The organism is Streptomyces sp. NPDC048416 (assembly GCF_043200435.1).
In the GTDB taxonomy this organism is placed as follows: domain Bacteria; phylum Actinomycetota; class Actinomycetes; order Streptomycetales; family Streptomycetaceae; genus Streptomyces.
The window spans coordinates 72998-118026 of sequence record NZ_JBICXU010000024.1 but is presented as its reverse complement, the minus strand read 5'-3'; the positions used below and the strand labels follow the sequence as shown (position 1 = coordinate 118026).

At 69.9% G+C, this 45029-nt stretch carries 34 protein-coding genes and 6 pseudogenes (1 of these 40 cut by a window edge); 18 read left to right on the top strand and 22 right to left on the bottom strand.

Annotated features, from left to right (window positions below):
• Positions 1-235 precede the first annotated feature (235 nt).
• Positions 236-832: a TetR/AcrR family transcriptional regulator gene (locus ACGFW5_RS26185; protein WP_393836720.1), complete on the top strand. Its 597-nt coding sequence runs from the start codon at positions 236-238 to the stop codon at positions 830-832.
• A gap of 66 nt (positions 833-898) precedes the next feature.
• On the opposite strand, the gene ACGFW5_RS26180 is transcribed toward ACGFW5_RS26185, so the two are convergent.
• The 3 genes from ACGFW5_RS26180 to ACGFW5_RS26170 all read right to left on the bottom strand — a co-directional run bounded on the left by ACGFW5_RS26180 (position 899) and on the right by ACGFW5_RS26170 (position 3860).
• Entirely contained in the window at positions 899-1534 is a 636-nt protein-coding gene (locus ACGFW5_RS26180; protein ID WP_393836719.1) for an FMN-dependent NADH-azoreductase, read from the bottom strand.
• A 514-nt stretch (positions 1535-2048) separates the two neighbouring features.
• Complete coding sequence (locus ACGFW5_RS26175; protein WP_393836725.1) at positions 2049-2591, bottom strand: SDR family NAD(P)-dependent oxidoreductase; 543 nt, start codon at positions 2589-2591, stop codon at positions 2049-2051.
• Positions 2592-2810: 219 nt separating this feature from the next.
• Complete coding sequence (locus ACGFW5_RS26170; protein WP_393836718.1) at positions 2811-3860, bottom strand: epoxide hydrolase family protein; 1050 nt, start codon at positions 3858-3860, stop codon at positions 2811-2813.
• Positions 3861-3879: 19 nt separating this feature from the next.
• Between ACGFW5_RS26170 and ACGFW5_RS26165 the strand changes: the two genes are divergently transcribed.
• Both ACGFW5_RS26165 and ACGFW5_RS26160 read left to right on the top strand, forming a co-directional pair.
• On the top strand, positions 3880-4440 hold the full coding sequence (locus ACGFW5_RS26165) for a TetR/AcrR family transcriptional regulator (RefSeq protein ID WP_393836717.1): 561 nt from the start codon (positions 3880-3882) through the stop codon (positions 4438-4440).
• A 216-nt stretch (positions 4441-4656) separates the two neighbouring features.
• Positions 4657-4812 (top strand): hypothetical protein, encoded by a 156-nt coding sequence (locus ACGFW5_RS26160; protein ID WP_393836716.1) that lies wholly within the window; start codon positions 4657-4659, stop codon positions 4810-4812.
• 570 nt (positions 4813-5382) lie between these two features.
• Here the strand turns inward: ACGFW5_RS26160 and ACGFW5_RS26155 are convergent.
• Positions 5383-5823, bottom strand: coding sequence for a MarR family winged helix-turn-helix transcriptional regulator (locus ACGFW5_RS26155; protein WP_393836715.1), 441 nt, complete (start codon positions 5821-5823; stop codon positions 5383-5385).
• Between the two features lie 119 nt (positions 5824-5942).
• Between ACGFW5_RS26155 and ACGFW5_RS26150 the strand changes: the two genes are divergently transcribed.
• The gene (locus ACGFW5_RS26150) at positions 5943-7241 is read left to right on the top strand and encodes an amidohydrolase family protein (RefSeq protein ID WP_393836714.1); all 1299 of its coding nucleotides are present in this window, start codon (positions 5943-5945) and stop codon (positions 7239-7241) included.
• Positions 7242-7391: 150 nt separating this feature from the next.
• On the opposite strand, the gene ACGFW5_RS26145 is transcribed toward ACGFW5_RS26150, so the two are convergent.
• The 3 genes from ACGFW5_RS26145 to ACGFW5_RS26135 form a co-directional block, all read right to left on the bottom strand.
• Positions 7392-8183: a hypothetical protein gene (locus tag ACGFW5_RS26145; RefSeq protein ID WP_393836713.1), complete on the bottom strand. Its 792-nt coding sequence runs from the start codon at positions 8181-8183 to the stop codon at positions 7392-7394.
• A gap of 100 nt (positions 8184-8283) precedes the next feature.
• Positions 8284-8445, bottom strand: coding sequence for a hypothetical protein (locus tag ACGFW5_RS26140; protein ID WP_393836712.1), 162 nt, complete (start codon positions 8443-8445; stop codon positions 8284-8286).
• 368 nt (positions 8446-8813) lie between these two features.
• A complete protein-coding gene (locus tag ACGFW5_RS26135) occupies positions 8814-9368 on the bottom strand; it encodes a transposase (RefSeq protein WP_393836724.1) in 555 nt (184 codons plus the stop codon).
• Between the two features lie 84 nt (positions 9369-9452).
• Between ACGFW5_RS26135 and ACGFW5_RS26130 the strand changes: the two genes are divergently transcribed.
• The 3 genes and pseudogenes from ACGFW5_RS26130 to ACGFW5_RS26120 form a co-directional block, all read left to right on the top strand.
• Positions 9453-9722 (top strand): hypothetical protein, encoded by a 270-nt coding sequence (locus tag ACGFW5_RS26130; protein ID WP_393836711.1) that lies wholly within the window; start codon positions 9453-9455, stop codon positions 9720-9722.
• A complete protein-coding gene (locus ACGFW5_RS26125; RefSeq protein WP_393836710.1) occupies positions 9719-10048 on the top strand; it encodes a hypothetical protein in 330 nt (109 codons plus the stop codon). The genes ACGFW5_RS26130 and ACGFW5_RS26125 overlap by 4 nt, the downstream gene beginning before the upstream one ends.
• Before the next feature lie 23 nt (positions 10049-10071).
• Positions 10072-10256, top strand: a pseudogene (locus tag ACGFW5_RS26120) (AAA family ATPase); the annotation flags it as partial.
• Positions 10257-10416: 160 nt separating this feature from the next.
• On the opposite strand, the gene ACGFW5_RS26115 reads toward ACGFW5_RS26120, so the two are convergent.
• Together ACGFW5_RS26115 and ACGFW5_RS26110 are read right to left on the bottom strand one after the other, a co-directional pair.
• Entirely contained in the window at positions 10417-11187 is a 771-nt protein-coding gene (locus ACGFW5_RS26115; protein WP_393836709.1) for an alpha/beta fold hydrolase, read from the bottom strand.
• Between the two features lie 403 nt (positions 11188-11590).
• A pseudogene (locus tag ACGFW5_RS26110) lies at positions 11591-12301 on the bottom strand (VWA domain-containing protein); the annotation flags it as partial.
• Between the two features lie 1712 nt (positions 12302-14013).
• Between ACGFW5_RS26110 and ACGFW5_RS26105 the strand changes: the two are divergent.
• Together ACGFW5_RS26105 and ACGFW5_RS26100 are read left to right on the top strand one after the other, a co-directional pair.
• A complete protein-coding gene (locus ACGFW5_RS26105) occupies positions 14014-18012 on the top strand; it encodes an amino acid adenylation domain-containing protein (protein WP_393836708.1) in 3999 nt (1332 codons plus the stop codon).
• The gene (locus tag ACGFW5_RS26100; RefSeq protein ID WP_393836707.1) at positions 18012-27293 is read left to right on the top strand and encodes an amino acid adenylation domain-containing protein; all 9282 of its coding nucleotides are present in this window, start codon (positions 18012-18014) and stop codon (positions 27291-27293) included. Before ACGFW5_RS26105 ends, ACGFW5_RS26100 begins: the two co-directional genes overlap by 1 nt.
• Positions 27294-27439: 146 nt before the next feature.
• On the opposite strand, the gene ACGFW5_RS26095 is transcribed toward ACGFW5_RS26100, so the two are convergent.
• Entirely contained in the window at positions 27440-27658 is a 219-nt protein-coding gene (locus ACGFW5_RS26095; protein ID WP_393836706.1) for a hypothetical protein, read from the bottom strand.
• A 68-nt stretch (positions 27659-27726) separates the two neighbouring features.
• On the bottom strand, positions 27727-28239 hold the full coding sequence (locus ACGFW5_RS26090; RefSeq protein ID WP_393836705.1) for a hypothetical protein: 513 nt from the start codon (positions 28237-28239) through the stop codon (positions 27727-27729).
• A 588-nt stretch (positions 28240-28827) separates the two neighbouring features.
• Here ACGFW5_RS26090 and ACGFW5_RS26085 point away from each other — a divergent pair.
• On the top strand, positions 28828-29931 hold the full coding sequence (locus tag ACGFW5_RS26085; protein ID WP_393836704.1) for a globin domain-containing protein: 1104 nt from the start codon (positions 28828-28830) through the stop codon (positions 29929-29931).
• Positions 29932-29945: 14 nt separating this feature from the next.
• On the top strand, positions 29946-30554 hold the full coding sequence (locus tag ACGFW5_RS26080; RefSeq protein ID WP_393836703.1) for a pyridoxamine 5'-phosphate oxidase family protein: 609 nt from the start codon (positions 29946-29948) through the stop codon (positions 30552-30554).
• A gap of 184 nt (positions 30555-30738) precedes the next feature.
• Here ACGFW5_RS26080 and ACGFW5_RS26075 read toward each other — a convergent pair whose 3' ends face one another.
• From ACGFW5_RS26075 to ACGFW5_RS26065, 3 genes are all read right to left on the bottom strand, one after another.
• Complete coding sequence (locus tag ACGFW5_RS26075; RefSeq protein WP_393836702.1) at positions 30739-31008, bottom strand: hypothetical protein; 270 nt, start codon at positions 31006-31008, stop codon at positions 30739-30741.
• Positions 31009-31338: 330 nt separating this feature from the next.
• On the bottom strand, positions 31339-32763 hold the full coding sequence (locus ACGFW5_RS26070) for a hypothetical protein (protein ID WP_393836701.1): 1425 nt from the start codon (positions 32761-32763) through the stop codon (positions 31339-31341).
• A gap of 544 nt (positions 32764-33307) precedes the next feature.
• Entirely contained in the window at positions 33308-33844 is a 537-nt protein-coding gene (locus ACGFW5_RS26065; RefSeq protein WP_393836700.1) for a hypothetical protein, read from the bottom strand.
• 265 nt (positions 33845-34109) lie between these two features.
• On the opposite strand from ACGFW5_RS26065, the gene ACGFW5_RS26060 reads away from it, so the two are divergent.
• Together ACGFW5_RS26060 and ACGFW5_RS26055 are read left to right on the top strand one after the other, a co-directional pair.
• Positions 34110-34958 (top strand): oxygenase MpaB family protein, encoded by an 849-nt coding sequence (locus tag ACGFW5_RS26060; protein WP_393836699.1) that lies wholly within the window; start codon positions 34110-34112, stop codon positions 34956-34958.
• A gap of 295 nt (positions 34959-35253) precedes the next feature.
• Positions 35254-36243 (top strand): ornithine cyclodeaminase family protein, encoded by a 990-nt coding sequence (locus ACGFW5_RS26055; RefSeq protein WP_393836698.1) that lies wholly within the window; start codon positions 35254-35256, stop codon positions 36241-36243.
• A gap of 162 nt (positions 36244-36405) precedes the next feature.
• Here ACGFW5_RS26055 and ACGFW5_RS26050 read toward each other — a convergent pair whose 3' ends face one another.
• Complete coding sequence (locus ACGFW5_RS26050) at positions 36406-37122, bottom strand: LppX_LprAFG lipoprotein (protein WP_393836697.1); 717 nt, start codon at positions 37120-37122, stop codon at positions 36406-36408.
• A gap of 668 nt (positions 37123-37790) precedes the next feature.
• Between ACGFW5_RS26050 and ACGFW5_RS26045 the strand changes: the two genes are divergently transcribed.
• A complete protein-coding gene (locus tag ACGFW5_RS26045) occupies positions 37791-38237 on the top strand; it encodes a hypothetical protein (protein WP_393836696.1) in 447 nt (148 codons plus the stop codon).
• A gap of 325 nt (positions 38238-38562) precedes the next feature.
• On the opposite strand, the pseudogene ACGFW5_RS26040 reads toward ACGFW5_RS26045, so the two are convergent.
• A pseudogene (locus ACGFW5_RS26040) lies at positions 38563-39330 on the bottom strand (SDR family NAD(P)-dependent oxidoreductase); the annotation flags it as partial.
• Positions 39312-39779 (bottom strand): annotated as a pseudogene (locus ACGFW5_RS26035) (transposase); the annotation flags it as partial. The pseudogenes ACGFW5_RS26035 and ACGFW5_RS26040, both read right to left, overlap by 19 nt.
• An 8-nt stretch (positions 39780-39787) precedes the next feature.
• Between ACGFW5_RS26035 and ACGFW5_RS26030 the strand changes: the two are divergent.
• Together ACGFW5_RS26030 and ACGFW5_RS26025 are read left to right on the top strand one after the other, a co-directional pair.
• A protein-coding gene (locus tag ACGFW5_RS26030; protein WP_393836695.1) for an IS5 family transposase occupies positions 39788-40662 on the top strand; the annotation gives its coding sequence in 2 pieces (ribosomal slippage) (positions 39788-40123 and positions 40126-40662; 873 coding nt in all).
• Positions 40663-40701: 39 nt separating this feature from the next.
• Positions 40702-41145: an ankyrin repeat domain-containing protein gene (locus tag ACGFW5_RS26025; RefSeq protein ID WP_393836694.1), complete on the top strand. Its 444-nt coding sequence runs from the start codon at positions 40702-40704 to the stop codon at positions 41143-41145.
• A gap of 156 nt (positions 41146-41301) precedes the next feature.
• On the opposite strand, the gene ACGFW5_RS26020 is transcribed toward ACGFW5_RS26025, so the two are convergent.
• Positions 41302-41706 (bottom strand): type II toxin-antitoxin system PemK/MazF family toxin, encoded by a 405-nt coding sequence (locus tag ACGFW5_RS26020; RefSeq protein WP_393836693.1) that lies wholly within the window; start codon positions 41704-41706, stop codon positions 41302-41304.
• 165 nt (positions 41707-41871) lie between these two features.
• Between ACGFW5_RS26020 and ACGFW5_RS26015 the strand changes: the two are divergent.
• Positions 41872-42618, top strand: a pseudogene (locus ACGFW5_RS26015) (IS701 family transposase); the annotation flags it as partial.
• 175 nt (positions 42619-42793) lie between these two features.
• Positions 42794-42898: pseudogene (locus tag ACGFW5_RS26010) on the top strand (VOC family protein); the annotation flags it as partial.
• Between the two features lie 290 nt (positions 42899-43188).
• On the opposite strand, the gene ACGFW5_RS26005 reads toward ACGFW5_RS26010, so the two are convergent.
• The 4 genes from ACGFW5_RS26005 to ACGFW5_RS25990 all read right to left on the bottom strand — a co-directional run.
• Positions 43189-43734, bottom strand: a complete 546-nt coding sequence (locus ACGFW5_RS26005; RefSeq protein WP_393836692.1) for a hypothetical protein — start codon at positions 43732-43734, stop codon at positions 43189-43191.
• Positions 43735-43771: 37 nt separating this feature from the next.
• Positions 43772-44053: a winged helix-turn-helix domain-containing protein gene (locus ACGFW5_RS26000; protein WP_393836691.1), complete on the bottom strand. Its 282-nt coding sequence runs from the start codon at positions 44051-44053 to the stop codon at positions 43772-43774.
• A 19-nt stretch (positions 44054-44072) separates the two neighbouring features.
• Positions 44073-44609: a GNAT family N-acetyltransferase gene (locus ACGFW5_RS25995; protein ID WP_393836690.1), complete on the bottom strand. Its 537-nt coding sequence runs from the start codon at positions 44607-44609 to the stop codon at positions 44073-44075.
• A gap of 120 nt (positions 44610-44729) precedes the next feature.
• Positions 44730-45029: the 3' portion of an ROK family protein gene (locus ACGFW5_RS25990; RefSeq protein ID WP_393836689.1), read on the bottom strand. 852 nt of this gene lie beyond the right edge of the window; the window shows 300 of its 1152 coding nt (coding positions 853-1152); its start codon lies beyond the right edge, outside the window; the stop codon is at positions 44730-44732.

The window sequence follows — 45029 nt, the reverse complement described above, 5'->3', positions numbered from 1 at the left end:
GTTCCCACTCGGCATCGCTCAGACCATCCCGCCCCATGCCCACATCAACGACCTCGACGCGGAGTAGTCACATGATCGGCCGGACAAGCCCTAGGGGGCGCTCTTCCTGGTGTGGGCCGTGCAGGCCAGGCACGGTAGTGGGGCGGTGGCCGCAAGCTGAAGGTAGTCTCAACTTCACTGTCCCCAACGTGCCCACAACATGATGGATACCTCGACTCAGAAAGGTGCGAGCACCGTGCCCGAGGCACCCCAGCGGCCGCCGCTGCGCGCCGACGCCCGCCGCAACGTCGAGAAGCTGCGCAAGGCCGCCGCTGACGCCTTCACCGAGCACGGGCTCGACACGCCGCTGGAGACGATCGCGAAGCTGGCGGGGGTGAGCGTCGGCACGATCTACAACCGCTTCGGGAGCCGTGACGCGCTGCTGGACCAGGTCGTCAACGAACTCGCCGACCGGCAGGTGCGCGCGGCGATGGCCATCGCGGACGGCACGGCGGGCAGCGCCTGGGACAGGCTGATGGCCTACGTCGAGGCCATCTGCCAGGCACAGGCCGACGACCCGGCGTTCAACGACGCGTTCTCCCGCCGCTACCCCAACGCCCCGGCCCTCAAGGCCGTCTGCGACAGGTCCCTGGCCTTCGCCACCGATCTGGCCGCCGCCGCCCGCGCCGAAGGGGCCCTGCGCGCGGACGCCCAGATGGGCGACATCACTCGCTTCTTCCAGGTCAACGGTGACCTCGTGCGGGCCGGCGACGACGCCGGCCGCCGCCGCGTCCTCGCCCTGCTCTTCGAGGGCCTGCGCGCGCGCACCGGAAGTCGCCCGCTGCCCCGCTGAACACAGCCGGGAACGACGACGGTGCCGACCCCGCCGAGGCGGGACCGACACCGTTGTCGCGCGCGACTACGCGGCGCGAGCCGCCTTCTCTGCTGCCTCGAACGCCTCGGCCAGCGACCGCTCGCCGAGCGGGACCAGGTGCTCCAGGGCCGGGATGTGCGCGGCCAGCGTCAGGTCCGCGACGATGAACGTCGCCTCCATCTCGAAGATCACCGACAGCACCGACTCCAGGTAGTTCAGCACGTGCTCGTGCGGTGCCCGGGGCGTGCCGGGGGCATACGAGCCGCCGCGGCTGGTCACGACCGTCACCGGCGTGCCCTTGACCCTCGACTCCGGCGAACCTGCGGTGCGGCCCATCAGGATCACCTGGTCCAGCCACGCCTTGAGGCTGGAGGGCACCGAGAAGTTGTACATCGGCGCGCCGATGACCACCGCGTCGGCCGCCTCCAGCTCCGCTATCAGGGTCAGGCGTTCGGCGAAAGCCCGAGCCTGCTCCTCGGTGTGCTCCGCCGGATCGAGCAACCCGGCCGTGTGGGCGTCCGCAGTGATGTGCGGGACCGGCTCGGCGGCCAGGTCCCGGTAGATCACCTCGCCACCCGGGTGCGCTTCCAGCCACGTACGACGGTAGGCCTCGGTGACAGCCCGAGAAGTGGACGCCTGGCCCGCAAACGCGGACGAGTCGATGTGCAGCAGTGTCGCCATGATGCAACTCCGAAAAGGGCAGAGGGCGTGCGCACCCTCCCGCCGCGAGGCGGGGAGACGGTCGCACCAGATAACTTGAACCTACCATCAAGTTCAGCTGCAAGTTGAGGACAGCCTCAAGTTTCCGTCGATACACGGAGCCTGCGAGGGAGAGATGCCCGATCAACAAGCGGCTCTGCACGGCATATTGACTGCCTGAAGCGCCACCCGAAGTGAAGCCCGCCAACGCCCCCCACCCCAGCACCGGCGTCACGAACGGGGAACTCGATGGCGTCACGAGCCAGGAACTCGATCCGGCCGACACCGCCGCATGTAAGCGGTCGGCCGGCGCCCTGTGTGCCGGCGGGAACGATCAGGTGCGACAGCACCGAAGGGTGTCGCCGTCGGTGAGGTGCGCCCAGATGGAGGCCGAGGCGCTGCCGCGCAGGCGCGCATCGCGTCTGAACGGGTGTTGGGCAGTGGCTCCCTTGGTCCGCTGAGCGGTGGCTTCGTATTCGCGCCGCAGGCTGTGGCGTCATGGGGTGGCGGGGCCGAGGTCGCGCACGGCATCGAATCCGGCCTTGCGGTTGAGGTTGCCCGTGATGCGCGCGATCGTGGTCCGGGGAAGCAGGCGTGACGCCCAGGTTCCGGCGCGGTTGGAAGCGCGTCCGGGGAAGGAGATGGACCGGCCGCGTGCGCAGTCGTCGAGTGTGCTGGCGGCTACATCGGCGGGGGTGTCCGTGGTCTTCGGGTCCATGGACGCGGTCGTTCCGTCGAAGAATCCGGTGTCGAGGGCTCCCGGGTGGGCCGCCATCACGCGCACGCCAGTACCTCGGACCTCCTCGGCGTGCGCTTCGGTGAACGAGAGCACGATTGCTTTGGTGGCGGCGTAACTGGCCTGGTATGTCATGGGCTGGAAGGCGGCGTCGAGGCGACGTTGACGATGCCCCCGCGGCCACGTTCGACCATGCCGGCGCCCAGAAGGTGTACCAGGCCGATCAGCGCGGTGACGTTCACATCGACGGACTGAAGGGTGGGGTCGAGGGGGCGGCCGAAAAAGGAGCCCCACCGACCCCATCCCGGCCTTGTTGACCAGGAGGCCCACGTCCAGGCCGAGTTCCTCGATGGCCACGACCACCGCCTGCGGGGACCGCCGGTCCGACAGGTCCGCGGCGATCACATCGACGCGGAGGGAATACGCCTTCCGGATCTGCCCGGCCAGGGCGTGGAGTGCGTCGGCCTAACGGGCGACAAGGATGAGGTGTGCGCCCCGGGAGGCGAGTTCCCGTAACACGACCTAGCGGCCCAGTTCGACCGCGCGGAGGAGGTCGCGGGCGTAGGCTTCCGGCTGTTTCCATGCCGCGAAGTGGCCCCCGGCCGGGTGTTCCACGTACTCGCGCACGTTCAAGAACGCTTCCGCGTAGCTTCGTGGCTCCGGCTTGATGTCGTCCGAAAAAATCGACAGCACCGTCGGCGTCTCGATCCGGTCCGGGAGGGTGACCGGTTCGGTGTATGTCGCGAACGAGGTGCCGATCGTGCCCGTGACCCAGTACGCAGTGATCCAGGTCAGCAACTCGTCCAGGGTGAACGCCGGTGCACCCGACCAGGACTCCAGTTTCTCACCGAGCCACGCCGCAAGGCCGGCCGGTGAGTCGCCGAGAGCCACGGCGAGGGTGTTCGGCCGCGTGGACTGCTCGGCGATGTAACCGCCCTCGCTCCGGAACCACTGTGCCGCCCGGCTCAGATACGCAACGGCGTCGGGGGCGAGCGTCGTCGGGTCTGCCGTCAGCGCCCGCTGTGGGGCGACGTTCGTGAGGTGCAGGGCCGCCACCCGGTCCGGGTGCCGGCCCGCGAGGACTTCCGCGACCGTGCCACCCACATCACCGCCCGACAGCGTGTAGCGCGAGTAGCCGAGTTCGGCCAGACCGGCCGCGACCATCTCCGCGATCCGGCCGGCCGACATCCCGGACGCGGAGAGCGGGGCTGCGAACGGGAAGCCCGGCAGCGCCGGGACCACCACGTGCACGTCCGTGAGCAGCGGCAGGACACGTTCGAACCGCAGCACCGAATCCGGCCAGCCGTGCAGGAGCACGACGACCGGGGCACCGGGATTTACCGACCGCTGGTGGATCACCCGCAGGTCGGTGCCCATCGTGACCCAGGGGAGCCCATGGATGCGGCGCTCGTGCCCGTCCCAATCGTAGTCGCCGGCCCAGTGCGCGAGCAGCTCGTCGAGCCGGGCGCCGGTGATTCCGCGCGTTTCGTCGGCGCCCCAGGGAGTCGCGACCCGCCGGGTGCGCCGCAGTCGGTCCCGCAGTTCGTCCATCATGTGTACGACGATACACATGATGTGTATCGTCGTACACATGACTTCGCGTAACGCCGCCGCCACCCGTCAGCGGATCCTTGAGCAGGCCCGGCGCCAGTTCGCCCGTCACGGCTACACGGCGATCACGGTCAAGGGCGTGGCCGACGCGGCCGGGGTGTCACCCAACCTCATCACGCGCTATTTCGGTGGTAAGGAAGGCCTGTTCGTCGCCGCGACCCAGGTGGAGATCCCGGTAGAGGACTCCTTCGGCGGCGACCGGTCCGAGCTGGGTGCGAGGCTCGCGGCGAGCATCGTCCGGCGATGGTCCGGCGACCGGGAGGAGGACCCGCTGCTGGTGCTGCAACGCGCGTCGGGCGAACGACCGGAGGCGGCGGAAGCCCTCGCTGCCTTCCTCGACACGAACTCGCTGGAGCCGTTGCACCGTTACCTGCGCGAGAGCGGCCTCGACGAGGCGGAGGCCCGCCGCCGCGCCGCCGCGATCGACGCCTTCGTGCTCGGTGTCTCGACCCGCCGTCGCGTGCTGCGGTCCGAGCTCGGCAACCCCGCTGAACTCGAAGCCTGGCTGAGCACGGTGATCCAGCTCCTCGCCGACGGCTGACTTTGTCACCGACCGGGGCAAGACGTTGCTCGACCGCCGCCTGTATCTCGCGACGTCCTGGACGGATGGCCGCGATCAGTGTCACAGGGCCCCGGCATCGACGGACCGCGGTGCGTCGGAAACAGGCGTTCTGCACAGGTACAAGGAGACCCCTGGGACAGTGAAGGGGTGGCACAGGCTGCGACACGAGGCCGACGCCGCCGAAGGCTCCCTGCGATGCGCTCTCACGGGCCGGGGCCCGACGGCGACATGGGAGCGCAGGCGCTCAAAGCACCCGACGTCGACTGCGCGGTGATCAATACCTGCTGCTCGGTCCGCGACCCCAACAGCACATCCACAGCCGTCATCACCGACTGCGGTGCTGCGGCGTGAGCGAGTCCGCGCCCCCACTGATCCATCGCCGAGCCGGAAACGGCCCGGCCGATCAGCCATGCCGGGCTCCAACTGAAGACCCCTCCGGTGCCCGAGCGCCGGATTCGTGTCCAACAGCCCCTTGAACGGCCCGTACAAGCCCACATGCAAGGCGCTGTTCGGATTGGACGTCGGCATCACGGAACCCTGCCACCTTCGAGGCGGTGCACACCGTGCGGACGGAGCCGTCGAGCATCGCCGTTGGCGAAGCCACGCCCGCGTCGGCCTCGGCCTCGGCATACTGAACAGCCATAGCGGCCATCAGTTGGAACGGCGCCGCACCTCTACGCTGCCGTCGGCCGTGCGCAGCCCGCACTGGCCGTCGCCCGTGCGGCCGCTCGGGGTCCATACGGTCCGACTTCTGGTCGCCGTCGGCCGACGGACCGCCTCGTAACACCGCAATGGGCGCTGTTGTGGGTACGGTCGACGCCGCACCTCGTCGGCCTGGCCTGCCGTCCGATCAGCACGCGGCGGTCGTGCACGCGATCTTCGGTGATGCGGGGACCGGTCACTGCCGCGACCGACGCACTGTCAGGCCTGATCCTCCTCAAGATTGGTGACCAGCCTTCTCAACAGGGCCACCAGGAGATCGACTTCTTCTGCGCTGAAGCCCCGCAAGGCCTGATCGTTGGTCTCGAACAGTGCCGACTGCACCCGTGTGAGCTTTGCCAGTCCTGTCTCGCTCAGCGAGATCAGGCTGACTCGTCGATCATGCGGGTCGGGGGTGCGCCGAACGAGACCGTCGCGCTCCATTCGGGCGAGGAGTTGAGCCATGGACGGCTGCTCGATCCGGGCCAGTACCGCCAGTTCCTTCTGGGAGAGCGCGTCGGTCTTGCTGAGCGCCGCAAGCACGGGCATCTGCGCGAACGTCAGCCCCAGCGGACGCAGTCGCCGGTCGTTGATCCGGGACAGCGAACGCGAGGCGATGTTGATCAACGCGGCGGGGGCGGAACCGAATTCTGAGTGCTTCACCCGCCAACTATATAGGCTCCTATTGACTGACTGGATGCGTGGCCATATGGTCCGATACATAGGATCCTATGCAGTCCCGCTTCAGCGGCCGTCAGCGGCCGCCAAAAGAGGAGATATTCGTGATCATTCGCAACGTGACTGCCATCGACGGACAGGGGTCCACCCCGATCGCCGACGCCGAAGTGGTGGTAACCGACGGACGGTTCAGCGCCATCCGGTCGGCCGCCGACGCGCCGGCGGCGGCCGATGGCACGTCCGTGCTCGACGCGCGAGGCGGCTACCTGGTGCCGGGCCTGTGGGAGAGTCACACTCATCTGGGCGGATTCGCCTACTCCAAGCCCGAGAACGAGCGGGCGAAGTACATTTCCCAGCTGCTCACCGACTTCCTGAGCGCCGGAGTGACCAGCGTCGTCGACCTCGGCGGTCCCCTGGAGCTTGAGCTGGCCGCCCGCGAGTATCGCGCCAAGGCCACCGATGCCGCGGCCGGACTGTTCTTCGCCGGTCCGGTATTCACCGGCATCCAGGGCTGGCCGGTCCTGGACGATCCGGCGCGCGCACCCATCGCCTACCAGACCGATAACGCCGACGTCGCCCATCGTCAGGCACTGGAGCTGGCCGATCAGGTCGACTTCATCAAGTGCATCTACGACGGCGAGCCCGGCGCTCCGGACAAGCTGCCCCTCGACGCGCTCAAAGCCATCGTCGCGGCCGCGCACGAGAAGGGCAAGAAAGTGCTCGTGCATGTCCACGAACGCATCGATCTGGAGGAGGCGGTGGCATCCGGCGCGGACGGCATCGAGCACGCTTTCCAACCGCAGAACCCCGGCAGTACCGCGGAGGCTCGCGACATCGCCGCACTCCTGTCGGAGACCAACACCTATTACTGCCCCACCCTGGTCACCTGGGAGCAGATCGCGCACAATGGCGATGCCGCCTATCTGCAGCGGTTGGTCGATGACGGTCACGCCACCCTCAACGACATCCCGCAGATCACCAGCCGCCCGATCTACGGACGCGAGTTCCCCCGGCACTCCCCCCAGGACTCCCACATCCGTTTCGACTACGCAATGCACACGCTGGCACTGATGCACGACGCGGGAGTGAAGATCACCGCGGGCAGCGACGTTGCCATACTGATGCCCACGCCCCCCGCCGCCCTGCTGCGAGAGCTGTATCTGCTGGCAAAAGCAGGCCTGCCGCTGCCCGCAGTCCTGGCTGCCGGCACCCGGCATTCAGCCGAGAAAACCGGCCAAGAGGCAACGAACCCCGCAATGATCACGGTCGGCGCCCCTGCCGACGCGCTGTTGCTCGATGCCAATCCCTACACCGACATCGCGCACCTGACCGACCGTTCCCACCACATCGGAACCATGCGGTCTGGCCGGCCAAGCTGGGACGCGAGTCACCCGCAAACCTGACGCAGCCGAACCCGGGTTCCGCGCACGAACCGCACCACGGGGTGTTGTCCAGGCGCGCAGTCCCGTCGCCCAGATCCTTGGCCCAGAGGCTTTCTGTGATGCAGCTACGCCCAGTAATGGACCGGCGCTGGGATCCTCCCGATCCTTGAATCAGAACGGCGGTTCTTCGGCGTAACCACCCGCCCAGGAATCGCGTTCGGCTATGCGACGGGCCCGAGGTTCGCGGGCGGTCAGGTCATCCGCGTTCTCCAGGTCACTCGTGTCATGCCCCCACGCTTTCAGCGCGTCGAAGGCACGGTCGCGCTTGTAGTGGTCGGTGCTGGTGGCCAGCAGAGCGCGGGCTCGGTCGGTCAGCTCTCCTCGGTGCAGAGCGAGAGCGGGGTGCTCCACCAAGGGGATGGCGGCAATGACGGCTGCGGCGCGTACCTCCGCGTCGTCGTTGCCGAGGAGAGACTGGACAGCGGAGTAGAGCAGTGGACGCAGGTTACGAAACGCTCGCAGCTCCGGGTAGTCGTCGAGAAAGTCTTTGCCGCAGTGGCGTTCGCCAGCGGCCACGTTCTCGTCGTCGGCGTCGTAGGCGGTGCTGCTGAGCCAGTCCAGGAGTGCCACGCGGGTGGGACGACGCGGTGCCCGGTTCGCTTCCTGGCCGTAGTCGCCTGTCGCGGTGGCTGGATGGTTGAGAATGGCTGCCACGTACAGCGCTACGGGCACGGTGGCTTCGTAGATGCTGTTCTGATGGGTCACTGCTCCGAGGGCGTCGACGACGGCCGCAGCTCTGATGCCCGGATCGGGATCCAGGAGGCGTGCCAGCGCCGCCGGAAGGGTCTCGCCTGTCCCGCACGGGGTGGCCAGTGATGCCCAGTCCGTTTCGTCCAGGAACGTTTGGTGATGCGGGAGCTCGTCCGGCAAGGCAGCGTCGGTTTGGCTGGGGCTGTCGGTCACAGGCCGAAGCTATAGCGTTTCGAGTGAGCGGTGTACTTGTGGTTGTCACAGCCCGCTCGATGCGAGCCCCCCACGCGCGTCCGCGTGCCCTGTGGTCACGTCAGCAGCACGCGCTTGCGTAGAGGTTGAAATCCTGCGCGGCCGAACAGCGGCCGAGCATCTGGCGTTTGAGCATCTTGACCCGGTTGACATGACCTTCAACGATGCCGGAGCTCCAGGGCAGGGTGAGACCGGCGATGACGGCGTCCCGGTCGCGGTCCATTCCAGCGGCGAGGGTGTGGAGGCTGGGCAGGTCGTCCTGAGGACCGCGTTGAGCCATTCCGGGAGGCGCTCGCCCTGGCGCTCGGTGAGCATGACGGCGAAGGAGCGCACCTGCCGGGTCAGGGCGTCGAGTTCGGGGCTGTGGGCCAGGACGGTCTTGAGCTGGAGCTGTTCGGCCTCCGACAGCGTCGTGGGCCGCCGGAGGATCCAGCCAGCGACGGTGCGGGGCGACGGCGGCTGCGCGGTCACGGGCCGCGGTGAGGTCCGCTTCTGCCGCAGATAGGCGCGGGGGCGCTGGTAGCTGCCTTTGTAGCCGAGCGGGACGATCTCCTCCCAGAACTTCCAGACTTCCAGGCGTTGGTGCAGCCCTCACGCCAGCGGTCGTCCAGGTAGGGCCTGTACTCGTCCAGGACGGACGGGCGGCCCTGCCACTGGCCCCGAAAGACTCCTCCGGACTCGCGGCGTCGGCCAGGGACTTGACCGTGCGCCGGTCATGCCGAGCTGCCGCTGGACGGCGCGCCGACTGTGCCCCGCGGCCAACAGGGCGTGCACCTCGGTGTGCCGGGCCCGAGCCCGGTCGGCGAACCGGTGGCTTGTCGGCCAGGGCTGATTTACGTTCTCCTCGCGGTCTGCGGAATCAACGTCAACGGCCTGACTGAACAGTGGAGTTGTGACATGCAGACACTGCCGGTGGCGAGCGACGGCCCGCTCGGTCGCTTCGCTGAGGTTGTGCCACAGGTGCCAGCGGTCCGCGACCTGGACTGCCTGCGGTGCACCGGCGGTGGCGCCCTCGGCGAAGAACAGTGCGCGGTCGCGGCAGACGACCTCGACGCCCGGCCGCTCGGCCGGCCAGCCCGCCAGGCTGGACGCCTCCCGGCCGGGCAGCAGGTCCACCGGCCGGCGGGTCTCAGCGTCGACCAACACCGTCCCACAGGCGCGGCCCTTGCGCGTCGCGTACTCGTCGACGCCGACCACCGGCGGGGCCGGCGGCTGTGGATCGGGAAGCGGGTGCGCGTCGTCCAGCACGCCTCTCACCTGGTGGTCTACGACCAGAACGTCGAGGTGGCCCGGTACGAGAGGCTGATCGCGAAGGGCAGCTGCCGCCTGAACCTGGACCACTACCTCAAAGCCCTCATCCGCAAGCCGGGCGCCTTCCCCGGCGCCACGGCGCTGGAACAGACACGATCGGCGGGCCAGTGCACCACCGTCCAGTCCATGACGCCTGGTGGGCACAGGCCCGCAAGATCCACGGAGAACGGGACGGCACCCGGGCGTTGATCGAGGTCCTGCTGTTGGACCGGCACCTCGCCCACGAGCACGTCGTCGCAGGCCTGGCCACCGCGCTGCGAGCCGGAGCCCTGACCGCCGACGCAGTCACCCTCGAAGCCCGAAAGGCCGTCCAGTCCGAGGACGAGCTGACCATCGGCGCATCCGTCCCCGGGGTTCCCGGGCAGCCGCCGGCCACCGTGACCTCGCTGCACGAGTGGCGGACCGCGCACCTGCCGCCGGGCACCCGGCCGCTGCCGTCGGTGACCCCCTACGACCAACTGCTCCGAAGCCGTCGCACCAGCGGCAGCGACCACCGTGAGGGAGAAGCACAGTGACTACCCTGCCCCGCAAGCGAGGCTTGACCGAGCAGGCAGCCGACGCCGCGATCGACACTGCCTGCCGCCTGCTGCGGCTTCCGTCGATCCGCAACGAGTTCAGCGAGATCGCCGACCGGGCGGTCAAGGACCAGATGACCTACCGGGGTTCCTCGCCGAGCTGCTGATGACCGAGTGCGACGACCGGGCCCGCCGCCGCTGGCCTAGGGGGTGTCTGGTGGATCAGGGTCGGTCAGGGTGCGGCGCCTGGTGCGGTGCATCGCAAGGCGCCGGAACGTCGTGATAGCGGAGCTATCGGGGCGTTCCGGCAACGCCGCGAGGTGCCGTGCCAGGCGCCGCACCCCCGGCCATGATCCACCAGACACCCCCTAGGCGTCGAGAAACTTGCGCACGAGTGCGCCAGTCTCTGCGGGGCGTTCCAACAGGAGTTGATGACCAGAGTCGACGTCGGCCACCTCGACACCTGCCGTGCAGCAGACTGCCAGGTACTCCGGGTGCACGACGTTGGACTGAGTGGCACGGACAAGCAGAGTGGGAACACCCGAAGGCGGAACAGTCGGCGGGCGGGCCATCTCGGCGTACGCCGCCGCGATCGACTTTGGATTGAAGCGCCACCGCCACCGCTCGTCTTCGCCTTGCACCAGGTAGTGGGCGATCTCCTGGTCGACACCGTCCTGCGATGCGCTCGGCCAGGACTCCACGTACGTCGCCCGCGCCTCGGCTGGATCGAGGAACGACGGCGCCGCCAGCGCCTTCGCGGCGCTTTTGGCCGCACCATCGGCTCCGAGCCCGACCGCAGGGTCGAGCAGCACCAGTCGGCGTACTCGTTCGGGCGCCTGACGGGCCAGATGCAACGACACCGCAGCTCCGAAGGAGAATCCGAGCACGTCGACCTGCTGCAGACCAAGCACATCCATCGTGGCCACAACGTCGGCGACATGCTGCTCCAGTGTCCATGGCGGAGACCACAGCGACCGACCCTGCCCACGGAGATCAGGCGCATACACACAGAAGTCGGCCAGGTGCCCCGCAGTCAGCTCCCGCCAGCGACCCCCATACCCATACACACCGTGCACGGCGACCACCGGAGGCCCCGTGACATCGCCGAAGGTCTGAACGTGAAGCGTCTCTCCTGCCATAGGGACGCAGTCTAGATCCAGTCCACTGGCTACTTTGCCTCTGGGGACAGAGCTGAGCGTCCAGGGTCCATCTGAGCCTCGGACACTGCATCGCCGTTATTTCTCATGCACATCCGAGATCCCATGAATCGCAAACCGCTGCTGCAACTCGTCGACAAATGCTGTCGCTGGAGGTGAACTAAGGCAGTCGTACGTCGTGTCATTGGCCGGCCCTACGCATGGGCCAATCGAGGCGCCGTAGTTCAGTGTGGTCGCCACCACCGAGGCGACCGCCTGAAACGGTTCAGCGGCCGAGCAGCCTCGCCCACAACCCCCGGTGCTCCGGGGCGGCCGGGGCGGTCGTAGCCGAAGTGTCCTGGCGCGGCTCAGGACGCACGACGGCCTGGCCGTCCGGGGCGGTGGACACGATGCCCTGGGCGCGGGCGGCGGTGAGCCAGGTGGGGAATTCGGAGAGCATCCGGTCGTACAGCTTCGCATCGGGCATCCGCCGGGTATCGCGCCCTGCGGCGAAGAACCCCGTGTTGCTGATAGGCCTTTTTTCCGGGACCGCCAGACGGACGAGTCTCTTCAGGAAGCGGAATTGGCTGCTGTTCTGGTCGCCGAAGCCGATGAACTGCCAGAAGATCGGCAGCTTCGCGGCCTCAACCAGACGCTTTTCCGCCTCGCTCTTATTTGTGGGCTCGCCGTCCGTCTGGAAGAGGACCAGCGCCGGGACCGTGGAGCCGCTTTCGCGGTAGTGGCGTATGACCGCGTCGATCGCCTGGTGGTAGTTGGTTCCGCCCATGCTGCCGAGACCCGCGACGATCCGGTCGATTCGGCCCTCATGGTCCTCCAGCGCGATCTCGGTCAGGGAGTTGACGTCGCTGGAGAAGAAGACGACCGGCACGGTCCCGTCATCGTCCAGATGGGCCGACAGCCCCAGCACCCGGTCGGCGAGCGCCTGAACGCTGCCGTCCTTGTAGTAGGGCGCCATCGAGTAGGAGTAGTCGACCACCAGATAGACGGCGACGCTTTGACCACTCAGCCCTCGCGTCTCCACCGAAGCCCCGGCCGTCTTGTAGAGACTCACCAGCGCGGGTGCGCTCTGCTCGACCTTGCTCAGACTCACGGCCATCCGCCGTTCCCCTCCGCGCTGGCAGTACCCGAACAGTCATGGCTTCCGGGGGCACGCGATCACCGGCGCGCCCGGGACACTGTGTGCCGGGCGGGGCGCTGGTGGCAAGTTTCTGCTGGCGAAACCGCTGATTACTCCTGGCCGTAAAAGCTGTTCTTCGTCGGCAGCTACCCCTGGATCTTCCGCGTCTTGCTCGGAGAGGCGGCGGTCAGGGTCGTACACGCGGATCGTGGGCCGTACATGTCGGTGCCGGCGTGTGCGATGAAACTGCCAGGCCGCAGCTCCTTGTCGAAGGGCCGCCCGGCACGGCGGAGGCCGTCGGACGTGCAGCCAGGCGATGTCTTCGCCGGACTCTAGTCGCGCGAGGCCTCGTCCCCCGCCGTCAGCCACGACAGCCGCGACCGCCACGACCGCCACGACGAGAGATCCAACCACCCGCCCGCTCACGAAGGGCGTGTTGACGACGTTCTCGGAGGGCAGCCCTCCAAGCATGCCCGGCAGAGGACCCAGCACGGGTGATGCAAACGCTGCTGCCCCCGCCATCACACAACAGAGCCTCCCGCCTGGCGGGATGCGCACAGCGCCGCCAGCGGGTTGTCCGTACGCCCCGTCGCCTACGCCCCACACGTCCGGGGACACATCTTGATCGCCCGCGCGCGCCCTCGCCCGCACCCCCGCCCCCGCCCAGCGGCACACCGATTCCTCCGAGCAGCCCGCGAACAGACCCCCAGAACAGACCCTCTGGCAACCCGAGTTGCCGTACCGCGGTCCGGTTGACCATCTCCCTCAGCAGCGAGGCGGCCAACCCCTCCGCACCCAGGCCCCGCTCCAGCAAGGCCAACCCCACCGCACCCAGGTCCCGCTTCCGCGAGGCCCGAACCGCGGTGCCGTCTCGTTGCCCTCCACCACCCGGTCCAGCAGGCGTCGGCCGCACACCTCACCCAGGCGCGCGACTGGCTGCGCGCCCCGCTCGACCTGTCCGTGTGCCGCCGCACGGCCGGTCACGAATTCCTCGGACCCGTACCCGGTCATGGCCAGGGCCGGTACGCCGTCCGCATCACCAGGTCCATGTGCTCGCCGGGGCCCTGTGATGCCGGAATTCCTCCAGGCCATTCCGGAGGAATTTTCGACGGCACTTCCGGGGGAAAGGGACGCCATCAGGAGCATCGGGCATGGAAGTAACAGCTAGTAACAGCTAGTAACAGCTCCTGTCGCCTGAGGTCGGAGATGGTCCGCAATCTGCCTCAGGAATCACGCGAGATGCAATACTCCCGTCGGTCACCTTGCCCTTCCGTACCTTCTCTCTGGCCCTTTCGGGCAGAACGCCCCGTCGCGGCGTGACAGGGCGGCGCACGTGCACGAACGGCCATTGACAGACTCAGAAGCACTGATCAATCATCTCAACCACCGCTCGGGAGATCGGCGCCGGCCAGCGACACGGCCGTGCGATCGCCCGTGTACGGCACATCGGCCCATGCGCCGGAATTCCCCCTGGAATTCCCCGACTCCCGCAGTTCTTCACGTACTTGATTCAGATCGTGCAGTGCGTTGCGGGGGCGCACTGACACTCGACAGTCCCGCTGAGACATCCATCCAGTCACGGCTGTGAAAAAGCATCCCACAGAGGGGAACAGCTGGCCTTGCCCGCGAACCAGGAATTGCGGCATTCCACCCCGGAACCGCCCGGCACGACACCCACACGACCAAGACCCGTGCGGCCCGTCGACCGGGCCGCTCCCCTGGCGCTGTCCTACGCGCAGCAGCGGCTATGGGTTCTGTCGCAGATGCAGGGCGCGAGCGAGGCCTACCACATGCCCGTGGCGGTGGAGCTGCGCGGCGCATTGGACCGCCCGGCGCTGGGCAGGGCGCTGGACGCGCTCTCCGCCCGTCACGAGGTGCTGCGTACCCGGCTGGTCACCGTGGCAGGCGTGCCCTTCCAGCGGGTCGGCCCCGCCGACGCGGGCTTTCCCCTCGCGATCACAGATCTCACCGGCGCACCCGACGTACCCGACGCACCCGACGCACAGGATCAACTCGCCGTGCTCCAGCGGGAGGAGGCCACAGTCCCGTTCGACCTGGAGCGCGGCCCGCTGGCCCGGGGGCGCCTGGTGATGCTGGATTCCGAACGGCACGTCCTGCTGCTGACGCTGCATCACGTCATTTCCGACGGCTGGTCGATGTCCGTCCTGAACAGGGAACTCGGTGCGCTGTACGCCGCGTTCAAGACCGGAGCCGACGACCCGCTGCCCGCGCTGCCCGTCCAGTACGCCGACTACGCGGCCTGGCAGCGGCAGTGGCTCTCCGAGGGAGCCACGGAGCGGCAGAGCGCCTACTGGCGGAAGGCCCTCGCGGACGCCCCCGCACTGCTCGAACTGCCCACGGACCGGCCGCGTCCCGCCGAGCAGGACTACCGGGGCGCGCAGGTGCCCGTCACCATCGACGAGGAGCTGACCGCCGCGCTGCGGGAGCTGGGCAAGCGGAACGGCAGCACCCTCTTCAAGACCGTGCTGACGGGCTGGGCGCTGACCCTTTCGCGGCTGGCGGGCACCGAGGACGTGGTGATCGGGGCGCCGGCGGCCAACCGGATCCGTCCCGAACTCGAAGGTGTCATCGGCTTCTTCGTCAACACCGTCGCGCTGCGCGTCGATGTGTCCGGCGAACCGACGGTGGCGGACCTGGTGCGCAGGACGAATGCGGCCGCGCTGTCGGCGCTCCACCACCAGGACCTGCCCTTCGAGCAGGTCGTCGAAGCCGTGAACCCGCCCAGGAACCTCGGGCACACCCCACTGTTCCAGGCGATGCTGGCCTGGCAGAAGGCCACCGAGGAAACGTTGGAGCTGCCCGGCGTCGAGAGCGTGCCGCTGAAGCTCCCGCGCTTCACCGCCGCGTTCGATCTGACGCTCTGCCTCACGACACGAGACGGCCGCGTCACGGGGGAGCTCGACTACGCGACCGCGCTCTTCGACGCGGCGACCGCCGAGCGCCATGTACGCCAACTGCTGCACGTATTGCGGCAGATGGCCGACGACCCGCAGCAGTCCGTCGCCGCCCTGACACTCCTGGACGAGCGGGAACTCCACCAGGTCCTGGTGGAGTTCAACGACACCGAGCTCGCGCCGACCCCCACCGGACTCGTGGAGCGGTTCGAGGCGCGGGTGCGCGAGCGGCCCGACCAGGTCGCCGTGGTCCACGAGGGCGCGCGGCTCGACTACGCGACGCTCGACCGGCGCGCCAACCGCATCGCCCAGGCCCTGATCGCCAGGGGTGTGGGCACCGACGAGGTCGTGGGGCTGCACCTGAACCTCTCGGTCGACGTGGTGGTCGGCATACTCGGCGTGCTCAAGGCGAGCGCCGCGTACCTGCCGCTCGACCCCGCGCTCCCCCACGAACGCCTCACGGGCATGGTGGCCGACTCGGGGGCCGTGCTGGTCCTCAGCGACACGGACGGCGCCCCCGCGCCGAGCCCGACGCCCCAGGACGACACCACCGCGGGTCCCAAGGACGACGCGCCGTCGACTCCCTGGCTGCGGCTGGCCTCCGTCGAGGCCGGTGCCCCGCACGACGACGCGCCCACGACGTCCTACCGGCCGGACGACCTCGCATACGTCATCTACACCTCGGGGTCGACCGGCCACCCCAAGGGCGTTGCCGCCACCCACCGGGGCATCCTCAACCTGCTGGACTACTGGAGCAACGAGTTCGGCGCGACCCCGGGACTGCCGTCCGCGATGTGGCCGAGCTTCGCGTTCGACGCGTCGGTGCAGGAGTTCCTGCTGCCGCTCACCACCGGCGGCGTGCTCCGGCTCGTACCGCAGGACGTGCGCGACGATCCCGAGACGCTGACCGCCTGGCTGCGCGAGCACCGCATCGTGGACATCCTGCTGCCGCCCTCCTTCGTACGGTGGATCTGCGAGGCCCCCGATGAGCGGCTGGCCGGCCTCGCGCTGCGCTGCGTCCGCACGGGTCTGGAGCCGCTGCCCGAGGACGCGCTGCACCGCATGGAGCAGGCCCTGCCCGGGCTGCGCGTGCTCAACGGTTACGGACCCACGGAGACCGCGCTGTACTGCACCGCCCAGCTCGATCCGCAGCCGCTGGCGCGCCAGGCGCCGATCGGCCGCCCGGTCGCCAACACCCGGGCGTATGTGCTGGACGAGCGGCTGCGGCCGGTGCCGATCGGCGTCGCGGGCGAGCTGTACATCGCGGGCTCCGGCCTGGCCCGCGGCTACCTGAACCGGCCGGAGCTGACCGCCGAGCGGTTCGTGCCCGACCCCTTCGTGCCCGGCGCGCGCATGTACCGCAGCGGTGACATCGCCCGCTGGCTGCCCGACGGCCAGTTGCTCTACGTCGGCCGCCGCGACCACCAGGTCAAACTGCGCGGCTTCCGTATCGAGCTGGGTGAGATCGAGGCGACGCTCCTCCAACAGCGCGGGGTGCGCGAGGCCGCGGTCCTCGCCGACCGCGACGCCGCCGGAGAACCGCGGCTGGTGGCTGCCGTCGGGGTGGGCGACGCGGCGCCCCGGCGGATCGCCGAGTGGCGTGCCGCGCTCGCCCTTCGCCTGCCGGGCCACATGATCCCCGCGGTCTTCGTCGAGCTGCCGAGGCTGCCGGTCACCGACAACGGGAAGCTGGACCGCGCGGCACTTCTGGCTCTGGCGCACACCAGCCTCCCCGCCCTGGTGAACCAGGCGACTCCACGCGACCACATCGAGCTGACGCTCTATCAGATATGGCGGAAGCTCCTGCTACGGCCCGAGATCGGCATCCGCGACGACTTCTTCGACATCGGCGGCACCTCCATCTCCGCCATCAAACTGGCCCACGCGGTCCGGGAGGCGTTCGGCGAGGACCTGTCGGTCCGCGACGTCCTGCTGCACCCGACCATCGAGGACCTGGGCGGACGGCTGCGCCGGGGTGCGTCGGGCCCGCCGCCGAGCAACCTTCTGGACTTCCGCCCGGGCGACGGGGGCGCCAGGGTCGTCTGCGTCCATCCGGCGGGCGGCACTGCCTTCTGCTACCTGTCGCTGGCCAAGACGCTGCCCGACTCCGTGGGCGTCCACGGCATCCAATCGCCGGGCGTCAACCCGGGTGAATCGTTCCTGCCCACGGTCGAGGCCATGGCCGCTTCGTACCTGGAGCTCATCACCCCGCTGCTCGATGCGCCGCTCGTCCTGACCGGTCTCTCGTACGGCGGTCTGGTCGCACACGAGATGGGACGCCGCCTCGCCGCAGCGGGACACGACAGAGTGAGCGTGGTGCTGCTCGACACGCAGGGCACCGACGACCCGGAGCGCCGCGCCGCCGTCGCACCGGTGGACATGGCGGAGTTCCGCGACAAGCTGGTCAAGTTCAACGGGATGTACCCCGGCATCGACGACCGGCAGATCGCGCAGTACTTCCACATCTACAACCACAACCGGCTCACGGCCGCCTCCCACGTACCGGTACCGACATCCGCGCGCACGGTCCTGATGCAGGCCGTCGAGGGCGCGCCGGAACCCCTGCTGGAGGAGGTGCGGGGCTTCTGGCGCCGTCGCGCCGAAGGCGACTACCTGGTGGAGCCGGTGCGGTGCGACCACTGGGAAATGCTGGAGTCCGAAGCGGTGCTACGGGTGGCCGCGACGATCGAGACAGAGCTGACGGGCCTGGCCGCGCCCCGCCCGCTGCCGACCACCACACGGACCGCCGCCGCCGGCTCCGCACGGGAGAACTGATGGGCGCCGCACCGCACTTCCCCGCCCCCGGCCTCGCCGACGCCGTACTCCACCGCGCTCGCAGCCACCCGTCCGCCCCGGCGGTCATCGACGGCGAACACACCCTGGACTACGCGCGTCTCGACACCGCGAGCGCGTCCGTCGCCGACGCCCTGCACCGGCACGGTGTGCGGCCGGGACAGGCAGTCGCGGTCTGTCTGCCGCGCTCCTGGCAACTGGTCTGCGCCATGCTCGGCATCCTGCGCCTGGGCGCGGTGGTCGTCCCTCTGGACGCGCAGAGCCCGCCCGAGCGGCGGAACCACATCCTGACCGACTCGGCGAGCGTGGGGGTGCTCCACGGCGCCGTAGCACCGGAGGGACTTCCCAAGGACGTACGGCCCCTGCCGGTCGACGCACTCCTCCGCGGCGGTGCGGGGTTCCCCGCGCCGGATCCGCACACCGTGCCGAAGGTCTCCTTCGTCTTCTACACCTCGGGCACCACAGGACTGCCCAAGGGCGTCGAGGTGCGGGACGCCGGCATCATGCGCCTCGCCCAGCCCGGCTACATCTCTCTGCGCGAGGGCGCCCGCTACTCGTGCCTGTCCAACCCCGCCTTCGACGCGCTCAGTTTCGAGGTCTGGGTGCCGCTGCTGACCGGCGGCTGCTGTGTGATCGTCGACGACGAAACGGCGCAGACGCCCGACGTACTGGCGGCCGAACTGGAGCGGCTGCGCATCGACACCCTCTTCGTCACCGTCGCGCTGTTCAACGCGGTGGTCGACCAGGTGCCGCACTGCTTCGCCGGCGTCGGCCAGGTGCTGGTGGGCGGTGAGCAGCAGAACGCCCGGCTGATCCGCCGCTGGTACCGGTCCAACGCCACCTCTGCCACGCAGCTCTACAACGTCTACGGGCCCACGGAAGCCACCACGTTCGCACTGTGCCATCCCGTCCCCCGGGACTTCGCGGGCGATGTGGTGCCCATCGGGCGGGCGCTGCCGGGCACCGAGGCCCTTGTACCGGCCGAAGGGCACCGCCCTGCCGAGCCCGGCGAGACCGCCGAACTCTACTTGGCGGGCGAGGCGTTGGCCGTCGGCTACCGCAACCTCCCCGAGGAGACCGCGCGCCGCTTCGTCACCCTGGAGCGGCCCGACGGCACGCCGGTGCGCCACTACCGCACCGGCGACCTGGTCCGGCTCGACGCCGCGGGGCTCGTCGAGTACGTCGGGCGCGCCGACCGCCAGGTCAAGGTGCGCGGCTTCCGCATCGAACCGGGCGAGCTGGAGCGCCGGATCGTGATGCACCCCGCGGTCCGCCAGGCGTACGTCTGCACCCGCCGCGACGCGAACGGCGTCAACGAACTGCTCGCCCACCTGATCCTCGGCTCCGAGCTGTCCTTCGACGACTTCCACCGGCACCTGGACGCCGCCCTGCCTGCCTACATGCGCCCCCACCGGACCTACCTGGTCGACGAGTTCCCGCTCAACGCCAACGGGAAGGTCGACCGGGAAGCCCTGCTGCGGAACGACATCGCACCGTGGCGGCGCACCGGAGCCGCCGGGACCCGTGCCGTCCTCACCGCCCGGCAGCGGGACATGCTCGCCCTCGCGGAACGGATCCTGAGCACCGAGGGTTTGTGCCTCGCCGACCGCTGGACAGCCTGCGGCGGCGACTCGCTCAAGGCGCTGCGGCTGCGTTTCGAGGCGCGCCGTCTCTGGGGCTGCGAGCTGCCCGCGTCCCTGGTTCTGCGGAGCGACTTCGCCGAGCTGGCGGCAGCGACGGAGGCAACCGCCTCCCCCTACCCCCCTGTACCGGCAGCGGCGCCGGCCGACGCGGCGGGTCCGCGCACCGCGCCCGCCACCTCCGAGCAGCAGCGGCTGTGGCTCCTGCAGCAGCGCGATCCGGCGTCCCGCGCGTACAGCGTTCCGATGGTTTTCCGCGTCGACGGCGCTGTCGACACCACCGCGCTGCGCGACACGCTGCGACGCCTCGTGGCCCGCCACCCCGCGCTGCGCACCTCCTTCACCGCCACGCCCGAGGGGCTGCTCCAGACGGTGAACGAGCCGTACGACCCGTGGACCGAGCCCCCGGCGGAGGCCCTTGGCGACGCGGCAGGCCGAAGGGTTTTCATCGACCGGCTGTTCGCCACGCCCTTCGACCTGGCGCGGCCCCAGCTGTTCCAGGCGTGCTGGCTGCCCCGTCCCGGTGGCGGCGAACTGTACCTGCGCATGCATCACATCGCGGTCGACGGCTGGTCCCTCAACGTGCTGTTCGGCGAGCTGTCGGCCGACTACGCGGCAGCCGTCACCCGCGCGCGACAGGCGACAAGTCGACCGGCGCCGACGCCGCTCGACTACGCCCGCTGGCAGTCCGAGTGGTTCAGCCGCGACGCCTACCGCACCCAGCGGTCCGAACTGGCAGCCCTGTATGCCGAGTTGGCGCACGACGTGCCCGGTGCGGCCGAGACGGAACCTCTGGAGCCGGTCCACCCGTCGGACGGCCCCACGGGGCGGCTGCTGCACACCTCCCTCGACACGGGGCGTCGCACCGCGCTCGACCGGCTCTGCGGCGACCTCGGCCTCACCCGCTTCCATCTCCTCCTGGGCGTCTACGCCTGGAGCCTGTACGGGGTGACGGGCCGCACCCGGCCACGGATCGCCGCGCCGGTGGCCAACCGGCCCGTGCAGGACTTCGAGTCCAGCATCGGCATGTTCGCGAACACCGTGCTGCTCCCCCTGGGTCTGACCCCGGGCGAGCAGCTGCGCTCCCAGCTCCTGCGGTACGGCGCCGCCGCGCAGGCGGTCCTGGACCGCCAGGACGTGGTCCTCGCCGACGTCGTCGCCGACCTGCCGGGCCCGGCAGGCAGCACACCCTTCGACTTCATGTTCGTCCTGGAGAACACCGACTTCGACACGCTGGCGCTGCCCGGCTGCGAGGTCCGTCCGCAGTGGCGGGCACCGGTCGACGCGAAGTGTCCTGTGACGCTGTCGGTGGTCGAGCGGGCGACGGGCTTCGACTGCCTGTGGGAGTACGACGCCCGCCACTTCGACGCCGCCGATATGGCAACGCTGGCCGCCTTGTTCGAGCACGGCATCGACGCGCTTGCCGACGGTGTCGACCGTCCCCTGTCCGCGCTGGTGGCACCGTTTCGCCGTCAACTGCCCGAGCCTGGGCGCGCCGACCCGGCGCCCCTCGCCCACGCCACCGTCGCCGAGGGCTTCGCCCTTCAAGCCCTGCGCACACCCGACGCGCCCGCACTGGTGCACGCGGGCCGCACCCTCACGTACAGCCAACTGGATGCGTGGGCCGCCGCGTTCGCCGCCGAGCTCCAGCGACTCCACCCGCCGGCGCCGGGCGACAGCGGCCCCCGCAGTGTCGCGCTGTACCTTCAGCCATCGCCCGAACACGTGGTGGCGCTGCTGGCACTGGCCCGGCTGAACCTGACCATCGTGCCGCTCGACCCCGCCTATCCGCAGGAGCTGCTGCGGCAGATCCTGTCCCAAGTGGCGCCCCTGTGCGTGCTGGTGGCCCCTCAGGACGCGGACGCTCTCGACGCCATCGCTCCGCGCGGCCTGCCGCGCCACCGGATCCCCTCGGTGGATTGCCTTCCGGCGGCCGCGACCGCACTGCCGCCGCACGACGGCCGGCGTCCGCTGTACACGCTGTTCACCTCGGGCTCCACCGGCGCCCCCAAGGGCGTACAGGTGCCCGACCGGACGCTGTGCAACCTGTTGCAGTGGCAGCGCGACGTCGGGGGCCTGGGGGCTCCCGCCGTCACCCAGCAGTTCTCCATGCTGTCCTTCGACGTCTCCTTCCAGGAGATCTTCACCACGCTGTGCGGCGGCGGTGCGCTGCATCTGGTGAAGCCGCGATGGCGCCACGACGCGCCCGCTCTGCTCGACCAGCTCGAAGCGGCCGGAACCGAGCGTCTGTTCCTTCCGTATGTGGCCCTGAACCTGCTCGCCGAGCACGGCGTGCGGCTCGGCCGCTACCCGTCCCGGCTGCGCGAGGTGGTCACCGCGGGCGAGCAACTGCTGTGCACCGACGCCATCCGCCGCTGGTTCGCCGGGCTGCCCGGCGCCCGTCTGTTCAACCACTACGGGCCGACCGAGACCCATGTGGTCAGCGGCCTCTGTCTGGAGGGCGACCCCGCCGACTGGCCGGAGCGCCCGGCCATCGGCAGGCCGGTGACGGCTGCCTGGCTCCGGGTGGTCGACGAGGCGGACGAACCCGTACCGCCGGGGCGCAGCGGCCGCCTGCTCATCGGCGGCCCGATGGCCGCCCCCTGCTATCCGGGCGACGCGCGGCTCAACACGGAGCGCTTCGTCGAACTGCCCGGCCTGGGAACCTTCTACCGCAGCGGCGACCTGGCCCACTTCGACCGGGACGGCCTGCTGCACTATGAGGGCCGCGACGACCAGCAGATCAAGCTGAGCGGCCACCGCCTGGAGCTTGGCCAGGTCGAGGCGGCACTGCTGCGCCACCCGGCCGTCGTCAACGCGGTGGTGGTTCGGGACGGCGAACGGCTCGTTGCCTGCATGGAGTTCCACGCGGGAACCACAACAGCCCAGGACCCGGCTGCGGGACCCACCGGCGCGGAACTGACACGCCATCTGGCGGCGCTGCTGCCGCCGTACGTACGGATCGACCGCTTCCGGCGCCTGGCGAGGCTGCCGCTCACACCGAGCGGCAAACTGGACCGCCGCGCGGCCCTGACCGCGCCCGGTGACGACCTGCGGTCGCCGACCTCCGTCGCCCAGGACCCGCCGGTTCTGTCGCCGCGCGAGGCCCGGCTCACCGAACTGCTCGGCAAGGTGCTCGGCCGCACCGTCGCACCCGATGAGCGCTTCTTCGACGCGGGCGCCTCCAGCCTCGACCTGATGCGCTTCCAGCTGCGCTGCACCGCCGAGCCCGGTCTGAGCTTCACCGTCCCCGACCTGTTCGAGCACGTCACCATCCGCCGCCTCGCCGGGTTCCTGGACGGTGCGCGGTGCACGACCGACACGGTCCGGCCTTCGCACACCGCGGCGGACGAGCCGATCGCCGTCATCGGCATGGCCGTACGGCTGCCGGGCGCCGACGACCTCGGCTCCTTCTGGGAGATGGTGCGGACCGGAGCACGCGGCGTAAAGCACTTCGAAGCGGCCGATGGACTGGTCGGTGCCCGCAGTCAGATGTCGGGGCTCCTCTCCTTCGACCCCGAGCACTTCGGCATCAGCCGCCAGGAGGCGCGGCTGATGGACCCGCAGCAGCGCCATCTGCTGATGAGTTCCGTGCAGGCGCTGGCTCATGCCGGGATCGCGGACCCGTCCGGGCAGCGCATCGGGCTCGTCGCCGGCTGTGGCGAGAACACCTACTTCCAGTCCCTGCTGCGCGAGGCCGACCCGGAGCAACTGCCGGACGGCTTCCAGCTGGCGCTCCACCACGACAAGGACTTCCTCACCACCAAGGTCGCCTATCACCTCGATCTGACGGGCCCCGCCTTCACCGTGCAGGCGGCGTGCGCCAGTTCGCTGGTCGCCGTGCACGTCGCGGCGGGACTGCTGCGCCAGGGCGAGGCCGAGATCATGCTGGCGGGCGGGGTACTCGTCGACACGCTCCTCACGGATGGCTACACGTACCGCCCTCAGCACATCTTCTCCCGGGACGGTCACTGCCGGCCATTCAGTGACGACGCCGACGGCACGATCGGCGCCAGCGGTGTCGGTGTGGTGGTACTCAAGCCGTTGCGCCTCGCGCGGCGCGACGGCGACACCGTGTACGCGGTGGTCACGGGATCGGCGCTGAACAACGACGGTGCGGGCAAGCTCAGTTACAGCGCACCCTCGCTTCCGGGCCAGCGCGAGGTGATCCGCGCCGCGCTGCGCCGCAGTGGCCGCGCCGGCGCCGACCTGGGATACGTCGAGGCGCACGGCACGGGCACTCGGCTCGGCGACCCGGTCGAGGTCGGCGCGCTGCGCCAGGCGTTCGACCTGGCCGAGGCCGACCGGTGCGCGCTGACCTCGGTGAAGAGCCAGATCGGTCATCTGGGAGCCGCGGCGGGAGTGGTGGGTCTCGTACGGGCGTCGCTCGCCGTCCACCACGGGCTGATCCCGCCCAACGTCGGTTTCCGCACGCTCAATCCGCAGATCGGCTCCGACACCGCGCCGTTCTTCGTCCCGGCCACGGCCCGGCCCTGGCCCGCGGGACGGCCCCGGGTGGCCGCGGTGAGCAGCTTCGGCATCGGCGGCACCAATGCCCATCTGGTGCTCGAAGCAGACGGGACACGGGAGCACGACGAATCCCAACTGCCCTTCACTCCCTGCCTGTTGCTGTCCAGCTCCAGCCTTGCCGGGCTGCGCACCGACGCCGCCCGCATCGCCGACTACCTCCAGGCACGGCCCGAGACGTACGCCCGGGTGCTCCGCCATCTCCAGGCGGGGCGGCCCGCGCGCCGCCTGCGGGCCGCGGCGGCCTGCGCCGACGCGTCCGCGGCGGTGGCCTGGCTGCGTACGGTGTCCGGCGTCGAGGTGGCGGTGGCGCGCGAGGAGGAGTGTCGCGCCGTGGAGCACACGGCCGGTGACGTGGTGACCGCGTGGCTGGCCGGCCGGGCGGTCCGCTGGCCCGCCGGAGCCGCGCAGGCCCCCTGGGACTTCCCGCCGCCGAGTTTCGCGCTCGCCGAGTACGACTTCGAGCGCGCCACAGCCCCGGCCGAGGACAGTGGAAGGCCGCAGCGCCTGCCCGAGGCCGACTGGCTGCACCAGCCGCACTGGGTCCGGCTGAGCCGCGCCGTCACCGCGACCGGACCACGGACAGCGGGAGTGCTGGTGGCGATGACCGCCACCCCGCTGCCGCCCGACGCACTGGCCCCCTTCGAAGCGGCCTACGACCGGGTGGTACGCGTCAGCGCTGCGGACGCCTTCGCCCAACTCGCGCACGACGTCTATGAGTTGGACCCGGCCGACCCTGATTCAGTACGGCAGCTGCTCGACGCGCTAACCCCCGCGTCGGCCGACGCGCACGAGGTCGCAATCGACTGGCTGCACGCTCTTCCGCTGTCGGTGCGCGGCCCGATCGGCGAGGAGACGCTGGAGCGCGCCCGCTGGGCCTGCCTGGACACCCCGGCCGCCCTGTTGCGGGCGGCCGGCGAGCTGTCGCGGCCGGTACGGCTGCGGACCTGGTGGCTTTCGTACGGGACGCAGCCGGCCGAAGACGCCGTAAGGCGGCCGGAGTTGGGGCTGCTCGCGGGCGCGGCTGAAGTGGCACCACAGGAGTGTGCCCTCGCAGGGCACTGGGTGGACCTGCCCGTCGCGGACCCGGCCCACTGGAGTGGGGCGTTGGCGGCGCTGCTCACCGGGGCCGATGCCGCTACGGAACTGCCCCGGCGCCTCGCGCTGCGGCACGGCTACTGGTGGCGGCAGGCGCTGCTGCCCGTGCCCGCCCCCGTCGCGACCGCGCCCTCCGCACTGCCCGCCGCCCCGGCCACGTACCTCGTCATCGGCGGCACGGGCGGCATCGGCCGCTCCCTGGCCGCATGGCTCCTCGCGGATTCCGAGTGCCGGGTCGTCCTGCTCTCCCGCACTGCACGGCTGCCCGAGGACCTGGCCCCGTGGGCAGACCGCGTCGAGCTGGTCGAAGCCGATCTGGCCGAGGACCCGCTCGATGCGATCCTCGCCCGGATCGCCTCGCACACAAGAGGAGCCGGCGCAATCGACGGCGTGGTGCACGCCGCGGGCTCGGCGGGCGGCGGGCTGATCTCCCGGCGCGACGCCGAGGCGATGCGGCGGGCCACGGCTGCCAAACTGCGCGGCACGCTCCTGGTCGAGCGGCTGATCGAGCACTACCGGCCGGGCTTCGCGGCGTACTGCTCGTCGATGTCCGCGCAGTACGGCGGGGTTGGCCAGTTCGACTACGCGGCCGCGAACGGCGTCCTGGACGGCTTTGCCCGGTACCGTTCGGACGCCACCGCCACCGCCACAACGCTGCGGATCGGCATCGGCTGGGACGTCTGGAGCGAGGTGGGCATGGCCCGGGACGCCCTGCGGTCGGACACCCGCCACCAGGAACACCTCGCGGTCGGTCTTGCGGTCAAGGAGGGGCAGCGGCTGTTCGCGCGGGCGCTGCAACTCCAGCTTCCGCACCTGCTGGTGTCCACCACCGACATCGAGCGGGCCCGCGCCTTCTATGCTCCGCCATCGGCGCCGAACGCGGCGCCCCGCGCACAGGGCGCACACGTCGCACACGTTGCGCAGGACGCGGCACGACCGGAAGCGATCGCCGCCCGGCTCAGCGGCTGGCTGGGCGGCTGGCTGGGACTTGACCAGATCGACCCGGCGGGCTCGCTGTACGACCACGGCGTCGATTCGCTGACCATGCTCGATCTCGTCGCCAGGGTCGAGCAGCACTACGGCGTCGTCCTCGAACTCTCCCAACTGGGCCATCGCATCAGCCTCAACGGTGTGCTGGCCCTCGTCGAGAAGACCCAGGCCGCCGATCCCGGTGCGGCTCCCCCGGCGGACCAGGTGCCCATCGAGGTGTGGCAGGAGGGCACCGGGAGCGATGTGGTGTGCCTGATCCATCCGGTCGGCGGTGACGTCCAGGCCTACCGTGCGCTCGTGTCGCTCCTCGACCCGCACCTCACGGTCTGTCTGATCGCCGACCCCGCGTTGCACAGCCCCGACCGGCCTGCGTGGTCGCTGGCCGAGCGGGCCCGTCACTACCACGCCGCGCTGCGTGCGCGCTTCCCGCACGGTCCGTGGCGCCGGCACCTCGCGGGCTGGTCGTTCGGCGCCTGGGTGGCACACGCCGTGGCGGCAGAGGCGGAGGCAGCCGGCCACCCCGCCGCCGGGCTCCACTTGCTCGACCCGCCGCCGCCGGACGCCGCGCCGCACTTCCTGGCGTACGACGAAGCGCGGTACGCGGCGGTGTTCGCGCACGAGCTGGGCCAGGGCGGCACGGGACAGGACGGCACGGACGGGGACCGTGGCGGAACCGGCCGGAGCCCGCAGGCGCTGGCGTACGCCGAACGTCTCGCGCGCTGCTGCCGGGCCAACGTCGCCGCCATGGCACACCATCAGCCGCCCCGGCTGACCCGCACGCCCAGCCGCCTGTGGCTCGCGTCCCGCCCGGTGGACGGCCTGCCGGTGCTGGGCTCCCCGGGGGAGCAACGGCGGCTGTGGCAGGAGCGGTTGTTGCTGCTCGACGGCTTTCACGAGCTCGACACCACGCACTACGGGGTCGTCAGGACTCCGTGGGTGCGGGCGGTGGCGGACGCCGTCAACACCGCGATCGGGACGGCTGCCGAGCCCGCTGAGAGGACCCCATGATCCCCATGCCCCCTCTTCGTACGGTTCGCGGTCGAGGGGGAGCTCCGCCTCGCTGAGGCCGTCAGGGTCGTACAGGACCGCATGACGGCTGCTGGTGTGCAGGGCGGGCCTCGCTGCCGGGAGAAATACGTGCGGTTGGCCGTCGGTCACTGCTGGGCGTCCTCACCGCCACCGTCCCCGTCGTCCCGGTCCTCGATCCGCGATCCGCGATCCGCGCTGGGCGTCCTCACCGCCACCGTCCCTGCGGCCCGGGCGAAGCCGCGGTCCGCCCGGGCCGCCCGGGCCGGGAAGAGCACGCCGCAGGTGGGCGGCTGAAGGCCGCGCGCTTGCGGGACCGGGGTGGTGGTGTCGGTGTACGCGCCCATGCGGCGCCGCTTCTTCGGCGCGGGGTGTTCTTGTGGGCGGCGGGCTCCGGCTGCTGGGCCGGACTGCCTCAGTTCGCCCCGCCCTCGCCTCCTGAGCGACGCCGACACTCCCGGTATCTGCGCTCATTCGCCTCCAGCGTGGCATCGACGGCCCTCTTCAACGGGCTGCCGCCGCCATCCCGCTCCTCCTGGCGGGCCTCCGCGAACTCGGCCTCGCGGCGCCGCTGCGCCGGCGTCGGCTTCGTATCGGTGTCCGAGGCCCGCCCGGCTGCCGTCTGGCGCTCTTCGGCCTCTTGCCGCGCCCTGGCGACTGACCACCACCGCGGGCCCAACTGCGGGAGATCGAGAGTGCCGGGCGCGAAGCGCCGGACCGTCCCGTCACTCTCCATCTGTTCCAGCATCGCCCGGAGGGCATGTGCCGAGGTCCGCGGTGCGTCTCCCTTCAGCGCGCACCGGTTCGCGTCGATCGCCAGCGCGATCCGGTCCTCCCTGTCCGGGCAGGGCAGCAGATCCAGCGCCTCCAGGATCTCTTCCTCGCTCGGCTGATGGGCGTCCTCGTGGTCCAGCCTTCGCCGTCTCATCGCCTGAGCCTCTCCTTCTGTCCGGAGGTCACCGGCATCGCCCGGGGGTCCATCGCGCGTTCCGACCGTGGCGCCCGCCGCCGGAGCGCGGTCGAGCGCCATCGCCCGCTGCCGCCCCTGCCGGTGCGGCAGCGGGTCAGGATGTCCAGCCTGGCCCGGTGGGATCCGGCGGGCGACCTTCTCCTGCAGGGGAGCCTTCCGGCCACTGCCGACATCCGGGCCCCGAAGGAACTGCTACACCATCTGTCGGTCCTACCCGGCGCAGCACTGCGGTAACGCCTCGGCGAAGAGTGGCGCAGTAATCCATGGGAAGACGACGACTGTCATCACATCGCTGCCGGCTGAAAGGTGAACTGCGCACAACCAGCACGCCCCTGCCCATCCGACGTTCCAGCAAGTCTGCAACGACGACTCTGTGATTGCGACAACTCTGTGCCCCGACGATCGCCGCACCCGTCCCCGACATCGCCGTCCTTCGCACATCCCTCTCCCTTCCCGCCGCAGGCTTCCGGCATAGCGGCCCTCTCCGAGCGCGAAATCGCCCTGGTACGCGCCGGCCTGGCGGTGGTCGAGCCACAGGCAGCAGAGGTGACCGTCTACTTTTACGCCATCCTCTTCACGCGCTACCCCCAGGTACGCGACCTCTTTCCCGTGGACATGGACGTGCAGCGAGACCGGCTGCTCCGCGGTCTGTTGCGCATCATCGAGCTGGTTGACGACCCGCAGCGTCTCGTCCAGTTCTGCGCGCTCCTGGGTCGTGATCACCGCAAATTCGGGGCGGTGGAAGCGCACTATCCGGCTGTCGGTGAATGCCTGCTGGCAGCACTGGCCCGATACGCCGGAGCCGCCTGGAGCCCCGAGATGGCCCACGCCTGGACGCGTGCGTACAACACGGCAGCACAGGTGATGGTCCTTGCCGCTCAGGACGACAGCCGTCTGCGCCCTGCCACCTGGCAGGCCGAAGTCGTGGGCCACGTGCCCCGCGGCCATGGCATCGCCGAGATAACCGTCCGTCCCGACCAGCCTTACCCATATGCCGCAGGACAGTACGTCAGCATGCAAACCCCCTGGAGACCCCGGGCATGGCGCCACTACTCTCCCGCCAACGCCCGCCGGCCGGACAACACGCTGACGTTTCATGTACGTGCCGTTGCCGGCGGAACCGTCAGCAGCGCCCTGGTCCATCACGCCGCGGTCGGTGACATCGTTCAACTCGGCCCCCCACAGGGGAACATGTCCCTGGACGCCGCCGAGGACCGCGACCTGGTGTGCGTGGCGGGCGGCACCGGCCTCGCCCCCATCCGCGCCATTCTGGAGGACGCGGCCCGCACCGGCATACGCCGTTACGTCGACCTTTTCATCGGCGCCCGTACGGCAGAGGAGCTGTACGGACTCGACGACATGCTCCGCATGGCCCAGCGTCAGCACTGGCTGTCCGTCCGCGCGGCAGTCTCCCACCAGCACATCGTGGGCCGGGAGGGAACACTGCCGCAGGTGTTGCGTGAATTCGGGCCCTGGGACCAGCACGAAGCATTCCTGTGCGGGCCGCCCGCCATGGTCACCGAAGCTGTCCACAGCCTGATCCGTGGGGGTATCCATCCCGCCCGGATCCACCACGATCCGCTCGACACACCTGTCCTCAACACCCCCCTTGCCCCGGCCCGACACTCTCAGGAGAGCGCACCACAGTGACTACTCCCCACCCCATGCCCTCTCCAGGAGAACGTGCTCTCCAGGCACACCTCGGCACGCAGGAACGCGCCGACTCCTTCTACTCACGGCAGGTGCACCCTGCCCTCACCCCGGCGATGCGGGACTTCGTCGGCCGCCAGTCGATGATGTTCATCTCGACCGCCGGGCAGGCAGGTCACTGCGATGCCAGCTTCCGGGCCGGGCCGCCCGGATTTGTCACGGTCCTCGACGACGGCACCCTGACCTACCCGGAGTACCGCGGCAACGGCGTGCTCGCCAGTGCCGGGAACATCGCGGAGAACCCCCACATCGGCCTGCTCTTCATGGATTTCACTCACCACCACATAGGCCTGCACGTCAACGGGACGGCCGTTCTGCTGGCTCCCGACGATCCACGCGCTGATCACGACCGGATGTTGGTGGACTCCGCCCCGGGACGCAGGCCCGAGCTGTGGATCCGTATCACGGTGCAGGAGGCGTACATCCACTGTTCCAAGCACATCCCCCACCTGGAACCGGCCCTACGCCCCGGCCGTCGCTCGCCAGGCCAACGCCCCAAGGACAGCGACTACTTCACGGCGCCGTCCACGGAACACCACGGGCCCGTGACGTCTGGCTGGTGAACAGGCGACAGTTGAACGTGACGCCCGCTCCACCCTCCCCCTTGCGCGTCGAAGAGCGTTCGGGGGCGTGGCCGGCCTGCGGCGTCTCGCGCAGGGCCTACACGCGTTGCACGGCGGTCATGCGACAGGCTCAGGAGCAAGTGGTCGCCGCGTGTGCGTGTAGGCCCTGGGATGTGGTGCAGGGTCAGCCGATGACGACGAGGTCGCTCCGTTCGCCGCCCACCGCGGTGGTGCCGTGGGTGGCGGTGGCCCAGCCGCGTCCGCTGTCGGCGGTGTGGACGTGCGTGGTGTGAGCGAAGTGCGTCCAGCGGCCGGCGACGAAGGGCTCGCTTCCGGAGACGACACCGGCGGAGTGTCCACCGGTCGCGACGTCCGCATACGCAGGAGCGGCGACGCCTCCCAGGGCCATGACGGCGACCGACACTGCTACGGCCTTACTGAGCTTGCTCTTCATCAGATGCCTTTCTGCGGGATACCTCGACCAGCACACGGGCTGACCTTTCCCAGCCCTTCTTCCTGGCCTGAAGAAGCATCACACTCACCCTGCCCCACGACACTCGGACAGATCAAAAACTCATATCAGCACCAGAGTTCTTCGGCTGCCGCCGATCCACGTCGGGCTGCTCCTGCGCAGGGCCGCAAGACCGGGCTGCCGCAGTTCCGGCGCAGGGACGTGTGACGCTCAGCCACACGGAGGGCGGGCGAAACCGGCCCTGGCGTCCTCGGCTCGGGTTCGGGCGCTGGTGCGTCGCAGGCCCGACAAAGGGGCAGAGGGAACTACCGATTACACCTCGGAGCCATCGCCCGTCCCCCGGTGCATGACTGCCTCCCGCGCCGACCTGGCGAGCCTCGCCGACGCCTCATGGGTCTGGCCCTCGTCGGCGAAGTACACGGCGCCAATGCTGCCCTTGTCGACCCACGCGCAGATCGCCATGGGGGCGTTGCCCACCTCGTAGGACACACAGCGCATCGACCCGCCGAGGCCGCCGGGGTCGGCCTTCCAGATGGCTCGCGCCGGGTGTCCGGTGGCGTCCATCGCTTGCTCGATGGTGGCCGCCGCGTCGGCGGGCGCGTCGTGGAAGTCGCCCGTCGCGCCCCACATCATGAGCGCCGGCTGATCGGGGTCCGGCCCGTAGACGTAGGCGAACGTCCGGCCGGTCCCGTCCGTCAGATCCGGTGAGACCGCGCTTTCGATGCGTGCCAGGGCCGGGCTCGCGTCCTGGCGCGGCAGTCCCAGCAACCGGTCGGGAGCCGACACCGTGTAGCGCGGGTACGCCGCGTACTGCCGGTAGCTCCAGATGCCCGACAGTACGCCCGTCGCCACGACGGCGACGAGAACCACGACGGCCGTCACCCGCTCGCGTGGGGTGTACGCCGGGACCGGCGGCAGGGTCGGGAAAGCCGGGGCGGCAGTGGCATCGGCGGGTGGCGCCGGCGGGCGGGCCGCCGCACGGGCTCGGGCCCGCCGCAGGAGGGCGTTCAGCGGGAGGGTCAGCGGGAGCAGGGCGAAGACGGCGAGCCTCGACCACCAGGGGAGGTGCAGCGCAGGGACCGCGAGGAGCACCGTGATGCACCAGGCCGCACGCAGGAGTGCTGTGGACAGGGGTGCCCGCACCATCCAGCGCAACGGCGCGCGGCCGGGGCGGGCGAGCGCGGTGAGGGTCGCGGCCAGCACCGCGAGACGGTCGTCCCCGGGGCGGGACCCGGCCTGGTCCCTGGCTCGCGCGGCGGCGGAGGCGGGGTCGCCGACGGCCGCCAGAACCAGGCGGGCGTCATGGAGCTGTGCTCGCGACACCGAGGGGGGCTTCGGCCCCCTCGACCCCGAACCGCCCCGCTCCACGCGCAGCGCCTGCGGCGACCCCGGGGCCAACTCGCGTATGCGTGCTGCGAGTTCGGGGCCGCGGCGATGGCGGGCGGGGCGGTCCAGGTAGTCGGCGGCGAGGCACAGTTCGGCGTACGCGGCGAGGAGGTCGAGGTCGTCCGGGAAGGCATCGAGACCATCGCGGTAGGCGGCCTCCGCCCGGTCGTCGTGGTCGTCGTCGTTCTCGGCGGCATGAGCCCGGCCGAGGACCAGGAACAGCCGGGCCTCGGGCCCCTCGGCCGTCAGCGCGTCCCGTGCGGCGCGCCGGGCCTCGGCGAACCGCCCCGCCCGAAGGTGCCCTTCCGATTCCACATACGCGGACATGACCTCGTGGTGCTCGGCCTGCATGGTTTCCCCACCCCTGATGAATCCACCGAGTCGCTCGAACGGGTTCGGCGCGCAACTATCGCCCGGCAAACGTCCCTGGTCAAGGGCTATTTCTGAGGGCTGCCAACAGGGCTTGTGCGCAGCGGAGTTCACGGCACTTACGGCCCCCGTACCCGTAGGAGCGTCCGGATCCGAGCCTGCTGCCGTCGTGCTCCCGGCCTGTGGTCCCTCGGGCGTGCCGGGGCGGAGAACCCCGGGCGTCAGCGACCGTGAGGTCAGTTCAACCTTGGTCTCCCTCCTCGCCTCGATCGCCGGGGCGGCCACGGGCGGGCTGACTGCCGCCGCAGGGGAAAGCCTGGCGTGCGGGCCTCCTTGCCGGTCTCGTCGGCATGGACCTGACGGTGCCCTTCCGCAACCGGCTCATCGACGCCGACGACAGCGGTGAGGGTCGTACCCAGTCCGCAGGGGCCATCTTGATGTCTGTCGTGCGCCCGCCGCGCCGATGGCGATGGCGATGGGATGGGGATGGCGATGGGGATGGGGATGGGGATGGGGATGTCGGCTGTCAGGGGCTGTCGGGGCCGGCTGCGGCCAGGACCTCCGCCGTCACCTGCCGCAGTGCGCGGCTGGTGATCCAGCGGTTCTGCCCGCCGGTCAAGTACGCCGCGGCACGCCCTACCCATTCCGGGTCGGCGAGAAGATGCAGCTTCCCCTCGGCGGTGAGCAGCCGCAGCAGGGACTCCAGCCGGAGCACGTCCACCGCCCGGTACGGGCGCGTGTGCTGGTCGAAGCGCATCTGGTGGTCCTCGTACGGGTGGCGCAGTGTCGTGTGCAGCCAGCCGCCGTCGCGCGTCGCGACCATTCCCCTCAGCGTGTACGCGCCTCGGCTGTCGGTGTTCCAGGAGCGTTTGCCCCAGGTGACCCAGATGCCATTCATGATCCTGGACCACGGGATCAACTGTCCCTCGGAGTCCGGCTCGTGCTGGTAGAGCCCGTCCGGGCGGAACTCCACCCAGTGGGTGTCAGGTCGCGTGGCGTCCCCAACTCCCCAACGGCCGCCGGTCAGTTCCAGCGGCCCCAGAAATGTACGATCCTCCAGCATGCGGTCATTGAAGCACGTGTTCCATGAACCGTTGCTCCGCCTCCGGTACCAGTCCTCCCGCCGCCGCCCCGGGACAATCCCCAGGTCGGAGTCGGCTTACTGGGAGAGTCGAAGGCGCCGCCTGTCACGGCGCGGCGTACGGCCCCCGCCGGCCCCGCAGCCCCCGTGTCCCCGCAGTCCGAGCAGTCCCCGTGCCTCCGTGCCCCGCGCCCCCGCGCATGATCGGACCTTGTCGGACGCCTGGCCGGCACGCGATACTGGCCCCATGCTCGTGGATGCGATGCGTACCCGGCTCGGATCCGCCCTCTTCTCGCGCGTGGCGGGGCCGGACGGACCTGCCAACCGGGCCCGTATCCACGACACGCCTGGCCCGCGCTGGTTCGCCCTCGACTCCCCCGTGCGGGCGGTGCACGGCGACGCCGCCATGTTCATCGGCGGCATCGCAGCACTGCTCCTGCAGTCCCTGCACCCGCTCGCCATGGCCGCCGTCGCCGGCCACTCCGGCTACAAGGGCGACCCCTGGGGCCGCCTCCAGCGCACCAGCACGTTCCTCGCCGTCACCACCTTCGGCACCGAGGAACATGCCCAGCACGCGGTGGACCAGGTGCGGGCCGTGCATGCCCGGATCCGGGGCACCGCTCCCGACGGACGCGCCTACCGCGCCGACGACCCCCATCTGCTCACCTGGGTGTACACCGCCGAGGCGTACTGCTTCCTGGCCGCCCACCAACGGTTCGGCGCCCACCCCCTGGACGAGGAGGGGCGCGACAGATACGTCGCCGAGGCCGCGCGGGTCGCCCGTGCGCTCGGAGCCGACGACGCGCCTTCCGACCTGTCCACACTGCGCCGCCGCCTGGACGCGTACCGTCCCGAACTGCGCGCCACCCGGGACGCCCGCGCGGCGGCGCGCTTCCTGCTGCTCACCCCGCCCTTGCCCTGGGCGGCCCGCCCGGCGTACGGGGTGCTCGCCGCCAACGCCGTCGGGCTGCTGCCGGGCTGGGCGCGCCATGCGCTGCTGCTGCCGTACGTCCCGGTAGTGGAGGAGACTTTCATACGGGCGGGGGGCCACGGGTTGACCCGCACCATCCGATGGGCCATGCGTCCCCCGGCCTGACCGTGGGTGATCCCGAAGGACAGCGAGCCGGTCGCCCTGACGTCCGGGGCGGATGCGGTCTGATTGCCGAATAGCCACGCCACAGGGTGCTCTTCGTTCGGGCTTCGGGCTTCGGGCTTCGGGCTTCCGGCTTCCGCGCGGTCTGGTGTCCGTGTGAACACTGATGTGCTCAGGCGCGTACGGATGAACGTGCTCGGGAGAGACTGCGTGTCATTGTGGGTCTACGGCGGGCTGGGGTTGACGCTTGGGCTGTGCGGTTGCCGATTGGGTGACCGGCATCAGGAGGGTGAAGCGCATGCTGGTTCTGGGTCGCTCGCCGGTCGAGTCCCTGCTCGACATGGACTCACTGATCGATGCCCTGGCCTCGGCGATGGCAGATCTCAGTGCGGGCCGCGCCTCGGTGCCCGAACGTGTCGCCGCCCTCGTGCCCGCACGCGATGGATTCCTGGCGGCCATGCCGGGCTTCCTGCCATCGGCCCACACGCTCATGACCAAGCTGGTGTCCCTCTTCCCGCACAACGACGGGGCACGGCTGCCCACACATCAGGCACTGATCGTGGCGTTCGATCCGGACACCGGCGAACCCGCCGCCCTGCTGGACGGTACGGCCATCACCGCCGCGCGCACCGGCGCCTGCTCCGCCCTGTCGGCGCGACTGCTGGCCCGCGAGGACGCGACCGTGCTGGCAGTACTGGGCACCGGCGTGCAGGCCCGGTCACACGCCCGCGCGATGTGCCGCGTCCGCCCGATCCGGCTGATCCGCGTGGCCGGCCGGGACCCGGCGAAAGCCGCTGCCCTGGCCGATGAACTCTCAGAAGTACTGGATATCGAAGTCCAGGCCGTGGCCGGCTACGCCGAAGCGCTCGACGGCGCGGACATCGCCGCCGCGACGACACACACGGTCGAACCCGTCGTCCGCCGCCCCTGGCTGACACCCGGAGTGCACATCACGTCCGTGGGGTACAACCCGGCGGGCCGCGAGATCGACGACGCCACCGTCGCCGAGGCACTGGTGTGCGTCGAATCGCGCCAGGCTGTACTCGCCCCCCTGCCCGCGGGCAGCAACGACCTGATCACCCCGATCCGCGCCGGCCTCATCACAGCCGATCACGTACACGCCGAGCTGGGCGAACTCATCACCGGCAGCAAATCGGGCCGCACCGCACCGGACCAGATCACCCTCTACAAATCAGTCGGCGTGGCAGTGCAGGACGCCGCCGCCGCGGCCCTGGTCGTCACAGCCGCCCGCGCGCAGTCCATCGGCACACAGATCACGCTGCGGTGATGCCGCCAGCAGCACATGCTCTTCCCCATGCGCCCAGCCGGAACGACACCGCACGGCACCACCGGCTGGGCACATTCGCCCGTACACGGCACAGCACGTAGGCGCGCAAGCCGCCCACTGCGGACAGGTCTCCGGCTACGTCCGCGGGCTCGGGGGCCCGGATCAGCCGGTGAGGATGTTGGGGTTCTCCGCGCCCATCTCCGTGTCATCCGAAGCGGGCGGCGTCACGCTGACCGGCTTGCCCAAGTCGGAAAGGTTCATGGTCAGCTCGGCGTAGGTGGCCGCCGAGTCCTTCATCGCCAACCGGGCCTGCACCACGCGCCCTTGGCCGTCGACCCACGCCTCGGCGGTGAACGGCAGCTTACGGCCGGCGTCGGTGTACTGGCTCACGGCTGCGTCGAGCGTCCTGCGTGTGTCCGCGGCGAGGCGCAGGACCATCGTGTCGTAGTCGATGTCGCCGGTGTAGTGCTTGGTTTCGACCCCGCCGACTGTCTCGGTACCCTTGGCGTGGACCCCTGTCATCCGGGAGATCTGAATCAGGGTGTGTTCGGGGTCGTTGTTGGGTGCGCGGAAGAGGTAGTGGGCTTCGGCGGTATCGCGCTTGGACCAGAGCCAGGTGTGGTCCACTTCCTCGGGTTCGACGTTGCGCATGTAGACCTTGCCGTCGGCGAAGATCATGTCGCCGCGGTTCTGGCCCGGTACGGGCCGTACGTCGAGGCGTCCGCGGTCGGCGGCCATGTCGAAACTGCCGTCCGTCACGATCTGCGCCTTCGTACCCGCGCCGTCGGTGAGGTCCAGCGTGGTGCTGATGTGTGCGCTTGTCTGTCGCGTGGTGTCGACAGCCTTTTTCACCGCGTCCTGCGCATCAGGCTCGTTCACGCGCGTGCACGCCGCGCAAAGGACGACTGCTATGGCGGCCAGGGTGAGGGGTCTGCGCATTGATGCTCCAAGTGGTCGGGGTGACTTGTTGATCGGGCCCGCGTCACTTGGTGTGTCGTGCCTGCCTCGAACGTGAGACGACCTGAAACCGGTCCGGCCGTCACGCATGAGACCTTACCCGGGCTTTACGCTCCCCCGACCAGCGGGACTGCCCCACAACACGGAAGTGCTGCCCGGGAGGCCCAACCACCCATGTGACGATCCCGGATGCCTGGCCGACGCGCAGCGTGTGGCGGCTGCGCCTCCGGGGACGCGCCGGGTCGGCGAGTCGAGCGATGGGATACAGGACCGGGTGCTCCTGAGTGCCGAACGGTTCGGCAGGCAGGTCCTGCCCGTTGCCCGCGGTAAGCCAGGACTGAGGATCCGTCAATTCCGTTAGCTGAACGTCGAGTTGCTAAGTCACTCGACGGCAACGGCGCATCATGCACGACGTCACCGCCCACCAGGTCGCGCAAGCGGGGGCCGGTCGGTGCAACGGATCGGGAAGTTTGTTGTGCCCTCGGCCACAAGACGGCCGAACGCTGGCTTGCGGCCCTCTTACGCTGGTCAACGTGACCGGGCATGGTGCCTACTCCGAGGAAGTCCTGTGCCCTGAAGGGGGGTTGAGCATGGCCATCACCTTTGGACTGCCGTTGGTGCTGCTCTGGTTACTGCTGGCGGTCATACCCATTCGGAATCCATCCGCGCGACGATTATGGATCGGCATCTACGCCGGCATCTCCCTCATCGCTCTTCTGATCGCATACTTGTACAGCGCCGATCAACGCCGGGGCCTGTTGTCCGAGTCCACCCAGGATCAGTACCTGCCGCTCATCCTGGCGGCGCTGATGGTGGGGCCGGGACTGATAGCGGTCCTGATTCGGCTCGTGGTGTCGAGACCGGACCCCACGCCCCCGATTCAGCAGTACGCTCCGTATCCCCCGCCGTATACACAGCAACCGTATCCGCCCACGCCGTATCCACCCACGCCGTACCCGCCCACGCCGCTGCCGCCCCCGGGGCCCACCGCGCCGCCTGTCGCGCCCCCTCCCCCGAACAAGCCACCGACAGCGTGACGGGCACGCGGTGACGGCGGCGCCTTCGTCCAGCGGGGGCTCAAGACCTGGTTGACGCCCTGCTTGAGGCCACCGCCGACTTGGAGCCCTGCCGTACTACCCGCACCCCGCACTTCTTGGCCTGGGGAGGGCGGGGTCGGCCGCGTAGCGGAGCTCGTGAAGTCGGAGCGGTCTGAACGATGTCGCGACGGGCAACGACTGTGTACAGACCTACGCCACCCGCGTCACACAGGACGAATGGCACCTCTACGACGACATCCGTGGTGCAGCACCCACCCATCGCGTCTGCCGGGACCTCGAAGACGATCTGTGATCTGTCGTCGGATCACGACCCCGCTTCGGGCCTGCCGATCAGGTTGTGGGTCAGTTCCATGAGTCGCTGGCGGGCCTCGTTGTCGTATGCCTGGTCGTGCGCGCTGGCGTCCGTGAATTGGTCGAAGTAGCGGCCAGTGGTGGTTTCCAGATCCGGGTCGCTGATCAGCCGCACGGTTGGCCGTACACCCTCGTCGATGCTTGTCGCCGGGGTGAGGCCGTATTCGCGTACGCCGTTGGTGTCCATCAGATGGGCCGGGTGGAGGGCGTTCACGGCGACGCCGGTGCCGTCGAGCTCTGCTGCCAGCTCGAAGCTCGCCATGATCATCGCGAGCTTGCTCCGGCAATAGGCGCGCAGTCCCTCGTAGCCCTGCTCCAGCATGATGTCGTCGAAGTCGATGGCCTCCTGCCCAATGGATGCCACGTTCACCACGCGTGCGGGTGCGGATGCGATGAGCAGGGGCAGTAGCGCCCGGGTGAGGGCATACGGGGCGAGGTGGTTCACAGCGAACCGCAGCTCGTGGCCCTGCCTGCTCAGCTCCCTCCGCAGAGGCTCAGAGCCGCCACCGGCAACCGCGTTGTTGACCAGCACGTCGAGCCGGGGCTCCGTCGCGCGCACCTGGGCGGCCATGGCGTGCACCTGGTCGAGGTCGGCCAGATCCGCGAGGTAGGTGCGAACTGTGGCGTCCGGGGCGGTGGCGCGGACCTCATCTGCAACTGCATCGAGGCGGGTGCGGTCGCGGCCGTGGAGCAGGACGGTGGCGCCGCGTGCGGCTTGGTCGCGAGTACGGTGCCTTCGCCAGTCCTGCTGCCCGCAGGGGCCCGGGTCGCCCGTCCAGGAGCGCGGGTATACAGCTGCCGGCCCACCGCCGCGGGTCCCCGGGTGCCGGCGTGGACGAGGTAGACGGCGACCTGGGAGTTCTCGATCCGTCCGGGAGCGCCGGTGTACTGGCGTTGGACCCCGACCGGGCGCGTGCCCTTCTTCACGTCGCCGGTCTCGTCGACGACCAGCACCGCGGCATCGTCGTGGAGATGCTCGACGACGTACTCACGCACGCCGTCGCGGACGGCATCGGCATCGGCCTCCCAGGAGGCCCGGCACAGCAGTTGCTGCATGCCGTGCGGGTTGGCCTCCCAGGCCCACTCCGCTATCGTCCAGCGGTTCCTGCGCGCCAGGTCCGACAGCAGGCCTAGGGCCTGTTGCGGAAGTGGATCTTGGTCGTGGATGATCGCGCCTTGTGGGGCGTGGGGATCTGACGAACAGCCAGTGGGCCCGGCTTGAGCCGTTGCTGCCGCAGGGCATCAAGCCGGGCCGTCCTCCGGTGTGGACGCGGCGGCAGCTGATAGACGGCATACGGTGGCGGACCCGGACCGGTGCTCCCTGGCGCGATGTGCCAGAACGCTACGGGCCCTGGGACCGGGTCTACGACCTCTTCCGACGCTGGCAGCGCGATGGGACCTGGGCCAGGATCGTCACCCGGCTCCAGGCCGAAGCCGAGGCGAAGGGCCTGATCACCTGGGACGTTAACGTCGACTCCACTGTCTGCCGGGCCCACCAGCACGCCGCCGGGGCGTCAAAAAAAGGGACCTACAAAAGGAGCCACCCGGCGGCATCGCCGTCGAGCCGGCGGACCACGGTCTCGGACGTTCCCGGGGCGGGCTGACCACAAAGATCCACCTCGCTGTCGAGCAGGGACAGAAGCCGCTCTCTATCGTGATCACGGCCGGTCAGCGGGGCGATTCCCCGCAGTTCGAGCCGGTCCTGGACGCGATCCGGGTGCCCCGACTCGGCCCTGGACGACCTCGCAGGCGACCGGACCGGGTGCGGGCCGACAAGGCGTACGACTCCCGCCGCAACCGGGCCTACCTGCGCAGACGCGGGATCAAGGCGACCATCCCGGTCCCGGCGGACCGGGTCCGCAACCGCCACAAGCTCGGCTCCCGGGGCGGTCGGCCTCCGAAGTTCGACAAGAGCGACTACCGCGAGCGGCATGCCGTCGAGTGCGGCAGCAATCGCCTCAAGCGCCATCGGGCCGTGGCCACGCGATACGACAAGCTCGCCGTCCGCTACGAGGCCACTGTACTGGTCGCAATGATCAACGAATGGATATGAATGGTTCTGGGGTACCCCTGATCGCTAGCCTCACCGGCTATGAAGCAGCGGCAGCAGAAGAAGCTCTCCCACCGCCTTTTCGAGGCAATCCTGTCAGGTGACGCCAGGAGCGCGAAGACCCTGCTGCGCAGTGGAGCAAGTCCGGAGAGAAGGAACACCGACGGCACCACTCCTCTGTACCTTGCATCGGTGCAGGGAGAGGCCGAGGTGGCCCGCTTGCTCATGGAAGCTGGCGCTTCCCCTGACACTGAAAGCAGCGGCCCCGGCTCGGAGGGCACACCTCTGTGCGCGGCTGCTTGCTGGGGACACACCGCAACGGTCCGGGAACTGTTGGCGCATGGCGCCGATCCCACCCTCCGCGAAGACCACGGCGCAGGCTGGTCCCCGCTGGACTGGGCGGACAATGGCCCCCACCCCGACACTGCCGAGATCCTCAGGGCAGCAAGAGCGCACCCAACAACCAAAGCTCACCCAGCTCCGTAGCCAGGACAGTCTCACCACCCACTTTCCCAACAGGCCCTAGTACTCCAGCCGTAGATCGTGATCTCGATGGTGAGGGGCGCCGAGGAGACAGGTGGCCAGCGTCGATCGTCTGGACGAGATCGGCCACGCCATCGGGGGCGTCCGTTCCTTCTCGGCCTACGCGAGTCCGCCGAGACGCAGGGCGTCCCTTATCCCATTGAGCTTCGCGGTCGTCGCCGGGGTCCACTCCTTCCCCCGTTCACCGAGTCGGAGGGCATCCTCGATCTCGCTGAGCTTCGCTGGGGACAGGGCGCCCGCCCGCTCGATCAGGTCGTCCCGGGACACGGTGGTCAGCCACGTGCAAGGGGTAAAGCCCGGACGCGGGAACGCGAACCGCAGCACGCCTTCGAAGGGCAGTCCTTCCATGGCTCCTACTACCACTTCGACGCCCAGACCGCTGATGTCGACGCCCGCCGGAGCGACGACCTGCATCACCTGGATCCCGGACGCGTCGTCTCCCGACAGCAGTACGACCAGCCGCCGCTCGTCGAACTCGACCCACCAGACTTCGCCACGTTGCACATGTCCTCCTGACACGGGACGGCAGGCGGACGCTGCGCGCCCCTGACGCGCTGTGGAGACGGTGCAGCCACCGTTGATCATCGGTGTGTGAAGACTGAAGATCATGCGGTGGCCGCAGGTCACAGCGTAGACCCTGCCCGCCGGCAGGAGGCGTTCGAGAGCCTGATGAGCCGGATAGCGGGGCGATTTGCGCGGGTCGAACCCCGGCGTCAAGCGAGGCAGTTGATGCTCGGCCTGTTGTCGGACCTGCCGCGCAAGAACTGTTGGACCATCGCCGAGTGGGCCGGGAACAGGACCCCGGACGGCATGCAGCACCTGCTGGGGTGAGAGAAGTGGGATGCCGGCCAGGTACACGACGCCCTGCGCGAGTACGGGATGGAGCACCTGCACGACGACCAGGCGGTGCTGGTGGTCGACAAGACCGGGGACGTGAAGAAGGGCACCGCCACGGTCGGCGTCCAGCGCCAGTACACCGGCACCGCGGGCAGGATCGAGAACGCTCAGGTCGCCGTCCACCTGGTCTACGCCGGCCGGCGCGGGCACGCGGCAGTGGAGCGGGAACTGTACGTCCCGCACTCCTGGACCTTCGACCCGGACCGCTGCCGCGCCGCCGGGCTCGGCGGGGAGACTCCCTTCGCCACCAAACCGGAGCTGGCCGCCCGCATGGTCGCCCGGTTCCTGGACGCCGGCCATCAGGCCGCATGGGTCGCGGGCGACGAGGTCGGCGGCGGCAACCCCAAGCTGCGAGATGCGCTGGAGAAACGCGGCACCGGTTACATCCTCGCGGTGGCCTGCTCGCACGAAGTCACCACCAGCGTGGGGAAGTTCCGTGCGTACACGCTGGCCAAGAAGGTGCCCAAACGGGCCTGGCAGAAGCTCTCCGCCGGGGCCGGAGCCAAGGGCCACCGCTTCACCACTACCAGCGACAAGCCGCCCAGGCATGAAGATCACGATCTACGGCTGAAGTACTAGGACCAACCGCCTTGCCCGCAGGCGGGGTTCGTCACGGGCAAACCGGCCCGCGATACGGCTCATGACCACCTCGAACGCCGCCCGCCAGTGGGCGGGATCTCTGCTGTGACCTGACACCGACGGTGGGTTCGTGCTGGCCTTCCAGCGCGTGGGAGACCACCAGCCGCCGCAGTGGCCGGACTCCACGCGCCCCCAGCAATTCCACCTCGACCTGGGGGTCACCCCTCGCTGAGCGACCACGGCGGATCCGGCTGGTTCACCACGCCGCCGAGAAGCGACTGGTAGAACCGGGACAGCTCAACGACATCGGCACAGTCCAACACCACACACTGCAATCTGCCGATCACGGGGGCAGCGTCTCACGGCGCCACGATCGCGATCTACAGCTGGAGTACTGCTGAGGTTGAACTCGCGATGTCGTAAGGGATGACCCATCCGGCACGAGTCCACGATGTCCGTCCTCCGCCTCTTATGAAGGCGTGTGACGTGGCGAGGTGTGCGTGGTGTCGTCTACCAGCGGTGCCAGACCGCTTGGGGTGCGGCGTCACGCGTGACGGAGTGGTCATCTCCCGCGACGAAGAACAGGGCCCAGGACACGACGTTGTCACCGGCGCGCTGGGCGCCGACTTCGAGTTGGAAGCCGTCGCAGACAAGGTCGCCAGTGGGACTGAGCCGCAATCCGGTGTCGTACTCGATGGCGTGGGCTTCCATTTCCTGCGCGAGCTGCGAAGGCACACGGCCGATGAGCCGGATCCCCCGGCAGTTCACCTGAGGGCCGACGCGTCCGTCGACCAGGACATAGGCCAGCTCCCGGTCCGCATGGAAGTAGCACTCCACCGGCGCCTGGCTCGTGGGGGTGTCCTCCTTGGCGAAGCGCACAGCGTCCCACCCCGGGCGGTATCCGTCAGGCCGGGTGTTGAAGCCGTGGGCGGCCAGGGCCGCGATGACCTCTTCCTGGTGCATGTCCATGCGCAGCGGCCCCAGGGTCCGCCCGGGGAGGTAGTCCCATTGATCACGTTCCTCGTCCGGAAGCACCGGCCACATACCCGTATCCATCTCACGATGATCGTTCATCCGGTTCACGACCCGTGCATCAGCCTTCTGCGCAGGGCCACACCTCCTTGGCCCACCCGGCCACCGTCTCCTCGTCGCGCTCCATCGCGCGTCGGGCCGGGATCTGGCAGGACCAGCCGTTGCGTACCAGCGGCTTGCGAACGCCCTGAATTCGCCGGGCGAGCAGTTGTGGGCCGCGGCCCGTGCGGGCGCCACGCGCATCCCGAACGCCCCGGCGTGGAGCCGGTGCCGCATCCGCTTTCGCTCGCCGACGGAAGGGGCCCGCTTGTCCTCTGCGAGCACTGCGCGAAGCCGTCCGCACGGCCGGACGTCCGGGGGTGTCAGAGCCGTCTCGTGGTGAACAGCGTGGTGCCGTGTACCGCGTCCACTTCCTTCCGCTCTGTCTCGGTGAACCCGAGCTTGGTCAGCACACGGCGCGAAGCGGTGTTCCAGTCCCAGACCGTGGCCCACAGACGTTCGCGCCCCGACGATCTCGCCCAATCCAGAACCGCCACCGCGGCCTCGGTCGCATAGCCCTGACACCACACTCGGCGCAGCAGCTCGAACGCCAGCTCCGGTTCCCCTGCCGGCCCTCGCCCGCTGTCGACGAGCCCGCAGTAGCCGATGACGTCACCAGAGGCCTTTCGCTCGATCGCCAGCAACCCGACCGACCACAGCCGGTCGGTGCGGATCGAATCCTCAAGCTCCGCGACCGTGGGGTGCCCGTCCGCATCGATTCGACGGTGCGGCGGCACTCGTGGATCACGCTCGGCCCACAGCTCACGCTGGACGACGGCCTCCGCCACCCGCCAAGGCCTGAGCCGCAGACGACTCGTCTCAAGTGCAACCTCGCTGCCCAACTCCGCCCCAACTGTCATGACATCAACCCTCTCACGGTCAACGCGCCGCCTTGCTGGCGGAGTTGTCGGTCTGTCGATCGTGGATGCCCGAAACGATGCAGAGTTCCCCCCTTCCGTCAACGGAGCCGTGGACCTGGGTCAGTCGACCGACAGCTGGGTCGGATCCGCCATGATCCGGCGGACCGTCGTCATCGCCGCACCCAGCAGGGGGCCGCGCCGGCCCAGCGCTGAGGGGCGCAGCGCCTCGGGGGCCCAGGGTCGTACGACGACCCGGGCGGCCAGTTCGGCGCGTACGGACGGCAGCAGCCACTCGGCGAGTTCGGCATACGCGCCGCCGAGGACGAGGGCGTCGGGGTCGATGAGGTCCACGGCGGATGCGAGGGCGAGGCCGAGTGCGTTGCCCGCGCGGTCCAAGGCCCGCAGGGTTGGCGCGTGCCC

What these genes read in the sequence shown, in the direction of transcription:
- ACGFW5_RS26065 (WP_393836700.1), bottom strand. Translation starts at nt 33,844, where the DNA reads ATGCTGGAGGATCGTACATTTCTGGGGCCGCTGGAACTGACCGGCGGC.
- ACGFW5_RS26100 (WP_393836707.1), top strand. Translation starts at nt 18,012, where the DNA reads ATGGGCGCCGCACCGCACTTCCCCGCCCCCGGCCTCGCCGACGCCGTA.
- ACGFW5_RS26055 (WP_393836698.1), top strand. Translation starts at nt 35,254, where the DNA reads ATGCTGGTTCTGGGTCGCTCGCCGGTCGAGTCCCTGCTCGACATGGAC.
- ACGFW5_RS26170 (WP_393836718.1), bottom strand. Translation starts at nt 3,860, where the DNA reads ATGTGTATCGTCGTACACATGATGGACGAACTGCGGGACCGACTGCGG.
- ACGFW5_RS26005 (WP_393836692.1), bottom strand. Translation starts at nt 43,734, where the DNA reads ATGGATACGGGTATGTGGCCGGTGCTTCCGGACGAGGAACGTGATCAA.
- ACGFW5_RS26090 (WP_393836705.1), bottom strand. Translation starts at nt 28,239, where the DNA reads ATGAGACGGCGAAGGCTGGACCACGAGGACGCCCATCAGCCGAGCGAG.
- ACGFW5_RS26140 (WP_393836712.1), bottom strand. Translation starts at nt 8,445, where the DNA reads ATGGACCGCGACCGGGACGCCGTCATCGCCGGTCTCACCCTGCCCTGG.
- ACGFW5_RS26095 (WP_393836706.1), bottom strand. Translation starts at nt 27,658, where the DNA reads ATGGGCGCGTACACCGACACCACCACCCCGGTCCCGCAAGCGCGCGGC.
- ACGFW5_RS26180 (WP_393836719.1), bottom strand. Translation starts at nt 1,534, where the DNA reads ATGGCGACACTGCTGCACATCGACTCGTCCGCGTTTGCGGGCCAGGCG.
- ACGFW5_RS26115 (WP_393836709.1), bottom strand. Translation starts at nt 11,187, where the DNA reads ATGGCAGGAGAGACGCTTCACGTTCAGACCTTCGGCGATGTCACGGGG.
- ACGFW5_RS25995 (WP_393836690.1), bottom strand. Translation starts at nt 44,609, where the DNA reads ATGACAGTTGGGGCGGAGTTGGGCAGCGAGGTTGCACTTGAGACGAGT.
- ACGFW5_RS26165 (WP_393836717.1), top strand. Translation starts at nt 3,880, where the DNA reads ATGACTTCGCGTAACGCCGCCGCCACCCGTCAGCGGATCCTTGAGCAG.
- ACGFW5_RS26075 (WP_393836702.1), bottom strand. Translation starts at nt 31,008, where the DNA reads ATGAAGAGCAAGCTCAGTAAGGCCGTAGCAGTGTCGGTCGCCGTCATG.
- ACGFW5_RS26160 (WP_393836716.1), top strand. Translation starts at nt 4,657, where the DNA reads ATGCGCTCTCACGGGCCGGGGCCCGACGGCGACATGGGAGCGCAGGCG.
- ACGFW5_RS26025 (WP_393836694.1), top strand. Translation starts at nt 40,702, where the DNA reads ATGAAGCAGCGGCAGCAGAAGAAGCTCTCCCACCGCCTTTTCGAGGCA.
- ACGFW5_RS26080 (WP_393836703.1), top strand. Translation starts at nt 29,946, where the DNA reads ATGCCCTCTCCAGGAGAACGTGCTCTCCAGGCACACCTCGGCACGCAG.
- ACGFW5_RS26070 (WP_393836701.1), bottom strand. Translation starts at nt 32,763, where the DNA reads ATGCAGGCCGAGCACCACGAGGTCATGTCCGCGTATGTGGAATCGGAA.
- ACGFW5_RS26045 (WP_393836696.1), top strand. Translation starts at nt 37,791, where the DNA reads ATGGCCATCACCTTTGGACTGCCGTTGGTGCTGCTCTGGTTACTGCTG.
- ACGFW5_RS26175 (WP_393836725.1), bottom strand. Translation starts at nt 2,591, where the DNA reads ATGGGGTCGGTGGGGCTCCTTTTTCGGCCGCCCCCTCGACCCCACCCT.
- ACGFW5_RS26060 (WP_393836699.1), top strand. Translation starts at nt 34,110, where the DNA reads ATGCTCGTGGATGCGATGCGTACCCGGCTCGGATCCGCCCTCTTCTCG.